General features: G+C 70.0%; 41 protein-coding genes, 1 pseudogene and 1 riboswitch (2 of these 43 cut by a window edge). Of the genes and pseudogenes, 28 read left to right on the top strand and 14 right to left on the bottom strand.

Going from position 1 to position 57671, the window contains the following annotated elements; all coding sequences use genetic code 11:
- Together OH735_RS20790 and OH735_RS20785 are read left to right on the top strand one after the other, a co-directional pair.
- Positions 1–273, top strand: partial view of a hypothetical protein gene (locus OH735_RS20790; RefSeq protein WP_406383008.1) — the final stretch only. 612 nt of this gene lie to the left of the window's left edge; 273 of the gene's 885 nt are visible here — the last part of the coding sequence; its start codon lies off the left edge, out of view; the stop codon is at positions 271–273.
- 139 nt (positions 274–412) lie between these two features.
- Positions 413–1654: an esterase/lipase family protein gene (locus OH735_RS20785; protein ID WP_406383007.1), complete on the top strand. Its 1242-nt coding sequence runs from the start codon at positions 413–415 to the stop codon at positions 1652–1654.
- A gap of 88 nt (positions 1655–1742) precedes the next feature.
- Here the strand turns inward: OH735_RS20785 and groL are convergent, their stop codons facing one another.
- The 4 genes from groL to thrC form a co-directional block, all read right to left on the bottom strand.
- Entirely contained in the window at positions 1743–3365 is a 1623-nt protein-coding gene (gene groL, locus OH735_RS20780) for a chaperonin GroEL (RefSeq protein WP_406383006.1), read from the bottom strand.
- 410 nt (positions 3366–3775) lie between these two features.
- Positions 3776–3982, bottom strand: a complete 207-nt coding sequence (locus OH735_RS20775; RefSeq protein WP_003967346.1) for a cold-shock protein — start codon at positions 3980–3982, stop codon at positions 3776–3778.
- 421 nt (positions 3983–4403) lie between these two features.
- The gene (locus OH735_RS20770) at positions 4404–4682 is read right to left on the bottom strand and encodes a MoaD/ThiS family protein (RefSeq protein ID WP_406383004.1); all 279 of its coding nucleotides are present in this window, start codon (positions 4680–4682) and stop codon (positions 4404–4406) included.
- A gap of 30 nt (positions 4683–4712) precedes the next feature.
- Entirely contained in the window at positions 4713–6014 is a 1302-nt protein-coding gene (thrC, locus tag OH735_RS20765) for a threonine synthase (RefSeq protein WP_406383003.1), read from the bottom strand.
- Positions 6015–6031: 17 nt separating this feature from the next.
- Positions 6032–6158, bottom strand: a riboswitch (SAM riboswitch).
- A 153-nt stretch (positions 6159–6311) separates the two neighbouring features.
- Between thrC and OH735_RS20760 the strand changes: the two genes are divergently transcribed.
- Positions 6312–7256, top strand: coding sequence for a glucosyl-3-phosphoglycerate synthase (locus tag OH735_RS20760; RefSeq protein WP_406386660.1), 945 nt, complete (start codon positions 6312–6314; stop codon positions 7254–7256).
- 62 nt (positions 7257–7318) lie between these two features.
- Positions 7319–8746, top strand: a complete 1428-nt coding sequence (locus tag OH735_RS20755; RefSeq protein WP_406383002.1) for a trehalose-6-phosphate synthase — start codon at positions 7319–7321, stop codon at positions 8744–8746.
- A 5-nt stretch (positions 8747–8751) separates the two neighbouring features.
- Here OH735_RS20755 and otsB read toward each other — a convergent pair whose 3' ends face one another.
- Complete coding sequence (gene otsB / locus OH735_RS20750) at positions 8752–9630, bottom strand: trehalose-phosphatase (protein ID WP_406383000.1); 879 nt, start codon at positions 9628–9630, stop codon at positions 8752–8754.
- A 215-nt stretch (positions 9631–9845) separates the two neighbouring features.
- Between otsB and OH735_RS20745 the strand changes: the two genes are divergently transcribed.
- On the top strand, positions 9846–10319 hold the full coding sequence (locus tag OH735_RS20745) for a hypothetical protein (RefSeq protein WP_406382999.1): 474 nt from the start codon (positions 9846–9848) through the stop codon (positions 10317–10319).
- Between the two features lie 9 nt (positions 10320–10328).
- On the top strand, positions 10329–11108 hold the full coding sequence (locus OH735_RS20740) for a hypothetical protein (protein WP_406382998.1): 780 nt from the start codon (positions 10329–10331) through the stop codon (positions 11106–11108).
- A 12-nt stretch (positions 11109–11120) separates the two neighbouring features.
- On the opposite strand, the gene OH735_RS20735 is transcribed toward OH735_RS20740, so the two are convergent.
- Positions 11121–11387 carry a DUF3263 domain-containing protein gene (locus OH735_RS20735; RefSeq protein WP_406382997.1) on the bottom strand — a complete coding sequence of 89 codons (267 nt, stop codon included), beginning with the start codon at positions 11385–11387 and terminating at the stop codon, positions 11121–11123.
- Positions 11388–11613: 226 nt separating this feature from the next.
- Here OH735_RS20735 and OH735_RS20730 point away from each other — a divergent pair, with 226 nt between their 5' ends.
- From OH735_RS20730 to OH735_RS20715, 4 genes are all read left to right on the top strand, one after another.
- On the top strand, positions 11614–12546 hold the full coding sequence (locus OH735_RS20730) for an ROK family protein (protein WP_406382996.1): 933 nt from the start codon (positions 11614–11616) through the stop codon (positions 12544–12546).
- The gene (gene nagA, locus OH735_RS20725) at positions 12546–13700 is read left to right on the top strand and encodes an N-acetylglucosamine-6-phosphate deacetylase (protein ID WP_406382995.1); all 1155 of its coding nucleotides are present in this window, start codon (positions 12546–12548) and stop codon (positions 13698–13700) included. Before OH735_RS20730 ends, nagA begins: the two co-directional genes overlap by 1 nt.
- Before the next feature lie 169 nt (positions 13701–13869).
- Positions 13870–14880: a 1-phosphofructokinase family hexose kinase gene (locus OH735_RS20720; protein WP_406382993.1), complete on the top strand. Its 1011-nt coding sequence runs from the start codon at positions 13870–13872 to the stop codon at positions 14878–14880.
- A 59-nt stretch (positions 14881–14939) separates the two neighbouring features.
- The gene (locus OH735_RS20715; RefSeq protein WP_406382992.1) at positions 14940–15791 is read left to right on the top strand and encodes a ketose-bisphosphate aldolase; all 852 of its coding nucleotides are present in this window, start codon (positions 14940–14942) and stop codon (positions 15789–15791) included.
- Between the two features lie 93 nt (positions 15792–15884).
- Here OH735_RS20715 and OH735_RS20710 read toward each other — a convergent pair whose 3' ends face one another.
- The gene (locus OH735_RS20710) at positions 15885–16838 is read right to left on the bottom strand and encodes a carbohydrate-binding protein (protein ID WP_406382991.1); all 954 of its coding nucleotides are present in this window, start codon (positions 16836–16838) and stop codon (positions 15885–15887) included.
- A 152-nt stretch (positions 16839–16990) separates the two neighbouring features.
- Positions 16991–18634 (bottom strand): diguanylate cyclase CdgB, encoded by a 1644-nt coding sequence (gene cdgB / locus OH735_RS20705; protein WP_406382990.1) that lies wholly within the window; start codon positions 18632–18634, stop codon positions 16991–16993.
- A 369-nt stretch (positions 18635–19003) separates the two neighbouring features.
- On the opposite strand from cdgB, the gene OH735_RS20700 reads away from it, so the two are divergent.
- The gene (locus tag OH735_RS20700; RefSeq protein WP_406382989.1) at positions 19004–19510 is read left to right on the top strand and encodes a flavin reductase family protein; all 507 of its coding nucleotides are present in this window, start codon (positions 19004–19006) and stop codon (positions 19508–19510) included.
- A gap of 68 nt (positions 19511–19578) precedes the next feature.
- Here the strand turns inward: OH735_RS20700 and arfB are convergent, their stop codons facing one another.
- A complete protein-coding gene (arfB, locus tag OH735_RS20695) occupies positions 19579–20004 on the bottom strand; it encodes an alternative ribosome rescue aminoacyl-tRNA hydrolase ArfB (protein ID WP_406382988.1) in 426 nt (141 codons plus the stop codon).
- A gap of 199 nt (positions 20005–20203) precedes the next feature.
- On the opposite strand from arfB, the gene OH735_RS20690 reads away from it, so the two are divergent.
- Together OH735_RS20690 and OH735_RS20685 are read left to right on the top strand one after the other, a co-directional pair.
- Positions 20204–20779, top strand: coding sequence for a TerD family protein (locus OH735_RS20690; protein WP_072487943.1), 576 nt, complete (start codon positions 20204–20206; stop codon positions 20777–20779).
- A 299-nt stretch (positions 20780–21078) separates the two neighbouring features.
- A complete protein-coding gene (locus tag OH735_RS20685) occupies positions 21079–22581 on the top strand; it encodes a M4 family metallopeptidase (RefSeq protein WP_406386658.1) in 1503 nt (500 codons plus the stop codon).
- Between the two features lie 27 nt (positions 22582–22608).
- Here the strand turns inward: OH735_RS20685 and OH735_RS20680 are convergent, their stop codons facing one another.
- On the bottom strand, positions 22609–24015 hold the full coding sequence (locus OH735_RS20680; RefSeq protein ID WP_406382987.1) for a M1 family metallopeptidase: 1407 nt from the start codon (positions 24013–24015) through the stop codon (positions 22609–22611).
- Positions 24016–24104: 89 nt separating this feature from the next.
- Between OH735_RS20680 and OH735_RS20675 the strand changes: the two are divergent.
- Both OH735_RS20675 and OH735_RS20670 read left to right on the top strand, forming a co-directional pair.
- Positions 24105–24230: pseudogene (locus tag OH735_RS20675) on the top strand (LuxR C-terminal-related transcriptional regulator); the annotation flags it as partial.
- A 48-nt stretch (positions 24231–24278) separates the two neighbouring features.
- Positions 24279–24776 (top strand): hypothetical protein, encoded by a 498-nt coding sequence (locus OH735_RS20670; protein WP_384449338.1) that lies wholly within the window; start codon positions 24279–24281, stop codon positions 24774–24776.
- 8 nt (positions 24777–24784) lie between these two features.
- Here the strand turns inward: OH735_RS20670 and OH735_RS20665 are convergent, their stop codons facing one another.
- From OH735_RS20665 to OH735_RS20655, 3 genes are read right to left on the bottom strand one after another with little or no spacing between them, the layout of a single operon-like run.
- Positions 24785–25462: a pentapeptide repeat-containing protein gene (locus OH735_RS20665; protein WP_406382986.1), complete on the bottom strand. Its 678-nt coding sequence runs from the start codon at positions 25460–25462 to the stop codon at positions 24785–24787.
- Between the two features lie 44 nt (positions 25463–25506).
- A complete protein-coding gene (locus OH735_RS20660) occupies positions 25507–25983 on the bottom strand; it encodes a GNAT family N-acetyltransferase (RefSeq protein WP_406382985.1) in 477 nt (158 codons plus the stop codon).
- Between the two features lie 31 nt (positions 25984–26014).
- A complete protein-coding gene (locus OH735_RS20655; RefSeq protein WP_406386657.1) occupies positions 26015–27004 on the bottom strand; it encodes an aminoglycoside phosphotransferase family protein in 990 nt (329 codons plus the stop codon).
- Positions 27005–27028: 24 nt separating this feature from the next.
- On the opposite strand from OH735_RS20655, the gene OH735_RS20650 reads away from it, so the two are divergent.
- From OH735_RS20650 to OH735_RS20635, 4 genes are all read left to right on the top strand, one after another.
- Positions 27029–27709, top strand: a complete 681-nt coding sequence (locus tag OH735_RS20650; RefSeq protein ID WP_406386656.1) for a rhomboid-like protein — start codon at positions 27029–27031, stop codon at positions 27707–27709.
- A gap of 61 nt (positions 27710–27770) precedes the next feature.
- On the top strand, positions 27771–29171 hold the full coding sequence (locus OH735_RS20645) for an NAD(P)/FAD-dependent oxidoreductase (protein ID WP_406382984.1): 1401 nt from the start codon (positions 27771–27773) through the stop codon (positions 29169–29171).
- A 331-nt stretch (positions 29172–29502) separates the two neighbouring features.
- A complete protein-coding gene (locus tag OH735_RS20640; protein ID WP_406382983.1) occupies positions 29503–32811 on the top strand; it encodes a right-handed parallel beta-helix repeat-containing protein in 3309 nt (1102 codons plus the stop codon).
- Between the two features lie 77 nt (positions 32812–32888).
- Positions 32889–34079: a S8 family serine peptidase gene (locus OH735_RS20635; RefSeq protein WP_406382982.1), complete on the top strand. Its 1191-nt coding sequence runs from the start codon at positions 32889–32891 to the stop codon at positions 34077–34079.
- A 63-nt stretch (positions 34080–34142) separates the two neighbouring features.
- On the opposite strand, the gene eccCa is transcribed toward OH735_RS20635, so the two are convergent.
- On the bottom strand, positions 34143–38117 hold the full coding sequence (gene eccCa, locus OH735_RS20630) for a type VII secretion protein EccCa (RefSeq protein WP_406382981.1): 3975 nt from the start codon (positions 38115–38117) through the stop codon (positions 34143–34145).
- Between the two features lie 205 nt (positions 38118–38322).
- Here eccCa and eccD point away from each other — a divergent pair, with 205 nt between their 5' ends.
- The 9 genes from eccD to OH735_RS20585 all read left to right on the top strand — a co-directional run.
- Positions 38323–39729: a type VII secretion integral membrane protein EccD gene (gene eccD, locus OH735_RS20625; protein WP_406382980.1), complete on the top strand. Its 1407-nt coding sequence runs from the start codon at positions 38323–38325 to the stop codon at positions 39727–39729.
- 12 nt (positions 39730–39741) lie between these two features.
- Positions 39742–41223: a type VII secretion protein EccB gene (gene eccB / locus OH735_RS20620; RefSeq protein ID WP_406382979.1), complete on the top strand. Its 1482-nt coding sequence runs from the start codon at positions 39742–39744 to the stop codon at positions 41221–41223.
- A gap of 198 nt (positions 41224–41421) precedes the next feature.
- On the top strand, positions 41422–41781 hold the full coding sequence (locus tag OH735_RS20615) for a WXG100 family type VII secretion target (RefSeq protein WP_389991173.1): 360 nt from the start codon (positions 41422–41424) through the stop codon (positions 41779–41781).
- Positions 41782–41850: 69 nt separating this feature from the next.
- Positions 41851–42177 carry a WXG100 family type VII secretion target gene (locus OH735_RS20610; RefSeq protein WP_362195029.1) on the top strand — a complete coding sequence of 109 codons (327 nt, stop codon included), beginning with the start codon at positions 41851–41853 and terminating at the stop codon, positions 42175–42177.
- Positions 42178–42260: 83 nt separating this feature from the next.
- On the top strand, positions 42261–42749 hold the full coding sequence (locus tag OH735_RS20605; RefSeq protein ID WP_406382978.1) for a type VII secretion system-associated protein: 489 nt from the start codon (positions 42261–42263) through the stop codon (positions 42747–42749).
- 48 nt (positions 42750–42797) lie between these two features.
- Complete coding sequence (locus OH735_RS20600) at positions 42798–45710, top strand: AAWKG family protein (RefSeq protein WP_406382977.1); 2913 nt, start codon at positions 42798–42800, stop codon at positions 45708–45710.
- 94 nt (positions 45711–45804) lie between these two features.
- Positions 45805–46305, top strand: coding sequence for a YbaB/EbfC family nucleoid-associated protein (locus OH735_RS20595; protein ID WP_406382976.1), 501 nt, complete (start codon positions 45805–45807; stop codon positions 46303–46305).
- Entirely contained in the window at positions 46302–46625 is a 324-nt protein-coding gene (locus OH735_RS20590) for a hypothetical protein (RefSeq protein ID WP_406382975.1), read from the top strand. The genes OH735_RS20595 and OH735_RS20590 overlap by 4 nt, the downstream gene beginning before the upstream one ends.
- A gap of 6 nt (positions 46626–46631) precedes the next feature.
- Positions 46632–57671 carry the 5' portion of a hypothetical protein gene (locus tag OH735_RS20585; protein WP_406382974.1) on the top strand. 1284 nt of this gene lie beyond the right edge of the window, so only the first 11040 of its 12324 coding nucleotides appear in the window; its start codon is at positions 46632–46634; the stop codon falls past the right edge of the window.

Below are 57671 nucleotides of genomic sequence, written 5' to 3'. Positions count from 1 at the left end.
GCGGCGGCCCTCGTCCGCAGGCGGCTGACCGACAAGATGCCACCCGAACGGGTCACTCCGACGCAACAGCGAACGGTGTTGCGCACCCTGGAATGCAGCGAGTGCCGCGCACCCGGCAAGGCGGAGGCCCTGATCGGCGGCCGCTGCGGACAGTGCCGGGGCAACCCCGCCGACACCCCCACCGGCCCGGCCGGAACCATCCCGTCCACGGGCGTACGCAGCCGCATGAGCGAGGTCCGGGCCGCGATGACCCCACGCTCCGCGAGGAGATAGGACGGGGCCCCGAGCTCACCGGGTGTCCGAAACCGGCTCCCGCCTGGGAGTGGTTTGATCCACTTCCCCTATCCGGTCACTACGTTGCGCGTTCTTCTTGGTGCGCACTGTAGTCAACCGACCTCAAGGGGAACGCACCATGTCCGAACCGACCCACGAGCAGATCGTCTCGGAGCTTCACAGCAAGCCCGCCATCACCCTGGCCCCCGGCCCCCGGCTGGACGCCGAGCCGCACGGTGCGCTCCCGTTGCCGCCGAGCACCGTGTGGGACCTGCCGGGCGGCACCGCATGGGTCTACTACGGCGAGGGGAACCCGGGCCTCGTACGGCCCGTGATCTTCGCCGACGGATTCAACACCGGGCCGAGCAGCCTGGACTTCTCCTGGGAAGTCATGGAGTTCGGCGACTACGCGCTCATCAGCGAACTGCGCCGCCGTGGACACGACGTCATCCTGCTCGGTTTCCATGAGCGCAGTGCATCGATTCTGGACAATTCCGTCACCGCGCAGGCGGCGATCACGCAGGCCATCATGGAGCGGCAGGGCGACACACCGTTGGCCGTCGGCGGGTTCAGCATGGGCGGGCTCGTCACCCGGCACGCGCTGGCCAAGATGGAGAGCCAGAGCATCGACCACCAGACCGCTCTGTACTTCTCGTACGACAGCCCGCACCGCGGCGCCTGGATCCCGATCGCACTCCAGGCGTTCGGGCACTACATCCGCGATCTCGACAGCCGGTTCTCCGACCAGATCAACAGCCCGGCCGCGCGTCAGCTGCTGTGGCGGCACATCGCCAAGTGGAACGGAACGCCGGAACAGAGCGACGAGCGGACCGCGTTCCTCGCGGAGATGGCGGACCTCGGCGAATGGCCGCGGCGGCCGCGGCTGATCGGTGTCGCCAACGGCGTGGCCGACGGCACCGGCACCGACGTGCGGGCGGGCGAACTGGCCCTGGAGGGCAAGGGCCTGTCGGTGGTCGGCACCAAGCTCTACACCCAGTCCCCCGGCGACGACGAACTCGTCGCGAAGCTGCGGGTGGTGACGTTGAACACCAACGAGGTGCGCACGTCCGGACTCCCGTCGCTCGACGGCGCACCCGGCGGTTCGCTGGAAGGCTTCGGCATCCTCGCCGACGCCTTCAACGCCCTCAACCCCCTCCTCGGCTTCAAGACCGACGTCCGGATCCGCTCGCACTGCTTCGTGCCGGCCGTCAGCGCGGTCGACATCCGCGGCCTGGACACGGACGAGGAGCTGTACGCGGACATCTCCTCCCTCCCGGAGGAGGAGAGCGCGCTGCACGACTTCAAGCTCGCATCCCACAACGAGGGCCACACCCTCGTGACGGACGAACTCTCCACCTGGCTCCTCGACCGGCTGCCGTAGGGCCGGCGAAACGACATCGACCCCCGGGACCTGTCGGTCCCGGGGGTCGATGGGGAACAGCTGTACAGGAACTACCGATCCGTCAGGATCAGAAGTCCATGTCACCGCCCGGCATGCCGCCCGGAGCGGCCGCGGAGGCCTTCTCCGGCTTGTCGGCGATGACGGCCTCGGTGGTGAGGAACAGCGCGGCGATGGACGCGGCGTTCTGCAGGGCGGAGCGCGTGACCTTCGCCGGGTCGATAATGCCCTCGGCGATCATGTCGACGTACTCGCCGGTCGCGGCGTTCAGACCGTGGCCGACGGCCAGGTTGCGCACCTTCTCGACGACGACGCCGCCCTCAAGGCCACCGTTGACGGCGATCTGCTTGAGCGGGGCCTCCAGCGCCAGCTTGACGGCGTTGGCGCCGGTCGCCTCGTCACCCGAGAGCTCCAGCTTCTCGAAGACGGCCGATGCCTGGAGCAGAGCCACGCCACCACCGGCGACGATGCCCTCCTCGACGGCGGCCTTGGCGTTGCGCACCGCGTCCTCGATGCGGTGCTTGCGCTCCTTGAGCTCGACCTCGGTCGCGGCACCGGCCTTGATGACGGCCACGCCGCCGGCCAGCTTCGCAAGGCGCTCCTGGAGCTTCTCGCGGTCGTAGTCCGAGTCGGAGTTCTCGATCTCGGCACGGATCTGGTTGACGCGACCCTGGACCTGGTCGGAGTCACCGGCGCCGTCGACGATCGTCGTCTCGTCCTTGGTGATGACGACCTTGCGGGCGCGGCCGAGCAGGTCGAGACCGGCGTTCTCCAGCTTGAGGCCGACCTCCTCGGAGATGACGGTGCCACCGGTGAGGATGGCGATGTCGCCGAGCATGGCCTTGCGGCGGTCACCGAAGCCCGGGGCCTTGACGGCGACGGACTTGAAGGTGCCACGGATCTTGTTGACGACCAGGGTCGACAGGGCCTCGCCCTCGACGTCCTCGGCGATGATCAGCAGCGGCTTGCCGGACTGCATGACCTTCTCCAGCAGCGGAAGGAGGTCCTTCACGCTGCTGACCTTGGAGTTCACGATCAGGATGTACGGGTCGTCGAGCGACGACTCCATGCGCTCCATGTCCGTGGCGAAGTACGCCGAGATGTAGCCCTTGTCGAAGCGCATACCCTCGGTGAGCTCCAGCTCCAGACCGAAGGTCTGGGACTCCTCGACGGTGATGACGCCTTCCTTGCCGACCTTGTCCATGGCCTCGGCGATGAGCTCGCCGATCTGGGTGTCGGCGGCGGAGATGGAGGCGGTCGAAGCGATCTGCTCCTTGGTCTCCACGTCCTTGGCCTGCTCCAGGAGGGCGGCGGAGACGGCCTCGACGGCCTTCTCGATGCCCCGCTTGAGGGCCATCGGGTTGGCACCCGCGGCGACGTTGCGCAGGCCCTCGCGGACGAGAGCCTGGGCGAGAACGGTGGCGGTGGTCGTACCGTCGCCGGCGACGTCGTCCGTCTTCTTGGCGACCTCCTTGACCAGCTCCGCACCGATCTTCTCGTACGGGTCCTCCAGCTCGATCTCCTTGGCGATGGACACGCCATCGTTGGTGATCGTGGGGGCGCCCCACTTCTTCTCAAGGACGACGTTGCGACCCTTGGGGCCAAGGGTGACCTTGACGGCGTCGGCGAGCTGGTTCATGCCGCGCTCGAGACCGCGCCGGGCCTCCTCGTCGAACGCGATGATCTTGGCCATGTGAAGTGGTCCTCCCGGACAGGGGTGGATTGCTCCGGACCGAGTGGCGCCCGCGACGGACGGCCTGCCTGACCGGTGGTTCCTTGCCCCACCGGACCTGCGGGCCTCACCGGCCCGGTCCAAGTTCTGTCACTCTCACCTGGAGAGTGCTAACGCCAATGATTAGCACTCGACCCCCTAGAGTGCAAGCGCCTACGAAGAAGGCTCGTTGAGGGGCGGTGGTCGGGCGACGGGTGGGCGCAAGCGTCCGCCTCGGGATGTGGACAACGACGGCCACCCTCAAACGGCCCCGGACGCACGGATGAATGGACGCACGGACACGTAGGACACACAGACGCACGGAGGGCCCGTACCCCTGGGGGTACGGGCCCTCCGTGCGTGAGTAGTGTCGTTGGCCGACCGCGTCGAGCTCAGCCGACGGCGAGCTTGACCATGTCCGCCTGCGGCCCCTTCTGGCCCTGCGAGATCTCGAATTCAACTCGCTGACCCTCTTCGAGGGTGCGGTACCCGTCCATCTGGATCGCGCTGTAGTGGACGAAAACATCCGCACCACCGTCGACCGCGATGAAGCCGTACCCCTTCTCCGCGTTGAACCACTTGACGGTGCCCTGAGCCATGCCTAACTCCCCTATTACTGGCCCTTGCACAGGACCGCACTTCGCGGACCCGGGTCAGAACTCACCCTCCGACAGGAGAGGTGCGTGCGCCGGAACGCGTCGACCGCGGCCGAATGTATCTGCCCAACTGCCCTCTGCAACAGGTCAATCGGGCGAGAAATCTGGGCAGCACCGAACGCCCGAATGTGAGGGATTCATGAGAATTCAGGGCAAGTCGGGCCAGGCAAAGGCGACCTATGGCACAAGTGGATCGCTCACTTTGGCTGCATCTTGTCGCGGCCGGGCGCACTCTCATATGCGGTTGGCACGGGCAGCTGGGGGTACTTCCCTCACTCTACCGCGCTCAACCATGCAGAATTGCCCCCTCCGCTTCTCTCGCGGAGAGGGCAATTCCGATAGCGCCGTGAAGTCGGACGAGCAGTCAGCAGCCGCCCGCGACCGCCGGGATGATCGAGATGCCGACGCCGTCCGGCGTGGCCGTCTCCAGGCCGCCCTCGAAGCGCACGTCGTCGTCGTTGACGTACACGTTCACGAAGCGGCGCAGCTTGCCCTGGTCGTCCAGGACGCGGGCGGCGATGCCCGGGTGGTTCTGCTCCAGGGACTCGATGACCTGGGAGAGGGTCGAGCCCTCGGCCGGGACCTCGGCCTGGCCGCCCGTGTAGGTGCGGAGGATGGTGGGGATACGGACCTTGACGCTCATGGTGGGTGCCCTTCCTGGAGTCTCGGGTGGTCAGCTGGTGGCGAGTCCGGCGGCGCGGAACGCGTCCAGGCTCGGGCGGATCGTGGCGGTCGCCTGCGAGGTGGCGGCCACCGCGTCCAGGGTCTTGAGGCCGTCACCCGTGTTGAGGACGACGGTGGTCAGCGACGGGTCGATCAGACCGGCCTCGATCAGCTTCTTCGTGACGCCGACCGTCACGCCGCCCGCCGTCTCCGCGAAGATGCCCTCGGTGCGGGCGAGGAGCTTGATCGCTTCGACGACCTGCTCGTCGTCGACGTCCTCGACCGCGCCGCCGGTGCGGCGGGCGATGTCCAGGACGTACGGGCCGTCGGCCGGGTTGCCGATCGCCAGGGACTTGGCGATGGTGTTCGGCTTCTGCGGCCGTACGACGTCGTGACCGGCCTTGAAGGCGGTGGAGACCGGGGAGCAGCCCTCGGCCTGGGCGCCGAAGATCTTGTACGGCTTGTCCTCGACCAGGCCCAGCTTGATCAGCTCCTGGAGACCCTTGTCGATCTTCGTGAGCTGTGAGCCGGACGCGACCGGGATGACGATCTGGTCGGGCAGCTGCCAGCCGAGCTGCTCGCAGATCTCGTACGCCAGGGTCTTGGAGCCCTCGCCGTAGTAGGGGCGCAGGTTGACGTTGACGAAGCCCCAGCCCTCGCCGAGCGGGTCGCCGATGAGCTCGGAGCAGAAGCGGTTGACGTCGTCGTAGTTGCCCTCGATGCCGACCAGCTCACCGCCGTACACCGCGGCCATGACGACCTTGCCCTGCTCCAGGTCGTGCGGGATGAACACGCAGGAGCGGAAGCCGGCGCGGGCGGCGGCGGCGCCCACCGCACCGGCGAGGTTGCCGGTGGAGGAGCAGGAGAGGGTGGTGAAACCGAAGGCGCGGGCGGCCTCGACGGCGATGGCGACGACGCGGTCCTTGAAGGAGTGCGTCGGGTTACCGGAGTCGTCCTTGACGTACAGAGCGCCGGTGACGCCCAGCTCACGGGCGAGGTTGTCGGCCTTGACCAGCTTGGTGAAGCCGGGGTTGATGTTGGGCTTGTCCGCGACATTCGCGGGGACCGGCAGCAGCGGCGCGTAACGCCAGATGTTGTCGGGTCCGGCCTCGATGCGCTTCTTCAGCTCGTCGGGGGAGCCGCTCGGCAGGTCGTACGCCACTTCGAGCGGCCCGAAACAGGACGCGCAGGCGAAAATGGGACCGAGTTCGAAACGCTCGCCGCACTCGCGGCAGGAAAGCGCCGCGGCGGGCCCCAGGTCGACAACCTCGGCGGAAGAGTCGGTGCTTACTGCAACAGTCTGCGCAGCCATGGAGGCGAGGCCCTTTCTCCTCATCTTCCTCGCGGCGCATTTCGCCGCGAGACGGAATTGGCACCTTCCCCACCTGACCTAGCGGTCGGCAGGAGGGTTGCCGGGACTTCGACGGGCCGTTCCCTCAGTCCCTCTGGATGAGCGCTATGGCGCTGGATCTTCGATCCAGGCGTTTATTGGCGGACCGACCCCGACATGCGACGGCCGTCCGCGTTGTTCAAGACTGTAACCGAAGCACCGGACGGTTGAGATAGTCGTCCGAACCGCGAGATGGATCACATACAGGGAGTATCGACCGTGCTGGAAGAGGTCGAAAGCTGGCTGGCCAGGCGTTCCTGGTCGGTGGCCGACCGCCCGCTGGACCGGCTCCTCGCCGCCAAGGAACCGGGCCGCGGAAGCGTGAGTGTCGTGCTGCCCGCGCTGAACGAGGAGGCGACGGTCGCTGCGATAGTCGCGACGATCCGGCGCGAGCTGATGGAGAAGGTCCAGCTGGTCGACGAACTCGTGGTGATCGATTCCGGTTCCACGGACGCCACCGCGAAGGTGGCCTGGGAGGCCGGTGCGCGGGTGGTGCACCGGGACGACATACTGCCCCGGATACCCGCCGTGCCCGGCAAGGGCGAGGTGCTGTGGCGGTCGCTCCTGGTGACCGGCGGGGACATCGTCTGCTTCGTCGACGCCGACCTGTTGGAGTTCTCGGCCGACTTCGTCTCCGGCATCGTCGGCCCGCTGCTGACCGATCCGGACGTCCGGTTCGTCAAGGCGATGTACGACCGCCCGCTCGGTGACACAGCAGGTCAGGGCGGTCGCGTGACCGAGCTGGTGGCCCGTCCGCTGCTCAATCTGCACTGGCCGCAGTTGGCCGGTTTCGTTCAGCCGCTGGGCGGCGAGTACGCCGTACGCCGATCCCTCCTCGAACAACTGCCCTTCCCCGTCGGGTACGGAGTGGAGCTGGGCCTCCTGGTCGACGCACTGCACACCGTGGGTCTGGACGCGCTGGCCCAGGTCGACGTGGGGGTGCGCAAGCACCGCCACCAGGACGGGCAGGCGCTCGGCCGGATGGCGGCGGCGATCTACCGGACCGCGCAACTCCGGCTGTCCCGCGGGCACCTGGTGCGGCCCGCGCTCACCCAGTTCGAGCGCGGCGAGGACGGTTTCGTACCGCGCACCCATGCGGTGGACACCGAGGAGCGGCCGCCGATGCGGGAGATCGAGGAGTACGTTTCACGCCGCGCGGCCTGACGCGGCCCGACTTCGCACGTTTGCACGTTTGGACGGTTCGTGATCCGGCTAGATTCCGCAACATGGTCTCCGAGCACGAAGCCCAGTCCGCAGCGCAGTCCACTGCCCGGTCCGCAGCCCGGTCCACGGCCCGGGTCCTCGTCGCGTCCAACCGCGGCCCGGTGTCGTACACCCTGGAGGCGGACGGATCACTCGACGCGAAGCGAGGCGGCGGCGGGCTCGTCTCCGGGCTGAGCGCCGTCAAGGACAAGCTGTGGGTGTGCGCCGCGCTCGGTGACGGGGACCGGGAGGCGGTCCGGCGCGGGGTCGGTGAGCCCGGCGTACGGATGCTCGACATCGACGCGGCCGTCCACGCGGACGCGTACAACGGCATCGCGAATTCGGTGCTCTGGTTCGTCCACCACATGCTGTACCAGACCCCGCTGGAGCCGGTCTTCGACGCGGAGTTCCGGCGGCGGTGGGCGTCGTTCGAGACGTACAACCGGGCCTTCGCCGATGCGCTCGCCGAGGAGGCGGGCCCCGGGGCGGCGGTGCTGGTGCAGGACTACCACCTGGCGCTGGTGCCCGGCATGCTCCGCGGCCTCCGCCCCGACCTGCGGATCGGCCATTTCTCGCACACCCCGTGGGCGCCCGTCGACTACTTCCGCCTGCTCCCCGACGACATCGCCGAGCAGCTGCTGCACGGCATCCTGGGCGCCGACCGGGCGGCCTTCCTGACCCGGCGCTGGGCGGACGCCTTCATCGGCTGCTGCACGGAGCTCCTGGGCGGCACCGGGCGGACCAGGATCGGGGTGCACGGCCTCGGCGCGGACCCCGACTTCCTGCGCCGGCGTGCGCACGAGGCGGACGTGGACGAGCGGATGGCGGCGCTGCGGGAGCAGATCGGCCCCGGGCGGAGGACGATCGTACGAGTGGACCGAACGGAACTGTCCAAGAACATCGTGCGGGGGCTGCTCGCCTACCGCACGCTTCTCGAAGAGCGGCCCGAATGGCGCGAGCGCGTCGTCCACATCGCCTTCGCGTACCCCTCGCGGCAGGACCTGGCGGTGTACCGCGACTACACGGCCGAGGTACGGCAGGTCGCCGACGACATCAATGCCGCGTACGGCACGGCGGGCTGGACGCCGGTCGTGCTGCACGTCAAGGACGACTTCGCCCGCTCGCTCGCCGCGTACCGGCTGGCCGACGTGGCGCTCGTCAACCCGATTCGCGACGGCATGAACCTGGTCGCGAAGGAGGTCCCGGTGGTCTCCGACCACGGCTGCGCGCTGGTGCTGTCGCGGGAGGCGGGGGCGTACGAGGAGCTGGGCAGCGACGCGGTGGTGGTGAACCCGTACGACGTGTCCGCGACGGCCGCGGCGCTGCACGAGGCGCTCACCATGGCGGACGACGAACGGGCGGCACGCACGGAACGGCTGGCCGCGGTCGCGGTGGCGCTCCCGCCGCAGCAGTGGTTCCTCGATCAACTGGACGCGCTGCGGCGGGAGTGAGCCGGTCAGATCCGTTCGGCCAGGGCCGCCAGGAAGCCGACGACGGCTTCGGGGCCGTTCAGCAGCAGATCCGCGCGTTCGGCCAGCTCGGGCACTTCGGCGCTGCCGCTGCAGACCAGCAGGCCCGGGATGCCGTCGGGGCCCTCGGTGCGGAGCTTCTCCACAGCGGCGTACGCGGCGAGGTCACCCAGGTCGTCGCCCGCGTACAGGACGGACTCGGCGTCGGTCTCCCGTACGTACCGTGCGAGCGCCACGCCCTTGTCCATGCCCGGCGGGCGCAACTCCAGGACCAGGCGGCCCGGTTCGACGATCAGCCCGTGCCGGGCGGCGAGCTCGCCGAGGGGTTCGCGCAGGGCGTCGAACGCGGCCTGCGGGTCGGCGGCCCGGCGGGTATGGACGGCGAGCGCCTGGCCCTTCTCCTCGATCCAGGCGCCGTGCCACGCACCGAACCGGTCGAGCACGCCCGGGAGTTCGGCCCGGACCGCGGCGACGCCGGGGTGCGGGGCGGGGGTGCGGACGGTGCCGGACACGGCGTCCCAGCGTTCGGTGCCGTAGTGGCCGAGGACGACGAGGTGGTCCAGTCCCCGCACTCCGGCGAAGCCGCCGTGCCGGACCGCGACGCCGGCCGGGCGGCCGGTGATCACGGCGATGGATGCCACTTTCGGGGCGAGTGCGACGAGCGCGTCGACGGCGCCGGGGTGGGCGCGGGCCTGCTCCGGGTCCGGGACGATGTCGGCGAGGGTCCCGTCGAAGTCGAGCGCGATGACGGCGCGGTCGGGGCGCGCGAGGATCGCGGCGAGGGCTTCTCGGCCGGGTGGGGTGGTGGGGGCGGGAAGCTCGGACGGGATTTCGCTCGGCGTGGGTGCGTGCGGGTTGCTGCCCATGGGGCGACCCTATAGGCGTATCGCCGGGCACAGCCATGGGCGATGTGGCATACGGACGGTGTCCGTGGCGCGACGGACACGCAGCGGCTGACTACCGCGCAAGCCTGAAACATCGAACGCATAAACCAGCCCGGCCCTGCACATAGCGTCTGTGGAGTGCGGACAGCGATCAGAGCATCGGCCCCCCAACCCCACCGGGAGCAACCCTGATGCGTATGCCTCTTGTCCTTGCCACGGCGATGGCGGCTCTCCTGGCAGGCGCCTCCCCGGCCCCCGCTCAAGACCCTCCCGCCGCATCGAGAACGCCGCACACGGCGGACGTCGGCGGCTTCTACACCAATGGCGACCACGTCCACGTATCCAGTACGCCCCCGGCGACGGCATCCGGGCACGGCTGGTGGGTGCGGGTGAAGGGAGGCAGGCCGGGCGAGAAGGCCAAGGTGACCATCTGGCTGCAGGCGAAGGACAGGCACGGCAAGTGGAAGTCCGTGGCCAGCGGGTCGAAGAAGGTGAAGCCGACCAAGGGCAAGGCCAGCAGCACCCATCGGGCCAACGCCCGTAAGACGTGCGAGAGCAAGAAGAAGACACAGTGGCGGAGTCTGATCGACGTGGACATCATCGGCGAGGCCGACTCCCCGGAGAAGGCCGTCACTGCAACGATGACCTTCAACTGCGGAGCGGGTGTGTAGGGGGAAACGATGGGTGATGCGGTGCGGAACTCCACTCTGCTCATGGGCGTGCACGGAGTCCTCACCCGGCATCCCTGGCTCGTACCGCCCGAGGGCACCTCGGAGCCCGACGTCGATGTCTTCGGCCTAGCGGTGAACCGGGCCGAGGTCTACGGGTGGAGCAGCACCCTTCTGGGGGCCGGCATGGAGCTCGGGGGGAGCCGGTGGGGGCACAACGACGCGGGAGAGGACTGGACGCAGGACGGCCGCGTACGGGAGATCGGCTGGCTCCAGGTGGACGTGTCCTCCCACTTGAACCGGCAGCGACTGCCCGTGCTGCCCGTGGCGACGGTCCTCGGCGACGTGCTGCGGCAGGTGGGCGACATCCGCGTCACCGGCGTGCACACCATCGCACCGGTGCACCTGGCACCGGACCCCGCCGCCGCCCTCCTGTACACCGCCGGCTGGTATGAGCTGGCCGATCCGGGCGCGGCCAGAGAGACCACCGTGACCGTGTCGGGCCGCGAAGCGGAGCTGGCCGGCCGCGCCGGTCGCGTTCGCGACGAGGCGCTGGCATGCACCTACGGATGCATGACCGTCGAGCCGGAAACCAGCAATGTGGACCTCCCGGGCCTGGCCCTGCCGCTGACCGGCGAAATGCAGACCGAAGGGATGCGACGGGCCCTGGCCTTCCGCTGCCGGGTGCCCGTGTGGTCCCTGGACGCCGCAGCCTGGACCACGGAGGTCTTCGTCGAGGCACTGCGCGTCACCGGCACCGCGGAACCCGTCCTGATCACCGTCTCCGGCTGAGAGGGTGCCGGTTCAGCGCCGTCCCCGCCTCGCCTCCCGTATCCGGCGCAGGCGGTTCACCGTGACCGGGTCGGCCTCCAGGGCGCGGCGGTCGTCGAGGAGGGCGTTCAGCAACTGGTAGTAGCGCGTGGGCGAGATGCCGAGCTGTTCGCGGATCGCGCGGTCCTTCGCCCCGGGGCCGGCCCACGACTGCCGCTCGACGGCGAGCACGGCACGGTCCCGGTCGGAGAGGCCGCCGGGGCTGTCCGTGGCGTCGGGGCCGTTCGGGAGGGTGGTCATATCAGCCAACATATCGCCCGACCCAAGGGCCGCCACCAGCTCACCCGTAACTCCGCGCCCTGCGCTGCTCGGCTTCCGCGCCAACCGCGTCGACAGCCCGCTGCCGGTCCGTCGGCAGCAGGTTGACAGCCCCTTGGCAGTCCGTTGGTCCGGATTTTGTATGGATGCTCAACAAACCTCGAAAGTGGACTAGACCTTTTTGATTCCTCGGGCGAAACTGTTTCCCGTGAAACACGTCATCGCCCTCGATGTGGGCGGCACCGGAATGAAGGCCGCACTGGTCGGGGCCGACGGCACCCTGCTGCACGAGGCGCGGCGGGCGACCGGCAGGGAGCGCGGCGCCGACGCCGTCGTGGAGACGATCCTCGCTTTCGCCGCGGACCTGCGGGCGTACGGCGAGGAGCACTTCGGCGAGAGCGCCGTCGCGGCCGGTGTCGCCGTGCCCGGCATCGTCGACGCCGAGAACGGGATCGCGGTCTACGCCTCGAACCTGGGCTGGCGCGACGTACCCATGCGGGTACTGCTCGGCGGGCGGCTCGGCGGCGTCCCCGTCGCGCTCGGCCACGATGTGCGCACCGGCGGGCTCGCCGAGGGCCGGATCGGCGCGGGCAAGGGCGCCGACCGCTTCCTCTTCGTACCGCTGGGCACCGGGATCGCCGGGGCCATCGGTATCGCGGGCACCATCGAGTCCGGCGCGCACGGGTACGCGGGCGAGATCGGGCACATCGTGGTCCGGCCGGACGGCCCGGACTGCGGCTGCGGCCAGCGCGGCTGCCTGGAGGCCCTGGCATCGGCCGGCGCCGTGACCCGGGCGTGGGCTGCCGCGTCCGGCGATCCGACGGCGGACGCCGCGGACTGCGCGAAGGCCGTCGAGTCGGGCGACCCGGCGGCCGTGGAGGTCTGGCGGAACGCCGTCGACGCGCTCGCCGCCGGGCTGGTCACGGCGCTGACCCTGCTCGATCCCCGCACGCTCATCATCGGTGGCGGGCTCGCCGAGGCCGGGGAAACCTTGTTCACACCACTCCGTGCGGCCGTCGAGGAACGCGTCACGTTCCAGAAGCTGCCCCACATCGTCCCGGCGGCCCTCGGGGACACCGCCGGATGCCTGGGCGCAGGGCTGCTCGCCTGGGATCTTCTCTCCACGGAGGTATCCGCCTGATGGCCGGACGCGCAGACAGCACCGTTCTCACAGGTGCCCGGGTGGTGCTTCCCACCGAGACCGTCGAGGACGGCCGGGTGATCGTCGAAGGCACCCGGATCGCCGGCTCGACGCCGGAGGGCGCCCGGACCGTCGACCTGAGCGGCCACTGGGTGGTTCCCGGCTTCGTCGACATGCACAACCACGGCGGCGGCGGCGCGTCCTTCACCTCCGGCACCGTGGACGACGTCCTCACCGGCATCCGCACCCACCGCGAGCACGGCACGACCACGCTGGTCGCCTCCACCGTCACCGGCGAGATGGACTTCCTCGCCCAGCGGGCCGGCATCCTCTCCGAGCTGGTCGAGCAGGGCGACCTGGCCGGCATCCACTTCGAGGGGCCGTTCATCTCGCCGTGCCGCAAGGGCGCGCACAGCGAGGACCTGCTGCGCCACCCGGACCCGGCCGAGGTCCGCAAGCTGATGGACGCGGCGCGCGGCACCGCGAAGATGGTCACGCTCGCCACCGAACTCCCGGGCGGCATCGAGTCGGTGCGGCTGCTCGCCGAGCACGGCGTCATCGCCGCGATCGGGCACACCGACGCCACGTACGAGCAGACCGTCGAGGCGATCGACGCGGGCGCCACCGTCGCCACGCACCTCTACAACGCGATGCCGCCGCTCGCCCACCGCGCCCCCGGCCCGATCGCGGCACTACTGGAGGACGAGCGGATCACCGTCGAGCTGATCAACGACGGTACGCATCTGCACCCCGCCGCCCTGGAGCTGGCCTACCACCACGCGGGCGCCCACCGCGTCGCGCTGATCACCGACGCCATGGACGCGGCGGGCTTCGGCGACGGCCGCTACCAGCTCGGCCCGCTCGCCGTCGAGGTCAAGGACGGCGTCGCACGGCTGGTGGAGGGCAACTCGATCGCGGGCTCCACGCTCACCCTGGACACCGCGTTCCACCGGGCCGTGACGATCGACAGGATCCCGGTCGGGGACGTCGTGCAGTCCATCTCCGCCAATCCGGCCCGGCTGCTCGGCGTCTACGACAAGGTCGGCTCGCTGGAGCCGGGCAAGGACGCGGACCTGGTGGTCCTGGACGCGGACTTCGCACTCAAGGGCGTCATGCGCAAGGGCGAATGGATCATCGAGCCCCGAATTGGTTGATTCGACCCATTATTGACGGTGAGTCGAATACGTAACGAAGAGACGGCGGTTGATCCGGAGGTCTGGGCCGACCGCCACCTCTTTGGCATGATCGTCTGGGAAACAGCCAGGGAAAGCGCATTCCGACACGGATTCGCGCTTCGGAGCAGGGATCGAGGGAGCGGCCGCAGTGATCCTCACGGTCACACTGAATACGGCACTCGACCTGACGTACGGCGTCCCGGAGCTCGTCCCGCACGCCAGCCACCGCGTCGGCGACATGGCCGAACGGCCCGGCGGCAAGGGCCTCAACGTGGCCCGGGTGCTCTCCGCCCTCGGGCACACGACCGTGGTCACCGGCTTCGCCGGGGGCTCCACCGGAGCCGTCCTGCGCGAACTGCTGGCGCAGCTCGCACCGCGGGACACGACGGGAACGGGCACCAGGGCCGTCGCCGCAACCGCCACCCCAACCGCCACACCCGCGCCCGCCCCCGCGCCGATCACCGACGCCCTCGTCACCATCGCCGGGAACACCCGTCGCACGATCGCCGTCGTCGACCGGGCCACCGGCGACACCACCCAGCTCAACGAACCCGGTCCGCTCGTCACCGCCGACGAATGGGCCGCCCTCCTCGACCGGTACGAGGAGCTCCTCACCGGGGCCGACGCCGTCGCCCTCTGCGGCAGCCTGCCGCCCGGCGTCCACGTCGGCGCCTACGCCGAACTGATCCGGCCGGCCCGCGCGGCGGGCATCCCCGTACTCCTGGACACCAGCGGCGAACCGCTGCGCCGCGGCATCGCCGCCCGCCCCGACCTGATCAAGCCGAACGCCGAGGAGCTCGCCCAGCTCACCGGCTCCCGCGAACCGCTGCGCGCCACCCGCGACGCCCGACGCCGCGGCGCGCACGGCGTCATCGCGTCGCTGGGCCCGGACGGCATGCTGGCGGTCACCCCCGACGGCGTCTGGCGGGCCTCGCCGCCCGCCAGGGTCCTGGGCAATCCGACCGGAGCGGGCGACTCCGCGGTGGCCGGGCTGTTGTCCGGCCTCGTCGAGGGGCTGAGCTGGCCGGACCGGCTGCGGCGGGCGGTGGCACTGTCGACGGCGACCGTGCTCTCCCCGACGGCCGGCGACTTCGACCGCGCGGCGTACGAGGAGCTCCTGCCGGGCGTCGATGTCGAGGAACACACCACAACTGCCTGAGCAGCCACCCGTACCGGACCGCCCGACCGGTCCGTTCAGCAGAATCAACAGAGGTCAGCATGCCGCTCGTCAGCACCGGTGAACTCGTCTCCGCCGCGCAGGCAGGGGGACGCGGAATCGCCGCCTTCAATGTCATCACGCTGGAGCACGCGGAGGCCATCGCGGCCGGCGCCGAGCGCGCCGGAGCAGCCGCCATCCTGCAGATCTCCGAGAACGCCGTGAAGTTCCACGGCGGCCGGCTCTCCGCGATCGCCGCCGCGGCCGCCGCCGTCGCCCGCACCTCCGGCGCCCCCCTCGCGCTCCACCTCGACCATGTCGAGTCCGTGGAGCTGCTGCACCAGGCGCACACGGAGGGCTTCGGCTCGGTGATGTTCGACGCCTCCAAGCTCGGTTACGAGGAGAACGTGCGGGCCACGGCCGAGGCGGTGGCCTGGGGGCACGAGCGCGGCATCTGGATCGAGGCCGAGCTCGGCAAGGTCGGCGGCAAGGAGGGCGAGGCCCCGCTCGACGCCCACGCCCCCGGCGTCCGTACCGACCCGGCCGAGGCCGCCGCGTACGTCCGCGACACCGGCGTGGACGCGCTGGCCGTCGCGGTCGGCTCCTCGCACGCCATGACCGAGCGCACCGCCGCCCTGGACCACGCGCTGATCGGCCGGCTGCGCGACGCGGTCCCCGTCCCGCTGGTGCTGCACGGCTCCAGCGGCGTCCCGGACGAGGAGATCCGCCAGGCCGTCGCCTCCTCCGGCATGGTCAAGATCAACGTGGGCACGGCGCTGAACACCGCGTTCACCGGCGCGGTACGGGCGTACCTGGCCGAGAACACCACGGGCGTGGACCCGCGCAAGTACATCGCCCCGGGCCGCGAGGCGATGACCGCGACGGTGGCCGGCTTCCTGGCCCTGATGGGCTGAATCGACGCATAACAGAAACGGTCCGGCTAACAGAAACGGTCCGGCCCCCTCGCCTCGCTCGGGCGATGGGGCCGGACCGTTCTCGTCACACGCTCAGCGCTTCTGGTGCCCGGCCTTCAGCGACAGCTGGTCAAGGTTGGCGTCGCACTGGTCGCCCTCGTTGCAGGAGATCATCAGCGTGTTCGGGCCCTTGTTGAGGTTGACGTAGGCGAACGTGGTCGTCCAGCCCTTCTCCAGGTCACCCTCCGGGGCGTGCGCGAAGTTCGTCATGTTGATCGAGCGGGGAGCCTCGGCGTTGACCGTGAGCGACGTCTTCGCGTCCTTGCCCGGTACGCCGTACGTCACGAACAGCGTGTACTCACCGGCCTCCGGCACCTCGACCGACCAGGTCGCCGACCTGCCGACCTCATTGAGGTTGATGTACTGGCCGTTGGCGCTCTTCGCACCCTTGGTGGTGTTGTCCAGCTGGGCCGTGCCGCCGAGCTTCAGCGTCGCCGCGTCCTGCTTGGGGAGCTCGGCCGGGGCCTCGGAGCTCGGGGACTCCTGGGGCTTCGGGGACTCCTCGACCTGGCTGCCGGGGCCGGCGGAGGTGGAGGCCTCGTCCCTCTTCTTGTCCTTCTTGTCCTCGCCCGTGAGCAGCGCGGCGCCGATGCCGATGAGCACGACCAGGACCACCGCGACCGCGCCGATCAGCAGGCCCTTGGTGTTCGGGCCGCCCCTGCCGGGGCCGCCGGGACGGCCGCGGCCGCCCTGCTGCGGGACGTGCCCGGTGGGGGCGCCGGGGTACGTCTCCGGGGCGGCGTACTGCGCGTTCGGCTGGCCGTACGGCTGCTGGTGCGGCACCTGCTGCCCGTACTGGCGCTCGCCGACGGTCCGCACCTGGTTGTACGAGGTCCGGGGCACCCCGGGCTGCGGGGCAGCCGGGCCCGGGTAGCCGTAGCCGCCCTGCCGCGGCGCCTGGGCGCCCGCCGCCTGTCCGTCCTCGTACAGATAGCCGAACGGATCGTCGTCCTCGGGCTTGCTTGCGCCGTTGTTCCCGGCCGTCATCCCTGGTCACTCCTCACCATGTCGCCAGCCGTCGCCGAATTTCGCCAGCCGTGGCCGACCGGCCGAGCCTACCCCGAACGGACCGCACCAAGAATTGCCGTCACCCGTCCCGGGACCGCCCCCCGGGCGGCGGAGCAGCATCGCCGTGAACGTCAGCCGGCCCTGCGGTGAACCTTCGACCGCGACCGCTTCTCCACGTACATCCGCTGGTCGGCGGAGCGCAGCACCTCTTCGGCCGTCATCCCGCAGGCGGCCCAGCCGATACCGAAACTCGCCCCGACGCGCACCGCCCGGCCATCGACCCGAATGGGCGGAATGATGGCGTTACGCAGGCGTACGGCCAGGTCCGCGGCGTCCGCGGCACCGAGTCCGTCAGCGAGGACGACGAATTCGTCACCCCCGAGCCGGGCGACGGTGTCGCCGTCGCGGACACAGGTGGTGAGGCGGCGGGCGACCTCGATCAGTACGGCGTCACCGGTGTGGTGGCCGAAGCGGTCGTTGATGGACTTGAAGCCGTCGAGGTCGCAGAAGAGGACCGCGAGGCCCTTCGCACCGTCGTCGTGCCCGGTGTCGGGTGCGACGGCGTGCACATGGTGGTCGTACGGGCCGCCGGGCGCCGCGTCCACGTCGTAGCCGTGCACCCGGTTGTCCGGGTCGTCGACGTCGCCGTACGCCGCGTCCAGCGCCTCGATTGCCGTGGTGGCCACGGAGTGCGGGCGCTCGCAGAGCCGGGAGCTGAGCCGGGAGCGCAGCTCGGCGCTGTTGGGCAGGCCGGTGAGCGCGTCGTGCGAGGCCCGGTGCGCGAGATGCAGCTCGTGGCGCTTGCGCTCCTCTATGTCCTCGACGTGGGTGAGCAGGAAGCGGGGGCCGTCCGTGGTGTCGGCGACGACGGAGTTGCGCAGCGAGACCCAGAGGTACGTGCCGTCCCGCCGCCCCAGCCGCAGCTCGGCGCGGCCGCCCTCGGCGGAGGTCCGCAGCAGGGTGCCGATGTCCTCGGGGTGGACGAGGTCGGCGAAGGAGTAGCGGCGCAGGACGGACGCGGTGCGGCCGAGCAGCCGGCACAGGGCGTCGTTGGTGCGCAGCAGCCGGCCGTGCTGGTCGCCGCCCATCTCGGCGATGGCCATGCCGCTGGGCGCGTACTCGAAGGCCTGGCGGAAGGATTCCTCGCTGGCCCGCAGCGCCTGCTGCTCACGCTCCAGACGGACCAGGGCGCGCTGCATGTTTGCTCTCAGCCTGGCGTTACTGATCGCAATGGCCGCCTGTGACGCGTACATCTGGAGGGCCTCGCGGCCCCAGGCGCCGGGGCGGCGGCCGTTGCGCGGGCGGTCGACGGATATGACGCCCAGGAGATCGAGGCCGCCGCCGGACGCGTACATCGGGGCGTAGAGCCGGTCCTGGGGGTGCCACTCGTCCTCGAAACGGGGCTCGAGGCCCTCGGTGTGCCACTGCGGTACGTCGTCGTCGAGGAGGACCCAGCCGTCGGTGTGAGGTATGAAACGGAGCTCGTCCCAGGCCTCGCCCATCAACAGCCTGCGCTCCCAGGAGCTGCGCGAGCCGACGCGGCCGGTGATCAGGGCTTCCGCGGCGCTGTTGCCGGCGAAGGAGGCGACGACGAGATCACCGTCGGGTCGGACCAGGTTCACACAGGCAAGCTCGTAGCCGAGACCGGCGACGATTCCGTCGGCCACGGTCTGCAGTGTGTCGGCCAGGCTCCGCGCCGTGTTGAGATCGGCCACGGCCTGGTGCAGCTGCCGCATCGCCGCAAGACGGACGTACGGCTCCGACTCGGCCTCCATTGCTCGCACTCCCCGAGACCTCGACAGCACTCCAGGTTTCATATCGACGCACTTACCGCAGTGTCACGGCCACTGAATCACAGTGAGCTGCGCAGTCGGTACACAGGGTCAGCAAATATTGCACTCTGTGACTCAAGTCACAACAGATGGTAAAGGAGTTCGAGTGGTGCGTGGGTGCGGTCCGTCCTTTTCTTGAACGCAAATCCGGGCGTTGCAGTGCCGGTCCCCGGCGCTCCGGGCCGCGGGTCCTAGGACCAGGCTGGTCCCCTGGCCCGATGCGACGGCACACCGTCCGCGGCTAGCGTGCCGGATGTGTTGCAGACAAAACCTCCCGCCCCGCGTTCCGAGCCCATCCCCCATGCTGAGGGGGTGAGCAACGATGAGTTCCGGGCCGCCCTCGCCCGGCTGGCCGCCGGTGTCGTGTTGATCACCGCCGAGGAGCCGCCGCTCGACGAGAACGGCCGGGGCGAGGACGTCGGGATGACGGCGACCGCCTTCATGTCCGTGTCGCTGGACCCGCCGCTGGTCCTGGTCAGCCTGCGCAACGACTCACGGATGGACGACCTGCTGTCCGAGCAGCCGCTGTGGGCGGTCTCCATGCTCGCCGAGAGCCAGCGGCACATCGCCGGACGGTTCGCGATGAAGGGCCGGATCAGCGACCGGCTGCTGTTCGAGGACATCCCCTACAAGAGGGGAGAGGTCACCCGCGCACCACTGGTGGGCGGCGCGCTGGCCACGCTGGAGTGCCGCACCGAGCAGCGGGTCCTGGCGGGCGACCACACCCTGGTGATCGGTCGGGTCCTGAGCGCGGCCCTGCCGAGCGGGGACGGCTCACCGCTGACGTACTTCCGGGGGCGGTACCGGCAGCTGGGGTGACGGGGCGTCGGTGTCGCGGGGCCGGGGCGTGCGGCCGGGGCGTCGGGGCGTCGGGGCGTCGGGCGCGGTTACCAGTCGCGGCCGGAGCGGCCGCGCTTCGTCTCGCCGCGTTGCTTCTTCTCGCGCAGGCGGCGTTCGTTGATGCCGCGCGGAATCCTGGTCTTGCGGCGCGGCCTGGGGGGCGGCGCCGTGGCCTCGGCCAGCAGGGAGGCGAGCCGTACGAGAGCCGTCTCGCGGTTGCGCCACTGGGAGCGGTGCTCGGACGCCCGTACCGCGATCACCCCGTCCACGAGCCTGCCCTCCAGGCGCTGGAGCGCCCGCTCCTTCCATACCGGGGGGAGCGAGTCGGTCGCCGCGACGTCGAAGCGGAGCTCCACCTGGGAGTCGCTGGTGTTGACGTGCTGCCCGCCGGGCCCGGAGGACCGCGAGAAACGCCACATGAGCTCGGCCTCCGGCAGGGAGACCGAACCGCGGATGACATAGGGCCCGGACATGGCACCCATGTTCCCCGGCCCACCGGGTGTTCGTCACCTTCTTTTGCCGCACGGGTGCCGCACGGGTGCCCGAGCCGGGAGGCTTCGGTAAAGAAAGTAAAGGGGGCAGGAACCTCCCGGTCCCCTGCTCGCGTTATGACCTGTGACGGTAGCTTCGTGATGACATGAAGCCCGCACTCGACGATGAAAGGGACTTCCCATGGCTGTAAGCCTGTCCAAGGGCGGCAACGTCTCGCTCACCAAGGAGGCCCCGGGCCTGACCGCCGTCACGGTCGGCCTCGGCTGGGACGTCCGCACCACCACCGGCACCGACTTCGACCTCGACGCCTCGGCGATCGCGGTCAACCCGGCCGGCAAGGTCGTCTCCGACGGCCACTTCGTCTTCTTCAACAACAAGTCGACGCCGGATCAGACCATCGTCCACACCGGTGACAACGTCACGGGCCAGGGCGAGGGCGACGACGAGCAGATCAACGTCAACCTGGCGGGCCTGCCGGCCGACGTCGACAAGATCGTCTTCCCGGTCTCGATCTACGACGCCGAGACCCGCAGCCAGAACTTCGGCCAGGTGCGCAACGCGTTCATCCGCATCATCAACCAGGCCGGCGGCACCGAGATCGCCCGCTACGACCTGAGCGAGGACGCCGCCACCGAGACCGCCATGGTCTTCGGCGAGCTCTACCGCAACGGCGCGGAGTGGAAGTTCCGCGCCGTCGGCCAGGGTTACGCCTCGGGCCTGCGCGGCATCGCCCAGGACTTCGGCGTCAACCTCTGACACCAGAGCCCGTCCCGCCGAACCCCCGGCCGTCACGGCCGGGGGTTTCGTGTGCGCCGACCAGGTTTGATCCCGGCCCGTTCTGCACAAGTACTCTGCGAACAACCACAGTTGACCGCATAGCGAACACCAGGTGACCACCTTCGGACACGATCAGGTCAAAAGATTGACCGGCCACTGTCAAAGTCACTGCAACTGGTGCCACTCTCTCCGGGCCCCCTCACCAAACGTGCGTGCCAAGTGAAGGAGACCGAGTGAGAATCGCTCTGCGTACTGCTGCGATCGCCGCGTCCGCCGCCATGGTCGTCGTCGGAGTACAGACAGGTTCGGCAGGCGCCGCCCCGGACCGCGCGGCCGGTGCCACCGCCCTGCCGCTCAGCGCCTCTCAGCGCGCCACGGCCATCCAGGACGCCCAGGGCCGGGCCGCTTCCGTCGCCACGCAGATCAAGCTGGGCGGCAAGGAGAAGCTCGTCGTCCGCGATGTGATCAAGGACGCCGACGGCACCGTGCACACCCGCTACGAGCGCACCTACGACGGACTGCCCGTGCTCGGTGGCGACCTCGTCACCCACGCCAGGAAGGACGGCTCGCTCAAGGGGGTGACCCGGGCGACGTCGGCCACGATATCCGTGCCGTCGTCGGACGCCACCGTCGCCGCCAAGTCCGGTGCGCGGAAGGTGATCTGGGCCGCCACCGGAAAGCCCGCGCTCGCGTACGAGAACGTGGTCACGGGCACCCAGCCGGACGGGACGCCCAGTGAGCGCCACGTCATCACCGACGCCACCAGCGGCAAGGAACTCTACGCGTACGAGGCCATCGACACGGGTTCCGGAACCAGCCAGTACAGCGGCACCGTGCCCCTCGGAACCACGGCCTCCGGGTCCGGTTACAACCTGACCGACGGCGGCCGCGGCGGCCACACCACGTACGACCTGAACGGCTCCACCAGTGGCACCGGGACGCTCTTCACCGACGCCGACGACGTCTGGGGCAACGGTCTGCCCACCAACCGTCAGACCGCCGCCGCCGACGCCCACTACGGCGCCGCCACGACCTGGGACTTCTACAAGAACGAGCTGGGCCGCAACGGCATCGCCGGCGACGGCAAGGCCGCGTACTCCCGGGTCCACTACGGCAACGCGTACGTCAACGCGTTCTGGTCGGACAGCTGCTTCTGCATGACGTACGGCGACGGTTCGGGCAACCTCAAGCCGCTCACCTCGCTGGATGTCGCCGGACACGAGATGAGCCACGGCCTGACCGCGTCCACCGCCGGACTGAAGTACAGCCGTGAGTCGGGCGGGCTCAACGAGGCGACCAGCGACATATTCGGCACCGCGGTCGAGTTCTACGCCAACAACAGCAGCGACAGCGGCGACTACCTCATCGGCGAGAAGATCGACATCAGGGGCAACGGCACCCCGCTGCGCTACATGGACCAGCCGAGCAAGGACGGCGCCTCGGCCGACTACTGGTCGAGGACGGTCGGCCGGCTCGACGTCCACTACTCGTCCGGGCCCGCCAACCACTTCTTCTACCTGCTGTCGGAGGGCAGTGGCGCGAAGACGATCAACGGCGTCTCCTACAACTCCCCGACCTCCAACGGCTCCACCGTCACGGGGATCGGGCGCGCCAAGGCCGTCCAGATCTGGTACAAGGCGCTCAGCACGTACATGACGTCGTCCACCGACTACGCCGCGGCCCGCGTCGCCACCCTCAAGGCGGCGACCGATCTGTATGGGGCGGGCAGCGCGGAGTACACGGCCGTCGCCGCCGCCTGGAGCGGCATCAACGTGAAGTAGTCCGAACAGCGGTACTCCGGGAGCCGGTCAGTCCTTCGAGGCGGGCCGGCTCTTCCCGTACAGCCAGGTGTTCCACAGCTCCGTCAGATCCTGCCCGGTCGTCTTCTCCACGTACGCGGTGAAGTCGGCGGTCGACGCGTTGCCGTGCCGGTGGGCCTTCGTCCAGCCCTTGACGAGCGCGAAGAAACGCTCGTCGTCGTCCACAGCCTGCCGGATCTTGTGGATGACCATCGCCCCGCGCCCGTACACCGGTGCGTGCGAGATGTCCGCGGCCGTCGGCGGATCGGCGGGCGGGAAGGCCCAGTTGTCGTCGTCCTCGAAGGCCGCGTCGAACCGGCCCTGGACCGGCCGGCCCTCCTTGTCGTCCTCCCACAGCCACTCCGCGTAGGTCGCGAAGCCCTCGTTGAGCCACATGTTCCGCCAGCTCTCGGGCGTGACGGAGTCCCCGAACCACTGGTGGGACATCTCGTGGACGAGGAGCCCGGCGTCCGGCGTGCCGGGGAAGAACGGCCGGTGCTGGGTCTCCAGGGCGTACCCGGAGTCCCCGGGACGCCCGACGACCGCCCCCGTCGCGGAGAAGGGGTACGGGCCGAAACGTTCCGCCTCCCACTTCACGACCTCGGGGACCCGGGCGAGAATCCGCGCGCTCCCCGCCGCCACCTTCGCGTCGGCGGCGCTGAACACCTTGATGCCGTCCGGGGTGGTCGACGTCTTCGTGTCGAAACGGCCGATGGCGACCATCGCGAGATAGCTCGCCATCGGTTCGGCTACGTGCCAGTGGTACGTGGCGGTGCCGCCCGCGGTCCTGCGCGAGGTCAGCTCGCCGTTGGAGACGGCCGTCAGACCCTTCGGGACAGTGACGGTGATGTCGTACGACGCCTTGTCGCTCGGGTGGTTGTTGCCGGGAAACCAGGCCATCGAGCCCGTCGGCTCGCCGAGCGCGACCGATCCGTCCGCCGTCCTCAGCCAGCCCTCCTTCGACGTGTCGGGGTCGGTGAGGGCCTGCGGAGTGCCGGAGTAACGGACGACCGTACGGAACGTCCTGCCCTTGCGGAGCCGGTCCGCGACGTCGGCGTCGGGGCGCAGCGTCAGCTCGTGGCCCGCCCGGTTGACGGCGGCGGGGCGGCCCTCGACGGTCGCGGACCGGACGGTGAGCCCGGCAAGGTCGAGGTTGAAGGCGCTGAGGTCCTGGGTGGCACGCGCGGTGATCGTGGCGGTGCCGCTCAGGTGGTGGGCCGCCGGATCGGCGTCGAGGACGAGGCCGTAGTGCGTGACGTCGTAGCCGCCGTTGCCGAGCTTCGGAAAGTACGGGTCGCGCAGACCGGCGGCCCCGGGGGTGCCCGGGACACCGCCGCAACCGGTGGAGGTGGTCAGAACCAGCAGGACGAGGGCGGCGGCGCGGACCGTGCGGCGTACCGGTGTTCGCTGGTTCACGCCTGTGATCCTAGGCCGGGCCCAGGGGCGGAACCCCGGAGCGCCGGTACGTCGGCACGGCGGGAAACCTGCTTCGCGAGGACGGCGACGCCGGCGTCCTGTTCATCAGCGAGGCCACGGTCAAGACCCACCTGGGCCGCATCCACGACAAACTCGGCGTCGACACCCGCGCGGGCGCCGTCGCCGTGGCGAAGGAGCAGCGGCTGCTGTCGTAGCTCACCCTTGCGGAACGAAGAGGCCGTCGGCCATGGCACCATCGAACTGTGCTCGACATCGGCTACTCCCTCTCCCGACGCTTCCCCGATCCCCCGCAGACCGACTACCGCCGCGCGGACGTCCACGCTCTGCGGCACGATCTGTTCTCCGGGGACGTCTACCTCGCGGACACCAAGGCGGACCGCGAGGTGTCCACGGCCTGGGGGTGGGTGCCGGTGCTCGACTTCGCGTGGGCGTTGTGCGACATCGTCGAGCAGATCGACCAGGACCCGCGCGGCAACCGCTCGCACCGGCAGCAGTTCGCCGAGCTCGACTTCACCGAGTCGTCCGACCGGATGCTCTTCGAGCGCCGCTTCGGCTGGGTCGACGTCGAGGCCGACTGGATGCCCGGCGACGAGCCCCCGCTCACCTTCAGTCACTCGCTGCTGCGCCGCGAGGCCCGAGACTTCCTGCACGATCTGATCGCCGACCTCGCCGACATGCACGAGGGGCTCGCCGACAACCCCGTGATCTGGGACCTCCAGGCCCGCTTCCCCCGGGTCTGACCCCCTGGCTACGCCTCCACCCGCACCCCGATCTGCGCCGCGAACGCCGGTGCCAGCTCCATCAGCTGCGCCGGGCTGATCACCGCACCCGCCAGCCGCTCCACCCCGCGCGCGATGTCCAGCTCCGCGACCGTCCGCAGGTCCACCGACTCCATCCGCACGGAACTGAAGTCGGCCCGCTTCAGCACACAGTCACGGAACTCCACCCGCATCAGCTGCGCATCCCCGAAATCCGGCTCGGACAGCACACAGCCCTCGAACACCACGTCCTTCAGCCGCGCCTTCCGCAGATTCAGGTAGTCGATCTTCCCGCCGCGCACCAGCACCCGTTCCAGCACCGCACCGTGCAGCTGCACCCCGCCCAGCCGGGCGTCCACCACCTCCACGTCACGCAGTGACGCCCCGGCGAGATCGGTGCCCACGCCCCGTACGCCCGTCAGCACCGAGTCGATGAAGCGGGACCTGACCAGCTCCGTACGGTCCAGGGCGCAGCCGTCCAGCGCGCAGTCCATGAACCGGGCCCCCGGACCCGGCTCGTCCGCGAGATCCGTCCCCTCGAAGCAGAGCCCGTCGTAGTCCCCGTCGGGCTCCAGCCCTTTCCCCTCGTACGGAACGAGCGGCGGCAGCCGCACCTCCGGCCGCCGTGCCGCTGCGATCGTGTCCGTCTTCCTGCTGCTCCGTGCCATGCCCTCCATCGTGAACCACCCCACTGACAACGCCCCCGCTCGGCCTACCGCCCGCCGAGCTCCGCCAGCGCCCCGTCCGTCAGCCGGTACACCGTCCACTCGTCCTGCGGCCGGGCGCCCAGCGACTCGTAGAACGCGATGGACGGGGCGTTCCAGTTCAGCACCGACCACTCCAGACGCTCGTAGCCGCGTTCCACGCAGATCCGCGCCAGCTCCGTCAGCAGTGCCTTCCCGTGGCCGCCGCCCCGCCGCTCCGGACGTACGTACAGGTCCTCCAAGTAGATGCCGTGCACGCCGCGCCACGTGGAGAAGTTCAGGAACCACAGTGCGAAGCCGACCGCCTCGCCGTCCTCGTCCGACTCGGCGATGTGCGCGTACGCGGCGGGCCGCTCGCCGAACAGTGCCTCGTGCAGCTGTTCCTCGGTGGCCTTCGCCTCGTGCAGGGCCTTCTCGTAGTCGGCCAGCTCACGGATCATGGCGTGGATGACGGGGACATCGGCAGGGGTTGCGGTACGGATCATGAGGGCAGCGTAAGCACGGGCGATATTCCCGCTACGCCCGCCCCAGCAGCTGCCGGGCGATCTCGGTCTGCTGCGGCGCCAGCCGCCGCGCCCCGTCCGACACGTCCCACAGGCCGTTCTGCAGCAGCCGCCCCAGCGTCCACGCCCGAGCCCGCTCCCGGTCCAGACCCAGCGTTTGTGTCATCAGATCGAAGCGCCACCGCACCGCCGCCGCGTCGAACCTGTTGACCAGCGCCGGAAGCAGCTCGAACCCCGGATCGCCGACCAGCGGCTTCGGGTCGATGGCCACCCACCGGTGCGCCGCCTCCGTCCCGGCCAGCACGTTCCCGTAATGCAGGTCCCAGTGCAGCAACCGGTCCCCCGGCTCCCCCGCGACCTCCCGCACCGCAGCCGCGCAGTCCGCCAGCAGCCGCCGCTCCTGCGCGTCGGCCAGCTCCCTCACCGCCCCCGGCGCCGCATCCAGGAGCCGCGCCGCGATGTCCCCGAGGCCCCGCAGCCCCCGGTCCGCCGGAGCCGGGACGCCCGCCGGAACCGGAACGGACGCCAGAGCCGGAACGGATGCCGGAGCCGGAACGTCCGCCGGAGCCGGGACGGACGACAGCCGGGCCAGCAGGCCCGCCAGGATCCGCGCCGCCTCCCGCTCGTCCGCCACGGCGTTCAACGAGCGGTGGCCGTCCAGCCGCTCCAGCAGCAGCGTCCCCGTCGCCGCGTCGTGGTCCAGCAGCTCCACGGCGCCCGCGCCCGCCTCGCCCCACACCCGCAGCGCGACCGGCTCCCCCACCGTCTCCTCGTCCACCGGCTGCAGCTTCAACGCCGCCCGGCGACCGTCCGCCACCCGCACGACCGGAAGCACCAGCGCGCACACCCCATAGAACGCCGCACCGTCCCGCCGGAGCCCCCACCGCTCCAGGAACCCGGCGGCCAGCCCCGGCAGCGCCGCGACGAAGGCCCGGCCGGCCGCTCCGTTGTATGCGGTCCGGGTCTCGATCAGCTCGTCCGGAATGTCGATCACACGGACGATCGTAGAGCCGTGCGTCAATCGGATATGACTCCGAGCAGCCCCGCCCCGCCCACCCGGCGCCGTACCACCGCCGGTTCGTGGATCCGCAGCGCCGGCTCCTGGATCCGCAGCGCACCGGGCACCTACATCTGGCTGACCGCGCTCTTCGTCACCACCGTCCTCATCCACCAGATGCCACCGGACTTCGAAGAGGACTTCCTGCGCCAGCGCTCGACCAACATCCACGAACTCTCCCGGGACCCCGTACGCGTACTGATCGCCAGCGCCTTCTGGATCGACAGCGGCCACTGGGTGCCCTACGCCGTCCTCTACACCGTCTTCCACGCCAACGCCGAACGCTGGCTCGGCACCCTGCGCTGGCTCGCCGTCGTCATCGCCGCCCATGTCCTCGCCACCCTCGTCAGCGAAGGCGTCCTCGTCTGGACCATCCGGCACGGCCACGTACCGCAGTCCGCCGCCAACACACTGGACGTCGGGGTCAGTTACGCGCTCGCGGGCGTCGTCGCCGTCCTCACGTACCGCGTTCCGCCGCCCTGGCGGTACGTGTATCTCTTCGCCGTCGTCGTCTTCTACGACGTCCCGCTCATCACCGGCCGCACCTTCACCGACCTCGGCCACTTCACCTCCGTACTCATCGGCCTGGCCTGCTACCCACTGGTGAGGTCCCGGTCCCGGCCGCAGACGAAAACCCCTCCGGCACAGTAATCTCCCGCCCCAGAGGGAACAGCTGCAACCACGGCGTCACACCGGACAAAGCAGGGGCAACATGAGCACCGTCAGCACCGCCAACGGCGGCATATCGTTCTGGTACGCGGACCAGGGCACCCCCGCCCCCCGGGAACCCCTGCCCGGCGACACCACCGCCGACATCTGCATCGTCGGTGGCGGATACACCGGCCTGTGGACCGCCTACTACCTGAAGAAGGCCGTCCCCTTCCTCAACATCACCCTGCTCGAAGCCAAGTTCTGCGGCTACGGCGCCTCCGGGCGCAACGGCGGCTGGCTCTACAACGGCATCGCGGGCCGCGACCGCTACGCGAAACTCCACGGCCACGAAGCCGCCGTACGCCTCCAGCAGGCGATGAACGACACCGTCGGCGAAGTCGTCCGCGTGGCTGCCGAGGAGAACATCGACGCCGACATCCACCGGGGCGGTGTCCTCGAAGTCGCCTACACCCCTGCCCAATTGGCCCGGCTCAAGGACTTCCACTCCGTGGAGATCGCCTTCGGCGAGAAGGACCGCGTCCTGCGCGGCGCCCGCGAGACCGGCGAACGCGTCAACGTCACCGGAGCCGTCGGCTCCACCTGGACCCCGCACGGCGCCCGCCTGCACCCGGTCAAACTCGTCAAGGGCCTCGCCGCCGCCGTCGAGGCGCTCGGCGTCACCATCCACGAGTCGACGCCCGTCACCGAGATCAGGCCCAAACACGCCCACACCCCGTACGGCACGGTCCGCGCCCCGTACATCCTGCGCTGCACCGAGGGCTTCACCGCGAACCTCAAGGGCCAGAAGCGCACCTGGCTCCCCATGAACTCCTCGATGATCGCCACCGAGCCGCTGCCCCGGTCCGTCTGGGACACCATCGGCTGGGACGGCCGCGAAACCCTCGGCGACATGGCCCACGCCTACATGTACGCCCAGCGCACCGCCGACGACCGCATCGCACTCGGCGGCCGCGGCGTCCCGTACCGCTACGGCTCCGCCACCGACAACGACGGCCGCACCCAGCCCGCCACCATCGAGGCCCTCCGCGACATCCTCGTCCGCCTCTTCCCGACCACCGCCAAAGCCCGCATCGACCACGCCTGGTCGGGCGTCCTCGGCGTCCCCCGCGACTGGTGCGCCACCGTCACCCTCGACCGCTCCACCGGCCTCGGCTGGGCAGGCGGCTACGTCGGCTCGGGCGTCGCCACCACCAACCTCGCCGCCCGGACCCTGCGCGACCTGATCCAGCAGGACTCCGGCCAGTCCGGTCCCACCGACCTGACCACCCTGCCGTGGGTGAACCACAAGGTCCGCCGCTGGGAGCCGGAACCCTTCCGCTGGCTCGGCGTCCGCGGCATGTACGCCGCCTACCGGGCCGCCGACCGCCGCGAACTCAGCTCGCCCCGCCCGGGCACGGACCCCATCGCGAAGGCCGCGGACCGGCTGGCAGGGCGGCACTGACCGGATCGTTCCGTTCAGCACGCCGGTTCGCTTCACAGCTCGAGGATGCGACAAATCGCCCATGATCGGTCGCCTCGGCCGGAATGCGGACACCGGACGGCGCGGAACCCTGTTCCCGCCGCGGCGGCCGGTCCCCTCCCCTTCGGCTCGCTTCCTCCGGATTCCTCACGGACGGTTCCGCACGGACGGTTCTCACCACCGGTTTCCTCACGGACGACAGTGGCGGGCCGTCCGCCCCGGAAGGCATGATGGGCACATCAGTTCCACACGCCCCGGGAGCGAGCGGACGCCGTACAGCGGAACGACGTCGGGGCGCCCGGGAGGTCAGAACGTGTCACGCCAGCTGCTCACCGTCGCGCAGGACGGGGCGGGCGACTGCCGCACCATCTCCGAGGCTCTCCGCATGGCCCGCACCGGAGCCGTGATCAGCATCGCCCCCGGGCGTTACGAGGAGAGCCTCACGCTCGCCACTTCCCTGACACTGACCACCACCGAGGGCCGCGGCACAGTGGAGTTGGCCCCCCGCAGGGGCTCGGCGCTGACCCTGGCCTGCGACTCGGCCATGGTCAACTCCCTTGTCCTGCGGGGCCACGACGAGGAACTGCCGGTGGTGGACGTCCCGCGTGGGCAGCTCCTGCTCGACCGGTGCGATGTGTACGGCGCCTCCTGGGCGGCGCTGTTCGCCCGGGGCACCGGCTCGCTGGCGGTGCGTCAGTGCCGGATCGAGAACCCCAAGGGCGCCGGGGTGGTGTCCACTTCGGCGGTGGAAAGCCTCCTGGAGGAGTGCGTCGTCGAGCACCTGGGCACCTCCGCCGTGGTCGCCGGCGAGCGGGGCAACGTCTCGGTGCGCGCGAGCAGACTCCGTGACGCGCGCGGCAACGGCGTCCTCGCCAACGGCCGCGCCCAGGTGCTGGTGGAGACGTGCGAGATCTCCGCCGCCGACAAGCCCGGCGTCGCCGCCGAGGAGGAGAGCACCGTCACCGTGGCGCGGTCCACCGTGACGGACTCGGTGGTGGGCGTGTTCATGAGCACCACTGGCGCAACCGTCCTGGAGGACGTGACCGTACGGAACACCACCGGACACGGGTTCGTGGTCAGCGCCGGTTCCTCGCCCACCCTGCGCCGCTGCCGCACGGAACGGACCGCGGGGCACGGGCTGTTGGTGACGGAGCGCAGCCGCGGCTTGTTCGAGGAGTGCGTGTTCGTCGCCGCCCGGGACTCCGCGATCCGCGTCACCGACTCCTCGTCCCCGGTGCTCACCGGGACCGCGGTCCGTGAGCCGGAGGGCATCGGCGTGCTGCTGGAGGAGGACTCCGCCGCGGAGATCGACCGGCTGGAGGTGGTCGGCAGCGGCGGCAGCGGGGTGCTGATCCGCGCAAGTGCCAATCCGCTGCTGCGGCGCACCACCGTGGCGCGCTCCGCGTCGCACGGAGTGGAGGTCCTGGGGGACGGCCGCGGCCGGCTGGAGGACTGCCGGATCGAGGAGTCCGAGGGCGCGGGACTGCACGTGTCCGGGCACGGGAACCTGTACGTCGGGCAGGGCAGGCTGCTGTCCACGAAGGGCACCGGTGTGCACGTGGGCGCCCTCGGCACGGTGACCCTGCGCGACACCGAAGTGAGTGACTGTCAGGCCGCGGGGGTCCGCGTTGAGGAGCAGGGCGAACTGACGGCGGCCCGGACGCGGGTGCGGGACGCGGGCGAGCACGGGGTGCTGATCGCGGCAGGCGCGCGGGCGTCCCTGAACTCCTGCGAGGTGACCGGTTCGGCCGCCGACGGGGTCCGGGTGGAGGGCCTGGATCCGGTCTCGGTGATCGGGTGCACCCTGCGGGACAACCGGGGCAGCGGGCTGCGCCAGTCCGTGCCCGGCGACCGGCTCGCCGTGGAACAGCTGACGAGCGCCGACAACGGCGCCCCGGACGCCTGGGGCAGCGCCGCCGACGCGGCGGCGGCCGGCGACGGCCGGCTGCCGGGCGGGGCGGCCGTCGTGACCGCTGCCGAAGTCGACGCGGAGAGCGGCGCGGTGACGGAGCTGCATTCCTTGATCGGCCTCGACGACGTCAAGGACCAGGTACTGACGCTGATCAACCTGAACCGCATGGCGCAGCGCCGGGCCGGTCTCGGCATGCCGGCTCCGCCGATGAGCCGCCACCTGATCTTCGCGGGCCCCCCGGGCACCGGTAAGACCACGGTGGCCCGCCTCTACGGTTCGATCCTCGCCTCGCTCGGGGTGCTGCGCTCGGGCCATCTGGTGGAGGTCTCCCGGGCCGATCTCGTCGCGCAGATCGTCGGCGGGACGGCGATCAAGACGACGGAGACCTTCAACAAGGCGCTCGGCGGGGTGCTGTTCATCGACGAGGCGTACACGCTCCTGTCGGACTCCGCCGGTTCGGGGGCGGACTTCGGCCGGGAGGCGATCGACACCCTGGTGAAACTGATGGAGGACCACCGCGAGGACGTCGTGGTGGTGGCGGCCGGCTATCCGAAGGAGATGACGGACTTCCTCGCCTCCAACCCGGGGCTGGCCTCGCGATTCACCCGCAGCGTGGAGTTCTCCGACTACACCTCGCAGGAACTGGTCACCATCGTGGAGCGGATGTGCTCCGCCCACCGTTACGAGCTGGACGGGGAGGCCCGTTCGACGCTGCACACGCACTTCGAGCGGATGCCCCGTGACGCCGGCTTCGGCAACGGACGCACCGCGCGAAAGGTCTTCGAGGAGATGGTGGACCGGCAGGCGTCCCGGCTCGCCGCCCGCGGCGATGTCGGCGAGCGCGACCTGACGCTGCTGACCGCCGAGGACGTGGGCCTCCCCCCGGCCGCCGCTGCCGCGGACGACCAGGACCCGCTGCTGCGCCTGGACGCGCTCACCGGTCTGGCCGCGGTCAAGCGCGAGGTGAGCGACCTCGTCAACCTGCTGGCGACGGCGCGGCGCCGGGCCGCGGCCGGGCTGCCGGCCCCCCGGATCAGCAACCACCTCGTGTTCGCCGGCCCGCCCGGTACCGGAAAGACCACGGTGGCCCGCCTGTACGGCGAGCTGCTGGCCTCCCTGGGTGTGCTTCCGCGCGGGCAGCTGGTGGAGGTGGCCCGGGCGGACCTGGTGGGCCGGTACGTCGGACACACGGCGCAGTTGACCAAGGAGGTCTTCCAACGCGCCCTCGGCGGTGTCCTCTTCATCGACGAGGCGTACACGCTGACGCCCGGAGCGGCCGGCTCCTCCTCCGACTTCGGCCAGGAGGCGGTGGACACGCTGCTGAAACTGATGGAGGACCACCGTGACGAGGTGGTGGTGATCGTGGCCGGTTACACGGAGGAGATGGACCGCTTCCTCAACTCCAACCCGGGTCTGGCCTCGCGTTTCACCCGGCACGTCGAGTTCCCGGACTACTCCTCGGACGAGTTGGTCACCATCGTGCGCCAGAGCGCGGTGGACAACGGCTACGAGTGTGCCCCGGGGGCGGCCTCGGCGCTGCGGGCGCACTTCGAGGCGATCCCGCGCGGCCGGACCTTCGGCAACGCCCGTCTGGCGCGTCAGACGCTGGAGGCCATGATGACCCGGCAGGCGCGTCGGCTCAGTGCCGTGGCCGCGCCGAGCCTGGACGATCTGCGGCTGCTGCTGCCCGAGGACCTGCGCGAGAACTGAGCGTACGGGCCGGCCCCGTACGCGACCGAGAAGAAGCCCCCGCCCCGCCCGGCGGCGGCCCGAACCGAGGACGTGCCATGCGTCGCCGTACCAGTCTGCTGCTGTGTGTCACCGCCCTCGCGGCGCTGGCCGGACCGGCTCCCCTCGCCGTGGCGCGCGTCGCCGAGGACGGCGGCACCACGCTGCCCGGCATGCCCGACCGGCTTTCCGAGGGCCAGGGCTGTACGACCGTGCGGGGCAAGAACACGGCGGCGGCTCCGTGGACCCGGGGCGCCCTGGGGCTGGACCAGGTGTGGCGTCTGTCGCGGGGGCGCGGGGTGACGGTGGCGGTGGTCGGCACCGGGGTGAGTGACGAGCCGGCCGTGCTCGCGGGCCGGGTGCGGGTGCGGGGCGCGGCGGGCGACGACTGCGTGGGCCGGGGCACCTTCCAGGCGGGGCTGGTCGCCGGGGCCGCGCTGTCCGGCCAGGGCTTCTCCGGGGTGGCGCCGGAGGCGCGGATCCTGGCCGTGCGGGGCACCGGGGAGCGCGGCGAGCCGGACGCGGAGCGGCTGGCGGCCGGAGTGCGGGAGGCCGCCGAGGCCGGTGCGGACGTCATCACGGTGGCCGTTCCGATGGACGGCTCCGACCGGCGGGTGCGCGAGGCGATGGCCGTGGCCCGCGCGAAGGACGCCCTGGTGATCGTGCCGGCGGCGGCGGACAGCGCACCGCCGGGCACGTCCGAGGCGCCCCCTGCCCCGGTGGCCCCGGCCCAGGCCCTCGCCGTGCTCGACACCGGGCCGCAGGGGACACGGCCGGAGTCCGCACCGGCCTTCCGGCACGCCGACCTGTCCGCGCCGGGCGGTGCCCTGGTGGGGCCCGGCCCGGTGGGCGACGGCAAGTGGACCGCCTCGGGTTCCTCCCTGGCCGCGGCGATCACCGCGGGCACCGCGGCGCTGGTGCGCTCCTACCACCCCGGTCTGAGCGCCGCCGAGGTCCGCGAACGGCTGCTGACGGGTGCGTATCCGGGGGATCTGCCCGCGCTGGACCCGTACGGGGCGGTCGCCGGGGTCGCCCGCGGCACGGCCCCGGCAGTGGCCGCGCAAGCGGACCCGATCCGGCTGCCCCACGCGCCTCAGACGGCGGGAGCCCGGTCGACGGCCTATCTGGTGACGGCCGCCGCGACGGGAATCGTGGTTCTGGTGGCCTTCCTCGCGCTGGTCCTGCCGAGGGGCCGGGGCCGCCGCTGGCGGCCGGGCAGGCTGGACGCCGAGGGCCGGCCGCTCGCCTGACGGCGCGGTTCCTCCCGAAGTCCGCGCAGGCGTCAGCCGGTACCGGCTGACGCCCACCGCGGCTCACTCCTCCTCGGCGGTCTCCGCACCGGGCTCGGGCAGGGCGAGGTGGACCAGCCGGGTCTTGCGGCGGACGACGCTCTGGGCCCGGCCGGGCGGCAGGATGCGCGGCTTGACGTTGTCGAGGAGGTATCCCTCCGACGGCGGGCAGGACAGCAGCAGGGCCGACGAGTTGACCTCGTTCATCTTGCGGACGAGGGCGTCCGCCCGGCCCGCGCCGGTGGAGGCGCGGGCGACGATCATGTGCAGGCCGATCTCGAAGCCGAGCGGCAGATGGCTGAGCAGCGGCTCGAAGGGGCCGTCGAAGGGCGAGCCGACCATCTCGTAGTCGTCGACGATCACGAAGAGGCGCGGCCCGTTCCACCAGTCGGCACGGCGCATCCGGGCCGGGGAGATGTCCTCGCCGGGGAGCCGTCCGGCCATCGCGCGGGCCACACCGTCCACGTACTCACGCAGCGGGTCCGCGGAGACGGCGTGCCCGAGCCGGTACTCCTCGGGGATCGCCTCGATCAGTTCCCGGCGGTAGTCGACCACCAGGAAGCTCGCCTCGTCGGGGCTGTGGGTCGCCATGATCCGCTGGGCCAGCAGCCTCAGCGCACTGGTCTTGCCGCTCTCGGTGTCACCGACCAGGTAGAGGTGCGGGCTCTGGCCGAAGTCGTGCCAGACGGGCGCGAGTTCCACCTCGTCCAGGCCGATTGCCACACGCAGTGCCCGGTCGGAGGCGGGGAGTTCGGCGGCGGGCAGGTGAGTGGGAAGCATCCGTACCGCCGGCGCCGACGGGGCGTCCCAGCTCTCCGCGACGGCCTCGACGAGGTCGGCGAGCGCCTCCGAGAGGTCCTCCGCCTGCTCCTGCCCGTCGATCCGGGGCAGGGCCGCGAGGAAGTGCATCTTGTCGGGGCTGAGACCGCGGCCGGGCGAGGTGGGTACGGTACCGGCCTTGCGGATGTCGATGGCGGAGTCCATGGGGTCGCCCATGCGCAGTTCGAGCCGGGTGCCGATCTGGTCGCGCAGCGCGGCGGACACCTCCACCCAGCGCGAGGTGGCGATCACGAGGTGGACGCCGTAGTTCAGGCCGCGGGCGGTCAGTTCGCCGAAGACACCGAGGTCGTCGAAGAGGTCGTTGCGCACCGTGGACCAGCCGTCGACGACGAGGAAGACGTCCCCGAAGGGCTGGTCGGCGAATTCACCCGCCGCGCGCCGCTTGCGATAGGTGGACATCGAGTCGATGCCCTCCTCCTGGAAGAACAGCTCGCGCCGGTTGAGCAGCGAGGTGACCTCTGCGAGGGTGCGGGATATCCGCTCCCGGTCCAGGCGCCCGGCGACCCCGCCGACGTGCGGAAGGCCCGCGAGCGAGGAGAGGGCGCCGCCGCCGAAGTCCAGGCAGTAGAACTGTACTTCGCGGGGGGAGTGGGTGAGGGCGAGGGAGCAGATCAACGTGCGCAGCAGGGTGCTCTTGCCGCTCTGCGGTCCGCCCGCGACGGCGACGTGGCCACCGGCGCCGGAGAGGTCGACGGTGAGCAGGTCCCGTACCTGTTCGAAGGGACGGTCCACGAGGCCGACCGGAACGCGGAGCCGGCCGCGGTCCGGGGAGCCCGCGACGGTGAGCCCGAAGTCGGGGTCCGGGGTCAGCGGCGGCAGCAGGGCGTCGAGGCTGGGCGGGGTGTCCAGCGGGGGAAGCCACACCTGGTGGGCGGGCGGTCCGCTGTCGCGCAGCCGGTCCAGGGCGAGGCCGAGCAGGCTCTCCTCGGTCTCCGGTTCGGTCTCGGGCTCCGGGTCGGGAGCGGCCGGCAGGGTGTGGGGCACCACCCATTCGGTTCCCCAGGCAACCACTTGACGGGCGATCTGCTCCCGGCGGGCACCCCGGCGGGGCGCCTTGTACGAGCCGGACACGTAGGCGGCCCGGAAGCGGGTCAGGGCCTCGACGCCGCTCTTGAGATAGCCGCTGCCGGGCTGCGAGGGCAGGTGGTAGGCGTCGGGGACGCCGAGGACGCCGCGGCTCTCGATGGCGGAGAAGGTACGCAGACCGATGCGGTAGGAGAGGTGGCCCTCCAGCTGGTTCATCCGGCCCTCCTCCAGCCGCTGGGAGGCGAGCAGCAGGTGTACGCCGAGCGACCGGCCGAGCCGGCCGATCATGATGAACAGCTCCATGAAGTCGCGGTGCGCGGCCAGCAGTTCGCTGAACTCGTCGACGACGACGAACAGGCTGGGCAGCGGCGCGAGCGGCGTCCCGGCGGCGCGGGCCCGCTCGTACTCCAGGAGGGAGGCGTAGTTGCCGGCCTTGCGCAGCAGTTCCTGACGGCGGATCAGTTCACCGTGCAGGGCGTCCTGCATGCGGCCGACGAGGGCGACCTCGTCGGCGAGGTTGGTGATGACGGCGGAGGTGTGCGGCAGCTCGTCCATGCCGAGGAAGGTGGCGCCGCCCTTGAAGTCGACGAGGACGAAGTTGAGCGTCTCGGAGGAGTGGGTGAGCGCCAGTCCGAGGACGAGGGTGCGCAGCAGCTCGCTCTTGCCGGAGCCGGTCGCGCCGATGAGCATGCCGTGCGGGCCCATGCCGCCCTGGGCGGACTCCTTGATGTCGAGCTCGACGGACGTGCCGTCCTCGCCGACGGCGATGGGCACCCGCAGCCGTCCGCGCCCCTCCACGGGGTGGCGCCAGAGCCGGGCGGGCTCGTGCCGCCGCAGGTCGGGGATGCCGAGCAGGGTGGTCAGTTCGGTGTCGGTGACGAACGGCTCCGAGGCCGTGACACCGCCGCCGAGCCGGTACGGGGAGAGCCGCGCGGCCAGTCCGCGGGCGGCGGCCGGTCCGAGGCTGTCCGGCTGCCCCAGCAGAGTGGCCTGCTCTTTGCGGTCGCGATCAGTCCGGACGAGGTGCAGTCCCTCCTGGTCGAGGCGGAGCCGCAGCGTGCCCCGGGCGGCCTTCCAGGCGAGGGCCCCGCCGAGGTCCACCAGCACGGTGTTGCGGTAACCGGGCCCGGTGACGCGGTGCCCCGAGGGCACGGCCCCGCCGTCGACCACGACCAGGGTGAAGGGCTCGTCGCGCCCCGGCGGGGTCTCCGGGTCGAAGGGCGGCCGCTGGGTGAAGTCGGCGCCCAGCAGCTCCTCCAGGGCCTGGAAGTCCGCCGCCGCGAGCCGGGCCTGACCGGCGCCGTCCCGCTGGTAGCCGTGCTGGGCGTGGGGCAGCCACTTGAGCCACTCCCAGGCGGCGCGCCGCTCGTCGCTCACGCAGAGCGCGATGTTCAGCTCCTCCGGGGCGTGGAAGGTGACCAGTTGGGCGATCAGAGACCGCAGCAGGGCCCGGGCCCGCTCCTCGTCCTCGCCCTCCTCCCGGATCACCACCCGTGACCAGGCGCGCAGGTACAGGGCGATGGGCTGGTCCGAGACGGTGCCGTAGGCGCGGATGAAACTGCGCAGGGCGTGCGCGGAGAGCGGTTCGAGGTCCTCGACCGGTTTGGTGGCGAGCGGCGCGAGACGCACGGCGAGCTTCTGGTCGCCGACCGCCACCCGCACCTCGGCGAAGTCGTCGTCGGAGGGCCGGCGTTCCCACTGCCTGCTGGTGCCGGTCAGCGCCCACAGGGCGGCGGGTGCCGGATGGCGCCAGGCCAGGGCCTTCTGCTGGGCGCCCACCGTGACGCGGATCTTGCGGCGCATCTGCGTCAGATAGCGCAGGTAGTCGCGCCGCTCCCCCTTGAGTTTGCGTTTGCGTTCACCGGCGGTGCGGATCAGCTGCGCGAGGATCATGGCCACGGAGGAGAGCAGCATCAGCCCGATGGCTATGTAGCTGAAGGCGGTCGCCTGGCCGGGGCGCAGGAACATCATGAGCATCGCCAGCGAGGTGAGACCCATCGGCAGGTACGTCCACATGGCGGACGTGTTCGGTTCCGCCTCCGGCAGCGTGGGCGGCTCCTGGAGGCTGAGTTCCCCGTCGGGCATGTCGGGACCGCGCCGGCGGGCGGGACGGCGGAACAGAACGGTGCTCACGCTGGGTGTCTCCTCGGGGCTCGTCGCGTCCGGTCCTCAGGCCGCTCGCGCGGTGTTCCGCCGGTGCGGACCGCTCCCCGCCGGCCAGCGCGAGCAACGGGCCGTCAAACGGCCCGGGGGGCCTGGGACCTGACGTGTTGTCCAAGGTAATGTGCGCTTCCCCACTTCGGTACCCCGGCCCCTCGGAGAGGTGCGGCCACCCGCCATGACGGAAACTTCGGGCATATCGAGCCCCGGTCTGTGCCGACTCACAGTGAAGACCCCCAAGCGTCTGCTCGACCTTGCGGTGCCGGTCGACGTCCCCCTGGCCGACCTCCTGCCGACCCTTCTCGACCATGCCGGTGAGGAACTCGCGGAGCAGGGAATCGAACACGGCGGCTGGGTGCTGCAACGGCTCGGCGAGGAACCGCTGGACGAGGAGAGCACCCCCGAGGTGCTGTCCCTGCGCGACGGGGAGACGCTCCATCTGCGGCCCCGCGTCGACGCGCTGCCCGCGATCCACTTCGACGACCTCGTGGACGGGGTCGCCAGCACCATGCGCGAACGCCCCCACGGCTGGGACAGCCGCACCGGCCGCTGGCTGCTGCGCACCTCGGCCGCGCTGCTGCTCGCCGCCGGCTGGGTGGTCTGCGCCCTGCCCGGGGGGGAGGGACCGGCCCGGGCCGCCGTCGCCGGCGTCGCGGGACTGCTGGTTCTCTTCGGTGCCGCCGCGGCCTCCCGCGCGGTCGGGGACTCGGCCGCCGGAGCCGCCCTCGGGGTCTTCGTGTCGCCCTACCTGGCGCTGGCCGGCGCCTTGCTGCCGGTCGGCGAGGCGGACGGCGGCGGGCAGTTGACCGGCGCCCGCCTGCTGGCCGCGTCCGCCGCGGCCGTGGGCGGTGCGGTCCTGGCCGTGGCCGCGGTGGCGGCCTTCGTCCCACTGCTGCTGTCGATGGCGGTGATCGCCCTGGCGGGGGCGGTGTGGGGGACGCTGATGCTGACCCTGAACGTCGGCTTCGGACACGCGGCGAGCGTGGTGGGCGTGCTCACCGTCGCCGTCGGCGGTCTGGTCCCCGGGCTCTCCTTCCGGCTGTCGGGGCTGCGGTTGCCCGTCCTGCCCTCCAACGCCGAGGAGTTGCAGGAGGGCATCGACCCGCACCCGCACGGGCACGTCGTCGGCCGCACCGCGCTGGCCGAGGAGTGGATGACCGCCTTGTACGTGGCGGTCGGCCTGGTCTGCGCCGCCGTGCTCACCGCACTGCTCCTGGACGACCCGGGCACCCCGGCCCGGGTCACCGCCGGGGTCCTCTGCCTGCTCCTGCTGCTGCACTCCCGTGCCATCGGCAACGTCTGGCAGCGCCCGGCGGTCTTCCTGCCCGGCCTGTACGGACTGGTCCTGGCGGCCCTCACCGAGGGAGCCGAGCTCTCCCCCGAAGACCGTCCGGTCCTGCTCGCCGCCCTGTTCGCCCTCGCGGGCATCGCGGCGATCACCTCCTGGACGGTGCCCGGCCGCCGGGTCCTGCCCCACTGGGGCCGGGCCGGCGACATCCTGCACACCTGCGCGGCGGTGGCACTGATCCCGCTGGCCCTGTGGGTACTCGGCGTCTACGGCGACCTGCGCGCCATTTCCGGCTGACGGGGGCACGGCATGCAGTCCAGGAAAGACCAGGTCCAGGCCCACATGTTCGTCATGGGCCGGCTCACCGGCGGCATGCTGCGCCACGACCCGGACGCCCCGGAGAGCCCCGTCGGCCGCACCAACCGCGGCCTGGCCTGGGGCATCGGGCTCGGCGTGGTGCTCGTCGTCGGCTTCCTGCTGTTCGGGCTCATCTCCCCGACCGGCACCAAGACCTGGCGCACGGCGGACGCGCTGATCGTGCAGAAGGACACCGGTACGCGCTACCTGTACCTGGACGGCCGACTCCGCCCCGTACGCAACTACGCCTCAGCACGCCTGATCTCGCAGAAGGAGCTGGGCACCGTCACGGTCTCCGGGGCCTCTCTGCGCGGCGAGGCGCACGGCACCCCCATCGGCATACCCGGCGCCCCGGACTCACTGCCCGGTCCCGGTGACCTGGAGAAGGGCGCCTGGCAGGTCTGCGCCGACGAGCCGCAGCACACCGGCCCCGACGGCGCCGACCGGAAGGCCCGCACTTCCCTGCGCCTCGGCTTCCCGGCCGACGGCGACTTCCCCGGCAGGCAGGAGAGTGTGCTGGTCAAGGGCCCGGACGGGATGAAGTACCTGCTCTGGGGCGAACACCGGATGCGCATCGGCGGACACGGGGCCCTGCAGTCGCTCGGCTACTCCGGCGCCATCCCCGCCCCCGTCTCGGCCGCCTTCCTGGACAGCCTGCCCGCGGGCGCGGACCTGGTGGCCCCCGAGGTCGACGGCCGCGGTACGGCGACGGGCCGGGTCGCCGGTGCGACGGCCCGGGTGGGTCAGGTCTTCGCGCTCTCCTCTCCCGGCACCGCCAAGCAGTACTTCCTGCTGGAGAAGGCCGGGCTGCGCCCGCTCACCGCTGTGGCGGCGGCCCTCGTGCTCGGCGACGACCGCACCGCGAGCCAGGCCTACCAGGGCAGGGCCCCGAAGCCGCTGACGCTGACCGCCGACGAGCTGACCCGGCGGCAGGCCGTTGCCGGGAAGACCGCGACGGACCCGGCGGACTGGCCCGGCCGCGCCCCGGCCCTGCGGACCATCGCCACCGGCTCGGCGCTCTGCGCCCAGATCCAGCCCGAGGGCACCGCCCCCCGGGTGCGTCTCGCCCTGGTGCAGGAGACCGGAAGTGCCCCGGCCCCGGCCACCGGTCCCGAGATCGCGCGGGCCTGCCTGCCGGTGGACGGGGTCGCCGTCCGCCCGGACGGCGGCGCGCTGGTGCAGGCGCTCGGTGCCGGCGGCGGGGTGCGCGGCACCACCACGTACCTGGTCACCGACATCGGTGTGAAGTACCGGCTGCCGGACGCCACCGCGGTGGAGCGGCTGGGCCTGAAGGGCGGTCACGCTCAGGCCGTGCCGTCCAGGCTGCTGGACATGCTGCCCACCGGGCCACGACTGGATGTGGCCACGGCGACGGGCAGTCAGTCGACGGACAGCTCAGCGGCATTGACAAAACCGCAGTCGAACTGTGGGTGAAGCTCTACCGACTTGACGGCATCTTTCCCCATGTCGTGGCCCCTGCTTCCGGGTTCGAACATCAGAAGAACCTCAAATGACTCACAGAACGTTGCATGGGTCACACAGGTCTCTTTAGCATCAGGCTTTATCTAGACGAGTGTTCGACTCTCCCCTCTCGTCAGTTCTCATTGCCGCGCGTCAGACAAGGAACCCACCATGGCGACTCCGCCGCCTCCCGGTAACACCCAGACTTCGGACCAGAGTGAGAACCAGCGCGGCTACAACGCCCTCTCCCAGGCCAAGGAGGGAGTGACGAGGGCCCAGAACGACGTGAAGACCGTGATGGACGGCCTCATCAGGGCCTACGGCGGCGCGGACGGCACGGCGTTTCAGAGCCTGCTCAACGAGTGGAGCGGCCAGGTGGACGTGATCACCCGGAGCATGGGCGAGATGATGCAGACGCTGACCGAGACCGGGCAGGCGCAGTCGCGCACCCAGGCCGAGATCAACGACTTCATCCAGGCGGCCAAGCGCTCCAGCATCTCCCAGGGCACCGAGAACAAGCTCAACCCCTGAGCCGGGTTCACTTCCTGAGCCGACCGCCTTCGTCACCTCTCCCATCCGTCTGCCGTTCGAGGAGCTTTCATGCCCGACTTCTACGCCAACAAGACCGACGGTGTCATTCACGTCGAGTACCAGCATGTCGACCGCGCCGCAGAGGACATGCGGATGCAGACGAAGGCGATCCAGAACACCGTCACCGCGCTCAACGAGGAACTGGCCGGCCTCCGCGGAGCCTGGCAGGGTGCTGACGCCTCCGTGTACGGGCAGAAGCAGAACGAGTGGAACCGGGCCTCGGAGGGCCTCGGCACCATTCTCCAGAGCCACAGCGCCCTGCTGAACCAGATCAGCGAGATCTACCGGAAGCACGAGAACCGCAGCGCCGACCAGTGGTCCAACGTGCGCATCTGACCTGCCGCCGACAGCGCCACCGGCAACGACCGGTGGCGCTGGGACGTCCCCACCACCCCGCCCCGCCGTTCGAGAGAGAGACCATGGCCGAAGGTATCGATCTTTCCCATCTCGACGAGGACCATCTGAAGAAATTCGTCAACGATGGGACCAATGGGATCCAGGCTTTCATCGATGCACTGGGCAACTTGCAGAAGACGGATAAAATTCCCGCGGGTCTGTGGACGATGCTCCGCCTCTCCAGCGCCTTGACCCAAAAGGGCGTGTACTTCGCCGAAGGCCCCCAGCTCGGCAAACTGGCGGTGAGCGACGAAGACATGAAGACTCCGATCAGCGCGGTCGCCTTCATGAAGTACATCAGCGACAGCGCGACCTCACTGAACGGGATCATAGAAGATCAGGGAACCCTTTTCGGCGACATAAAGAAAGCTCTGCTGGCCACCATCAAGGACATGGCGGAAACCCAGCAGGGAACGCTCGACGACATCAAGGGACAGGACCTCCTGAACGACTGGAAGCAAATAGACAAGGACCTCAGCCCCAAGCCGCAGGGGACCAACACCGGAACCTGACACGCATCACAATACGTCCCGCCCCTTCCGAAAGGCCCCCATTCCGCCATGCCAGCAGAGAACGCCCCGGTCAGATGGGAATACATCGCCGGTCAACTCACCGGTTTCGCAGGCGGAACACGCGAAGACGTGGGGAAAATAGGCAGCACAGCCGACGGAAGTGCGGAAGGATACGGCTGGCTGCAGGTCAAGACCGAAGTGATAAACATCTTCCAAATAACAGGAGAAACAAAGGAGGGCAATTTCGGCACTTCCATGGTTGTCCGTTTCTACGATTACCCCGGCTCCACCGAGAAGGCCATCAAGCAGTATTACAAAATCACCCTGAACGTGCCTTGGGGGGATGACGGATTCAAGACCGGGGGGGTCGCTTCAGCATTCGACTACGGATATGCAGAAGCGCTTGACCAGCTCAAGAATTTTCACTCCACCACGGGTTGGGGCGGCCAATACGCGGGAGGAAAGGTGGTGAAAAAGGAAGACTCCGTAGATTTGAATTCCCTCATCACCACAGCCAAATCTTTCGATCTGGTACGGACATTTTTCAAGGATCATGGACCGAAGCTCGAACAGTGGCACAAGAGCCTCGGAGAGGACGATGCATCCTGGCAAGGCACCGGGGCGGATGTCTTCCGCTCCCTTATTGACGGCCTGAATCTGGGCTATAAGGACCTTGCGGAGTCCCTGGCCCCCTCCGGGAGTTCGACCGGCTCCTCCGCAGGAGAAACACCCTTTCTGGACTATACGCCGGACTCCCTGGTGGGCGAGAACCTCAGCCAAGCGGCAACAGCGATCAATAAAGCGGCGACGGACCTGCACGACGCCTGGGACACATGGCTGAAGGGTGACATGTGGCTGCCCACCATCGTTCTCGCAAAAAAGATAGACGAGGTCGTCTCATACCTGAACACGCGCAACATCACCAATATCCATAAAAAAATCAACTCATACTACCCCAATGAGACCTTCTCCATCTACTACGAGGAGAACGGCAATAGTTACGGCGACCTGCGGACCGAAGAGGCCTGGCATAAACTTGCGCAGCAGGCCTATGTGGAGTGGTGCAAGGGCCTGAAGACGCTGGATGATGCCGCCACCACGGTCGCCGGTAATCTCAATGAAGCTTTGCTGACCATTTCCAAGTCCAACAGCGCCTTCGCGTTCAATCCCGGCTTCACCGATCTGAAGACCAAGTACACCGAGGACCAGACGAGGCAGCTGCAAGAAGACCAGGAACAACAGCAGAAGGACCTTGAGGACAAGAAGAACGAGCTGGACACGAAGCTCGGTGGCGACGACGACCAGACGACACCGCCGCCGAAGCTCGATCCGAACAGCCTCGGTGGCGGTCTGGACGACAACCAGACGCCCCCCGGTCTGAACGACAACCAGACGCCGCCCAGCCTGAAGGACGTGGTCCCCCCGCCCACCCTGGGTCTCAACGGCCCCGGCGGCGGCACCGGCCTCGACGGCGCCGTCCACAACCCGGACGGCTCCACCACCGTGCGCAACCCCGACGGTTCGTACACCACGACCTTCCCGGACGGACACCAGGAGAAGAGTCCTCCGGGATCACCCCCGCCCGGGCTCGGGCTGAACGGGTCCGGCCTCGGCCTGGGCACGGGCCCGAACACCTCCGTCCCGCTCAAGACCACCAAGGGCCCGGACGGCTCCACCACCACGTACAACCAGGACGGCTCCCGCACCATCACGCACAAGGACGGGACCACCACCACCATCGGCCGCGACGGTACGACGACCACCGTCAACCCGGACGGCTCCACCACCGTGCTGCACAAGGACGGCAGCGAGACGGTCACGTACCCGGACGGCACCAGGACCACGATCCGCGCGGACGGCAGCACCGTCACGCAGTACAAGGACGGTTCCACCCAGACCCGCGCCGCCGACGGGACGCTGACCACGACCGACTCCGACGGCAACAAGACCGTCTCCCATCCGGCGCCGGGGCAGACCGTCCACAACCCGGACGGCTCGACCACGACCTTCAACAAGGACGGCTCGACCACCACGGTGCACGCCAACGGCACCAGGACCACGGTGAGTTCCAACGGAACGGTCACCACGGTCGACCCGGACGGCACCAAGACGGTCTCGCACCTGGGCAAGAACACCTCGACCATCGAGTACGCCGACGGTTCGGTGGCCAAGGTGGACAAGGACGGCACGGTCGTCACCACGTACAAGGACGGCACCTCCACCAAGCTCGGGCCGGACGGCACCTACACCACCACCGACCCGGACGGCGACAAGAAGACCGAGCACCTGAACCCCCTCGGCGGGAACGCGGGCGCGGAGACCAAGCACAACGCGGACGGCTCCACGACCACGAAGTATCCGGACGGCACGGTGGACCAGAAGTTCAAGGACGGTGGCCACAAGATCAGCTACCCGGACGGGCGGACGGTCACCACCGACGCCGACGGCCGCACGCTCAAGGTCACGGGAGGCCCGACCGGCCTCGGCGGCAACAAGTCCTCGGGCGGCTTCGGCAACTTCGACTACTACGACTACCCGGACGACTACAAGAAGCTGAACACGTCCCTGACCGGCAGTGGCTACGACGGCTACGGCTCGGGCGGTTCCTCCGCACCGCCCCCGCTGGCCGCCAACCCCCTGGGGCAGAGCCTCACCCCGCCCGGCGGCGCGAGTGCCGGCGGTGCCCTGCCCGGCGAGCGCACCCGCATGTCCGCGATCAACGAGTCGGCGGCCGCCCGCGGTCGTGCCGCCCAGCTCGCCGCCGAGGAGTCGGCCGCGATGCGCCGTCCGGCGACCAGCTCCGGCGGGATGCCGATGATGCCTCCGATGGGCGGTGGCATGGGCGGCGCCGGTGGCCAGAACACCCAGAGCGACGAGCGCGAGCGCGCCACCTGGGTCAGCGAGGACGAAGACGTCTGGGGCACCGACGAGGGCGGGGTCGTCGGCGTGATCGGGCGGTGAGCCCGGTGTACGGGGGTGCGGGTACCGGGTACGGCCGGCAGAGGCCGGTCTCCCGCCGGGGTCGTGGTGTGCGCGAACAAGGAGGAGCGGGACGATGAGCAATCCCCTGGAAGAGCGGCTGGCGGAGGCGCTGGCCGAGTTCGAGGAGACGCGGACGCGGCTGGACACGGCCGCGGCGGAGGCGTCCCGGATATCCGCGACGGTCACGGCCAAGGACCGTTCGGTGGAGGCGACCGTAGGGGCGCAGGGCGAGGTGACGAACCTGCGCTTCCCCACCTCGCGGTACCGCACGATGGCCCCCGCCGAGCTGGCGAGCGCGGTGATGAGCACCATCGCCGCCGCACGCTCCCAGGCGGCTGCCCAACTGCTGGACATTTACCGGCCGTTCGGACCCGTCCCGGGAATGTCCCCGGACGCCGAGGGCGGGTTCGCGCCCGTCGAGTGGGATGAACTGTTCGCCCCGCTGCGGGAGGACACGGACCTGGTCGTACCGCCCTCCCGCTCCACCGCCACCTCCGGCGGGGCTCTGCTGGACGAGCTGGTGGACGACGAGGAGAGCGGGACCGGCACCGGGAAGGGAAGGACGGACCGATGAGCGAACTCGACGTCGACACCGAGGGCCTCAACCGCAGCGGTGAGGCCGTGAAGGACGTGAGCGAGGTACTCAAGGTCGCCCGCGACGAGTACATGGACAAGATCACCAGCTACCGCGGCTGCTGGGGCACCGGGGAGTTCGGCGAGACCTTCGCCAAGAAGTACTACCAGGGTCTCGGCCTCGTCGTGGACGGGACCGAGGCGCTGGTCAAGGCGCTCGAGTCCAGCGGGCAGAGCCTCGGCGACACCTCCAACAAGTTCAAGAAGACACAGGAGGGCGTGATCGACCACGTCAACACCAGTACGACGAAGAAGCACTGAGCAGCCATGTCCCTGCACTTTCCCCCCGAGTGCGCGTGGCTGTTCGCGGCCCTGACCGGTGAGGTCCCGCCGGACGGCGACGAGGACAAGATGTTCGCGCTCGCCGAGGCGCACAAAGGGCTGCACGGGAAACTGAACGGCGACATCCAGAAACAGGTGGCCGACGCCCTCGGCTACACCAGGAAGAACTTCGAGGGCACCGCCGCCGAGATGTACCAGGAGGCGATGAAGTCCTTCCTCGGCGGCCAGCAGGGGCTCGACTACTTCAACTCCGTCACCGAGCAGGCGGAGCTGATTGCCGGCTTCACCCGCAAGAGCGCCACCCAGCTCCAGTACACCAAGTACATGATCATCGCCCAGCTGGTGGAGCTGCTGGTCGAGGCAGCGGTGGCGATGGCGCTGTCCTTCTTCTTCGGCGCGTCCATCGCGGCGTACCTGCAGAAGCAGGCCATCGTGCGGCTGATCATCCGTACGCGGCTGGGGCGGATGCTCCTCACGCTGCTCATGCACGAGATCATCAACGTGGGCATGGGTGTGGCCATGGACGGTCTCGTCCAGTGGACCCAGCTGAACCAGGGCACCCGCGACGAGTGGGACGGCGACCTCACCAAGAACGCGGCCCTCTCCGGAGCGATCCAGGGCCTGCTGGCGGGTCCCTTCCACGCGCTGGGCGAGAAGTTCGGCAAGCTCCTTTCCAAGATGTTCGGCGACGACGCCGGCAAGCAACTCGGCAAGCAGCTCGACGACGTACTGCCCCCGCCCAAGAACAAGCTGGGCGATGACGTCGTCCCCCCGCCCAAGAACAAGCTGGGCGATGACGTCGTCCCCCCGCCCAAGAACAAGACCGGCGACGACATCGCGCCCCCGCCCCCCTCCAAGAACAACGTGGGCGACGACGTCACGCCCCCGCCCGCGAAGACACCGTCCGGTGACACCCCGAAGCCGAACACCAACAAGGACCTCCCTCCCAAGCCGCAGTCCTTCGGTCAGGACATGACCGACATCTTCCGCAAGCATCTGCCGAACACCACGGGGCCCAACCCGGAGAAGGCGGCGCGCAACTTCATCAAGGACGTCGGGGACGCCTTCGAGCGGCGCTTCGGCGGCGCCGAGGCCCGTGACGCGGGCCGGCAGTGGGCGTCGACCCTGCTCATGACGACCGGACGGAAGGAGCTGCCCGACGCGCTGGGGGAGGCGCTGAAACCGATCGCCAAGCAGCTCGACGACCGGGTGACCAAGGTCCTGACCGAGGGCACCGCGGACGCGATGGGCAAGAGCATCCTCCAGTCCGTGCGGGGCACCACCGTCACGGGTCTGTTCGAGGGCGCCCACGCGGCGGTCTCGGAGGGCACGTACAACCTGATCTTCTCGGACGAGCACACCTTCAAGACCTCCGGGCTCACCTTCGGGTCGGGCATCGTCGAGGGGCGCATCGGCCACCTGCTGGAGACCGGCGGCGAGAAGCTCGGGCTGGGGCTGCGCGGCTCGCTCGGGATGGACCCGCCGGACTTCGGCCACAGCGGAGGCGGCGGGCAGTCGGGGCTCACCGACGACATGCCGGACCTCGGCCTCGACAAGCTCTTCGCGGAGCCGGAGCCGGAGGCGGGCAGCCTCACGGACGACATGCCGGATCTCGGCCTGAGCGAGCTGTTCGCCGACGGGGACGACGACCTTCAGTACCTGGACGCCCCGGACGATCCGACGTACCTCGCGGGCGAGGGCGGAGAGTCCGGCGCCGGTCAGGGCGACAACCGGGAAACCCCGACGCCGATCGCCACCACCTCCGCCCCGACCACGACATCGAACACTGTCAACACGGCGAGCGCATCGAGCACGTCGAGCACCGCGAACACGGCGAACACGGCGAACACGGCGAACACGGCGAACAACTCGGCCTCACCGAACGCCTCCCAGCAGAAGGCCCAGGACAACCAGACGGCCACCGCCTCCTCAGGCAACGGCGGCGACAACAACACACCGAATCAGCCGACCGACCTCGCCACCGAGAGCCGGAGCACCCCGGTCGAGGAACCCTCCCAGGAGAACGGGAACGGCACCGAGGGGAACCGGCAGACCGGCGAGGAGAACGCGGACAACCAACGCCCGGCCACCGAGAGCGGTACGAACTCCTGGGAATCCAACGGCCAGGGGGACGACAACACCACGGCCGGGACGGTGTCGACCGAGCAGACCGACTCCTCCACCACGGAGGAAAACTCCGGCTCCCACGTCACCACCACGTCCACGTCCACGTACGAGGACACGACCACGTACGAGGACACCCGGACCCAGGGAAAGCTGGCCACCGACCCGGAATCCCTGGTCTGGAACTCCAGTCAGGCCCCGCGCCCCACCGACCTCGCACAGCAGAACACAGTCGAGGAGCAGCAGAACGTCTCCGAAGAGCAGGGGAATCCGCCCGGAGGTACCCCGGTTTCCCCGGTCACGACTTCCACGTCCGAAGTCCCGGTCTCCCCGGTCTCCCCCGTCTCCCCCGTCTCCCCCGTCTCCCAGGACGAGTCCACCACCTCCACGGAGACCGACTCCACGAACCTGGTCACACCGGACCAGATCCCGCCGGTCACCCCGGTCACGCCGGTCAACCCCCAGTCGGCCACCACGCCGTCCACCACTCAGCAGGAACCCGCCCCGCTCTCGGCGACGGTGCGGAACCTCGGCACCGACAGCCGCGGGCTGCCGGGCGGAGTGCAGTTCTCGCCGCTCGCCCCCGAGCTCGTCAACCCCCTGCACGAGCAGGTCCGCAACTCCCTGGAGATCGCCGAGGAACACCGGGCCGAGGTCGACAGCCAGCTGGCCACCCTGCTGAGCGCCCAGGCCCTGCACGACAACCGGGTCATGCTGCTGAGCCCGGACGGACACCGCATCCACCTGGTCTACGGCGGCGCCACCCACCCGGTCGACGTCCGGCTGCGGCTGTCCGACCCGGCCCCCTCCCTCATGTACGGGCACGGGCGGCGGATACCACCGCGCAACAACGAGGAACGGCACTCAGCCGGTTACGACAGCAACTCCCAGGGCGGCACGACGTCCGTGCGTACGCTCACGGCGCCCTCCTGGGCCGGCACCTTCGCCAACAAGCACACCGACACGTCCGTTCCGTTCCTGTCCGCGATCTGGAACCGCTTCACCGGCTTCCCCGTGTCGGTCTCCCCCACCGGGACGCTGGGCCGCAACACCGTGTCCACCACGGTCAGCCAGTCCGTCGTCCTGACCAGTCTGCTGCGCAGTAGCGAACCGGCGACCCCGTACGACTACAAGGCCTCGTGGAGCGTCAGCACCCCACCCGTGCCGACTGTGAGTACGGACGGAAACCTCACGCCCGCCTCGCTTCCGGACACGGACAGCCAGGGTGAGCGGAACACCGACATCCCCTTGCAGACGTTCAGCGACGACACCGCGGCCACCACCATCACCATCCCGAGCGAAGAGGACGCGCCGACCACGGAGGGAACAGGGGAGCAGCCGGACTCCGGCGCCGAGCAGGATGCCACGAATCATCTCGTCACGGCCTGGTTCCCCGAGCACCTCACCCAGCCGCCCGCCGCCGACGGCACGGGCTCCGCAACCCTCCACGGCGACAGCCCCGAGGACTTCCGCAAGCACCTGGACAAGCTGCCGCTGTGGGCGTTGGACTCGATGTCCGACCCGGGCGTCCTGCTGCGGGATGTCAGACAGCGGTTCGGCACCGAACTCGACCAGCTTTCCCCGGAGTCGCTGGCCGCGGTGGAGCGGTTCTTCAGCGCCCAGCAGCAGCTCGGTGCCCTCCCCCTGCAGCTTCCGCAACTCAACCAGAACGTCAACGACGCCTCGGGCACGCTCTCGCCGCTGTTGCTGGACGCGGACGGCAACGCCCTCGGCATGTTCAAGACCGTCGCGGAGGTGGAACCGCGCAAGGGCGACGGCCTCCAGGACATCGAGGTCGACAAGCGCTTCAACTTCGAGCGTTCCCTGGATCGCCAGATCAAGGTGGACGCCCTCTCCAAGGCCTCCCTCACCCTGGGCGGCGAGTTCTCGGCCGGCGCGAACTGGAACGCGCTGGATCCCGAATCGGACTCTGGGCTGCGGGACTTCAACGTCGGCCTCAACAGCGCGGTGAAAGCCGGCGGCAGCTGGCAGAAAGACCGCGGTTTCGGCGCCGGCTCCACCCACAACGCCTTGTACAACCTGCGGGCGAACAACGGGCATGTGCTGACCCCGGCACGGGTGAAGTACCACGTGACCTTCATCGCCGCGGACGGGAGCGTCCGGCCGGACACAACGAGCCGGGCGAGCGAGACAGCCACCGATGCGTGGATCCGCGCCCTGCGCCCCGAGACGGTCGACGGCACCGTCCCCGACAACGCGCCGCGGCCCCCCGCCGAGGTGGCGGCACTGGAGTCCCTCGGGCTGACCGCGACTCCGCTGGCCCTCGACGGTGCGGGGGTACGCGCGGTGCTGGAGAGCGCCCGCGGCTGGCTGCAGGAGAACGGATATCTGCCCCAAGCCGGTGAGCCGGGCGTACTCACGGACGAGCGCCTGGTCAAGGCGCGTCTGGAGAACCTGCGCAAGCTGACGCTGCTGACCTCGCCGACCGGCCTCCAGGCCGGAGTGGACGAGATGATCGACGGCGGCTACGTCATCCACTTCAACAAGCCGGTCATCGGCGGCGGCAACGACCGGGTGGCGCTCCAGCTGGACCTGAGCCCCGAAACCCCGTCCGGCAACGGCGACGACAGCCACGGCATCAGTCACCGGCGGACGATCAGTGGCGTCGTCATCCCGAACATCACCGGCCTGTCGGTGCCGGGAACCAGCCAGTCGGCGCAGACCACCTCCGGGTGGATCGGCGGCAACGCCGATCTGGGCGGTTCCAAAGACGGTCCGGTACGGGGCGCGGCCACCGGCGAGATCAAGGGAACGAAGTCGTACGCCGAGACGCTGGCCGTCGGCTCCGGGCTCGCCTATTCGCAGTTGATCGCGACGAGCAACCAGGCCACCGAGATCTTCCGGGTACCGGCCGTGCTCAGCCTGAATATCCGGGCGGGAGGGCAATCGCTGCACTCGTACGACTCCGGATACTTCACACCTGCCGACACCAGCACCAGCACCAGCACCAGCACCAGCACCAGCACCGACCCCAAGGCATATCTGGACGTGGCCCTGCCCGCGAGCCGGACCCTGCCCACCGCTGTGCAGGGACAGACACAGGCGCAGGAACAGGCCCAGGAACAGGCGCAGGAACCGACAGAGAGTCAGGAACAGTCTGAGGAACAGGCGCAGGAGCATCATGCGGCACAGCAGACTGCCGAAGAGCGGGCACGGAAGGAGGCCCAGGACCCGGGCGGCCTGTTGCCCGACGGCTCACTGGTCGACGTCCTGCGGGGCAGCAAGGAACTCCACAAGCTCCTGAGCGACATGCTGGAGGAGGCACCACCCGTCCAAACACCGTCGTCCGAGACACCGCCGTCGGAAACACCGCCCTCCGAACAACCGGACCACGCGGCGGGTGGACCCATGCCAGGCGATTTCCCCACCGATCCGGTGTTGCCGACCCACACCGCCGACAACGACCCGTCCCGGACCGTGAACCAGACGCAGAGTCCGGCCCCGGTCCCGGTCCCGGTGGCGACCACCGGCGCTTCCTCCAGCCTGTGGACCTCGGCCGTGGAAGGCGCCAAGTCCCTGGCCGGGCACATCCTGAACGCCGCCACGACGGTGCGGCACACGCTGATCGGCGACACCCAGACGTCCGAGGAGATCTCCCTCGGCGAGGCCCTGCACGCCCAGATCACCCCCACGGCCCTGTCCGCACGCGCCCACCAGCTCGTCAAGGGCGTCTACGTCATCGACGACCTCTTCGTGCCGGGCGCCCTCGCCGGCACCGAACTCGTCGTGGAGATCCGCGCCAAGCTGTCCAACCTCCACAGCCTCGGTGAGTTCACCCAGTACGGCGAGATCGACCTCGGGCTCGTCGACAGCGCCTCCCGCCAGACCTCCAACACCTCCTCCCTCGAAGGGGGCGGAGGCTTCAGCCTGAAGTCCACGGCACACCGAGCGGACGCCGAGGCGGCCGCGGCCAAGGCAGCCGACCCGCTGCCCGCGCCCGATGAGGAGAGCAAGGGCAAGGCCGTGTCCGGCGGCGGGGGCGCCAAGGGGGTGTACGGCCGCGGCAACACCCGGGCGGTGACGGCCGCCGCGTCCACGGCCGTGACGCGCGTGCCCTCCGAGAGCGGCAAGCACGTCCGTATCGCCGCCGACGTCACCTACGAGGTGACGCTGCGGCGCGGGACACGTGGCGGCCCGGTGACCCACTCCGGGGGCGTCACCGCTCCCAGGACGGTCACCATCAAGGGCGGAATGCAGTTCCTCGCCACGCCGGAACAGTTGCGACGCGACAACGGCCGGCTGATCGACCTGATGGACCTGCAGAACCTGGGCGAGGGCATGCCCGAGAACGTCTCGCTGCCGTACCGGTTCGTACAGGGCGGAACCCTCGGCCTGGCGGCCGTGCTGGACGTCACCCCGCTGAGCGGCCCGATGCCCGTTCCCGCGACCACGGACGGTACGCCCGGCGCCACGAGCTCGAACCCGGCACCGCAGACCACAAATCCTGACGCCCAGGGGCAGACGGAATCCCCGGACGGCCAGGAACAGACCGAGCAGGACCAGACCCAACAGGAACAGACCCAGCAGGAACAGGAACAGCAGCAAGAAGAGAACGAGAACGAACAGGAGCAGGCCGCACCGGAGCAGGAGGCCACCGACAACGTGCCCCCGGCGGAGCCCCGGATCGAGCGCGATCTGTACCACCGCCGACTGACCGAGCTGGTGGAGACCCACGCACCCGGCGCCCTCACCCCCGGCGGCTCGCACTACGTGCCCGGACTGCGCCAGCGGCTCGCGGACTTCACCTCCCCCGCCGCCATGGCCGCACTCACCGGCCGCGGCAGGGAACAGCCGCTCAGCTTCACCTTCCCGTACCCCGACGGCCTGACCACCAAGGACGTCACGGTGCACCTTGCGGGCCGCCCGAGCTGGAGCACCGAACAGCTCCTGCAGGTGAAAGGGCGCGAGAGCGCGAAGGGGGCCGGGCTGGAGACCTTCACCCAGCACGCGCCCAACAACATCACCGCAACGCAGAGCCGGACCACCAAGTGGGGAGCCGCCGCGTCCGGCAGCCTCTCCATACCCACCATCGACGACAGCAAGCACAAGCTGGCCCTCGCCCCCTCGGCCACACACACCACCACCCTCACCGACACCGTCACCACCACGAGCACCGCGGAGGACCGCCTCTGGATGCGTACGGATGGGGGCGCGGAGTTCCAACTGGCGTGGACCTTCATGGCCTCGGTGGAGATCGACGGGAAGACGCACCCCATCGACAACGTGGACGCCGCCGTCACCATCCGTTTCGCCAGGGACGAGAATCCCCTGGTCACGGGCGAGGCACCCGCCGAGGCCGACCGTCTGGCCAAGGGCGTGCGGGAGACCGACCCGAGGAACACCGAGAACGGGCTGCTGACCGCGGTGCCGGTGCGGCCCACCGGTACGGAGACCGTCTACGAGATCACCCACCACCAGGAGCTTCTGAAAGCGGTCCACGAGGTGGCCCCCGAACTCGCGAAGGGCGCCACCCTCACCAGCGGCACGAGCGACGAGGCGGCGGCAGCGCGGCTGACAGAGCTGCTGCACGGCGGGGAGATCACGGTCGACTCGCTGCGTCAGGCAGCGGGGTTCGGCGGTTCCGCGCCTCGCGCCGACGGCAAGACCTCGGTGACGATGACCACGCAGCTGCTGCGGCCGAAAATCATCGGGAGCAGTCGCGGAGTCACCATCGACCGGGTGCGGCAGACCGGTTCCGGCACCACCGCGACCTCCTCCGTCTCGCGTTCGTCCGCCTTCTCCCTCGGCGTGAACCACACCGTCGACAGCAAGGGTGAGCACACGCTCGGCGCCTCCGCCACGCCCTTCCAGTACCAGTCGGTGCCCCAGGGCCAGGGCGGCGGTGTCTCGGCCGGCGGACGCCGCTGGACGAAGATCGGCACGGCGGGGCTGCCCACGGCCACGAACGGCCTGCAGACGCACGAGGTCGAGGTCGACACGATCACCACCGTCACCAAACCCGACGGGGCGGTCCGCTACGTCACCGGCACCGCGATACTGCGGGTCTCCGACATCGATCTGCGAGGGCTCGGCATCCTGCCCCCGGGCGACGGCGTCTGGGACCTGCCGCCACTCACCACCACGCCCACCACGACAACGGCCACGCCAAACACAACAAACGCAACGACTACGACGGACACGACAGACACAGCGGCAACAGCCGGCAGCGACAACGGCCGACATCCCGATGCCGACCTGATCGAGGCGATCACTTCCTACCTGGCGAAGAAGGCCGGCGAACAGCCCGACGGACAGCAGGACGAGAACCGTCCGATGCCACAACTCTGGCTGGCGCTCGGGCCGCAGGACAGTCCGGCGCAGTTGGCGGCCGCCGAGACTCGTGCCGTCGCCGTCGCCACCGCCATCGGGTCCCCCGTGGAACTCGCCGTGCACAGCGACGACGGCATCCACTACCTGGTCGTCACCGGCGAGAACAGCGGAGCCGCGGTGTCCGCCGAGAACACCGGAAACGTCAGGCCCCTGGGCGGCCCCGGCGGCCCGCGAGGGGAGTCGGTCTCCTCCCAGCCCCTGAACCGCCCCTCGGTGCTGCCGCGCCCCCCGGTCGTGGCGTTCCCGCAGAACACCGCAGCCGAGAACACCACCCAGAACGAATCCTCGGACCACCTCGCCCCGGGCGGGACCGACGACCGCACCCCACCCGTGAGGAGCCGCCAGACCTCCGCCGGCCCGTTCTCCCCGTCGATCCCGACCACGTCGGCGCACTCGTCCTCCGACGACGGGAGTGTGGACGCCGCCGAGGCTCCAGCACCGGTCGGCGACTCGGAGACGGCCGGACCGGACCCGAACGCACGTGTAGCCTTCACGGTCTCCACCGCCGCCCCGTCGGCCGACTTCACGAACACGACCGAAACGCCGCCCCCTGCCCCGAACACCAGCCTCTCCGCGCTCGCTTACCAACTCCTCAACCCCATGCCCCCGCCACCGCCACCACTGCCGCCTCAGCCCCAGCGGCGTACCGACGAGACCCCGTGGCCGGCGGCGGGACGCGGCACTCTGCCCGACCGCCCCATCCGCCCCCGGGTTCTGGGCAAGCTGGTCGACGCGCTCGTCTCCGCGGCGGAGTTGCGGCCGTTCCGGAACACCGAGACGGCCGCGGTGCACACCGAACGCTTCGATCCGGCCCTGCGGCAGAACGACCGACGCCCCGGCCTGCTCAACGGCTCCGAGACGCTGATCCGCAACCACGTGCGACGCGAACGCCTCGCCGACGGTCGCACCGTTCGTCACTTCTTCGTCACCCTGCCCTTCGAGCTCGCCGACCATCTGGATCACTCGGATCTCGACGCCCTCCGGACCCGTGTGCAGAGCCTCCTGGACACGCACCTGAACCGGGGCTACGCGCTCCCGCGCTCCGGCGACCAGCTCCGCGTCACCGCGGAGTTCGTGCATGCCCCTGGCCACGGTGAGGCGATCACCCTCACCCATAACCTGCTGCCCGGCCGGGCGGACCAACTCCACTGGGACCTCGAGCACAGCGACGCCACCCTCGTCCATGAACTCCTCCACTACCTCGGACTCGCCGACGAATACCGGGACGTCACCGGGCTGGCCACCGGCGACCCGCATCTGTTCCGCCGCGACCCACGCCTCACCGGAGTCCACGAGGAAGGGCTGATGGCCGTCCTCGACTCGGACGGCCTGCGCGAACTGCCCGTTGACTACCTCAGGACGATCGAGGACGTCAGCGACACCGTCGTCATCCCCGTGCACAACGAGTCCCAACTGGCCGAGCCCCCCGTGCACAACGAGAACCAACCAGCCGAGACGTCCACGCGCCTCACCCCCGGTGAGACACCGCACCGCCCCTCCAGCAAGGCGCCGGACCAGGACGGCGTCCCCGGATCAAGCCAGAAAAGGCGTGTTGGCGAAGAAGACGACGACACTCCAGGGCCGAGCAACCAGAAGAAGCCCCGTGCCAGAGAGGACGACGCAGAAGAGCTGGAGCGACTGAGGGAACACCAACATCAGTTGAACCAGGACGATCGGGAGGACCCCGGGTACGAGGGGGATCTGGAGGACCTCGGACACCAGGGGGATCAGGAGACCCCGGCGAGCGAATCGGATGCGGGGAAGGGCAAGGAGCGCAAGAAGAATCCGGCGGACTCCATCAGCTCCCACGTGACAGAAAGCCCGATTGTCGCCGTCCACGGTGGCAGCACCCTCGGCTGGGTGACGAGCGAAACCCGTCTGCGCTTCCCCCGCTCCATGGAGAACGAGCGATCCGAGCAAACCCTCTCCCATCTTTCTTTTCTGCTGCACAAAATCATGACTGATGCCCAGGAGGAGCAAGCGGAGAAGACGTCGGGAACGGTTCAGAACGACCGCGAGACACAGTCCATGCTGATCAATGGCAGGCTACTTTTCGCATCGAACTTCAACGAATCCGCAGACGCCCTCCGGGAACACCTGAAAGGAAGCCGGGACACCTCGCTGCAAGGACTGCTGAAGCAGCGGCCCAAGCCCCTCACGGCCGGGAAGCAATCCGAAGAACTCAAGCGAATGGACCGCGCCACGGAGAAGGTTCAGGCAATCCTGGACAATCAGCGCGGCATGGAGGACGACGCCACTGCCGACATCTTGCGCGACGCGGTCGGCAGGACGATCGAGTTCGTCGGCACGGACGCCGACAACCTGCGAGAGGTGCTCACCGCCAAGGAATACGAGGGCAAGGTGATCATGATCCGCGTCGGCCCCACGGAAAAAGGGGGGCCGGAGAAACCTCGTTCGGTACATGCCGAGCAGAAGCTGCTTCTGGCCCTGCACAAGGCCGACATCAAACCCTCGGAGGTCGCGGGGCGATCCTTCATCGTCCAGGGCAGGTACCGGCCGTGCGCCGGCTGTGCGGCCGCACTGAGGTAC

Origin of the sequence: Streptomyces sp. NBC_01618 (assembly GCF_045209435.1) — a bacterium.
GTDB lineage: Bacteria > Actinomycetota > Actinomycetes > Streptomycetales > Streptomycetaceae > Streptomyces.
Note: the sequence above shows the minus strand (reverse complement) of the source record. Positions and strands in the feature narration are given on the sequence as shown.

What these genes read in the sequence shown, in the direction of transcription:
- OH735_RS20785 (WP_406383007.1), top strand. Translation starts at nt 413, where the DNA reads ATGTCCGAACCGACCCACGAGCAGATCGTCTCGGAGCTTCACAGCAAG.
- groL (WP_406383006.1), bottom strand. Translation starts at nt 3,365, where the DNA reads ATGGCCAAGATCATCGCGTTCGACGAGGAGGCCCGGCGCGGTCTCGAG.
- OH735_RS20775 (WP_003967346.1), bottom strand. Translation starts at nt 3,982, where the DNA reads ATGGCTCAGGGCACCGTCAAGTGGTTCAACGCGGAGAAGGGGTACGGC.
- OH735_RS20770 (WP_406383004.1), bottom strand. Translation starts at nt 4,682, where the DNA reads ATGAGCGTCAAGGTCCGTATCCCCACCATCCTCCGCACCTACACGGGC.
- thrC (WP_406383003.1), bottom strand. Translation starts at nt 6,014, where the DNA reads ATGGCTGCGCAGACTGTTGCAGTAAGCACCGACTCTTCCGCCGAGGTT.
- OH735_RS20755 (WP_406383002.1), top strand. Translation starts at nt 7,319, where the DNA reads ATGGTCTCCGAGCACGAAGCCCAGTCCGCAGCGCAGTCCACTGCCCGG.
- otsB (WP_406383000.1), bottom strand. Translation starts at nt 9,630, where the DNA reads ATGGGCAGCAACCCGCACGCACCCACGCCGAGCGAAATCCCGTCCGAG.
- OH735_RS20745 (WP_406382999.1), top strand. Translation starts at nt 9,846, where the DNA reads ATGCCTCTTGTCCTTGCCACGGCGATGGCGGCTCTCCTGGCAGGCGCC.
- OH735_RS20740 (WP_406382998.1), top strand. Translation starts at nt 10,329, where the DNA reads ATGGGTGATGCGGTGCGGAACTCCACTCTGCTCATGGGCGTGCACGGA.
- OH735_RS20735 (WP_406382997.1), bottom strand. Translation starts at nt 11,387, where the DNA reads ATGACCACCCTCCCGAACGGCCCCGACGCCACGGACAGCCCCGGCGGC.
- nagA (WP_406382995.1), top strand. Translation starts at nt 12,546, where the DNA reads ATGGCCGGACGCGCAGACAGCACCGTTCTCACAGGTGCCCGGGTGGTG.
- OH735_RS20715 (WP_406382992.1), top strand. Translation starts at nt 14,940, where the DNA reads ATGCCGCTCGTCAGCACCGGTGAACTCGTCTCCGCCGCGCAGGCAGGG.
- OH735_RS20710 (WP_406382991.1), bottom strand. Translation starts at nt 16,838, where the DNA reads ATGACGGCCGGGAACAACGGCGCAAGCAAGCCCGAGGACGACGATCCG.
- cdgB (WP_406382990.1), bottom strand. Translation starts at nt 18,634, where the DNA reads ATGGAGGCCGAGTCGGAGCCGTACGTCCGTCTTGCGGCGATGCGGCAG.
- arfB (WP_406382988.1), bottom strand. Translation starts at nt 20,004, where the DNA reads ATGTCCGGGCCCTATGTCATCCGCGGTTCGGTCTCCCTGCCGGAGGCC.
- OH735_RS20690 (WP_072487943.1), top strand. Translation starts at nt 20,204, where the DNA reads ATGGCTGTAAGCCTGTCCAAGGGCGGCAACGTCTCGCTCACCAAGGAG.
- OH735_RS20685 (WP_406386658.1), top strand. Translation starts at nt 21,079, where the DNA reads ATGGTCGTCGTCGGAGTACAGACAGGTTCGGCAGGCGCCGCCCCGGAC.
- OH735_RS20665 (WP_406382986.1), bottom strand. Translation starts at nt 25,462, where the DNA reads ATGGCACGGAGCAGCAGGAAGACGGACACGATCGCAGCGGCACGGCGG.
- OH735_RS20660 (WP_406382985.1), bottom strand. Translation starts at nt 25,983, where the DNA reads ATGATCCGTACCGCAACCCCTGCCGATGTCCCCGTCATCCACGCCATG.
- OH735_RS20650 (WP_406386656.1), top strand. Translation starts at nt 27,029, where the DNA reads ATGACTCCGAGCAGCCCCGCCCCGCCCACCCGGCGCCGTACCACCGCC.
- OH735_RS20645 (WP_406382984.1), top strand. Translation starts at nt 27,771, where the DNA reads ATGAGCACCGTCAGCACCGCCAACGGCGGCATATCGTTCTGGTACGCG.
- OH735_RS20635 (WP_406382982.1), top strand. Translation starts at nt 32,889, where the DNA reads ATGCGTCGCCGTACCAGTCTGCTGCTGTGTGTCACCGCCCTCGCGGCG.
- eccD (WP_406382980.1), top strand. Translation starts at nt 38,323, where the DNA reads ATGACGGAAACTTCGGGCATATCGAGCCCCGGTCTGTGCCGACTCACA.
- eccB (WP_406382979.1), top strand. Translation starts at nt 39,742, where the DNA reads ATGCAGTCCAGGAAAGACCAGGTCCAGGCCCACATGTTCGTCATGGGC.
- OH735_RS20615 (WP_389991173.1), top strand. Translation starts at nt 41,422, where the DNA reads ATGGCGACTCCGCCGCCTCCCGGTAACACCCAGACTTCGGACCAGAGT.
- OH735_RS20610 (WP_362195029.1), top strand. Translation starts at nt 41,851, where the DNA reads ATGCCCGACTTCTACGCCAACAAGACCGACGGTGTCATTCACGTCGAG.
- OH735_RS20605 (WP_406382978.1), top strand. Translation starts at nt 42,261, where the DNA reads ATGGCCGAAGGTATCGATCTTTCCCATCTCGACGAGGACCATCTGAAG.
- OH735_RS20600 (WP_406382977.1), top strand. Translation starts at nt 42,798, where the DNA reads ATGCCAGCAGAGAACGCCCCGGTCAGATGGGAATACATCGCCGGTCAA.
- OH735_RS20595 (WP_406382976.1), top strand. Translation starts at nt 45,805, where the DNA reads ATGAGCAATCCCCTGGAAGAGCGGCTGGCGGAGGCGCTGGCCGAGTTC.
- OH735_RS20590 (WP_406382975.1), top strand. Translation starts at nt 46,302, where the DNA reads ATGAGCGAACTCGACGTCGACACCGAGGGCCTCAACCGCAGCGGTGAG.